Source organism: Saccharothrix sp. CCNWYY140, assembly GCF_037401995.1.
In the GTDB taxonomy this organism is placed as follows: Bacteria; Actinomycetota; Actinomycetes; order Mycobacteriales; family Pseudonocardiaceae; genus Actinosynnema.
On sequence record NZ_JBBEGC010000013.1, the window covers coordinates 1 to 56,475 of the forward strand.

A 56,475-nucleotide genomic window follows, 5' to 3' on the forward strand; every position below is an offset into this window, starting at 1 on the left:
CTTCGGGCAGGCCATACGGGGATGACACAAGCAAGAAGCCCAAGTTGAGTTGTGTCCTCCCCGGCGGACTGCCCGCTTGGCGGCTTCGTGGGGGTGGTGCGGTTAGGTGTGGCGGAGTAGGGCGCCTACGCCTTCCCAGAGGTTGGCTTCCTCGGTGATTACCAGCTCTGCGCCGGTGGCGCTGGCTGCTACGGCTAGGACCTCGTCTGCCGGGTGTTGTTCGATCTGGTTCACGCCCAGGGCGCGTAGGTCGGACTCTCGTACTGCTACCTGGGACGGGTCGTCGCCGGCGAAGACCAAGCGGTCGTTCAGAGGGGTTCGGTCGGCTACCAGGAGGGCGGCTACGTTGGCTTCTCGTAGGGCCTCCACTACCTTTTCCATTCCCTGGACCGCTAGGCCGCCTTCTCGGCCGGATTCGGCTGTGAAGCGTTCTACCACGTTGTGTTCTTGGGTGTAGCGGTGTTGGGCTATGAGGGTTTGTACGGCTGCGTCGAAGGAGTCGTCGTCGGTGCCGTTGGAGAGGCTTGCGCCCTCGATCTCTACCAGGATTTCTTGGCACTTCGGGCCTAGTTCTTCGCGGATTGTTGCTCGGGCCTGGAGTTCGCCGCCCAAGATCAGCAGGCGTGCGTTGATGCTGGAGGCCAAGGTTTCGGCGGTCTCGGCTATGCGTGCCGCGTTGCGTTGGGCGGTTTCTTCGACCGTGTTCTGGAGGCGTTTGTGGGACCAGCCTCCGCCGCCGACCTTGTGCAGTGGGTGGGTTTCGCCGTGGACTTCCGTGTTTGTTTCTACCCTGCCGTCGTGGGCGTGGAGGTCGGCACCGGCGCGGTCGGCTAGGACGACCACGTGGGGGACTTCCGGGCCCAGCAGGCTTGCCAGGGGGAGCAGGTGGGGGCGGCGGGACCAGCGGGCCGTGTCCGAGGCCGGCGGGCGGGGTAGGGGGCGGTTCAAGAGCAGGTCGCCGTGGGCGGCGATCAAGGCTCGGCCGGCTTTGCCCACTGCGGGGTCCAGGGCCGCTGTGTCCATCGCGCGCAGTGTGTTCTCGTCGGCGCCCTGTCGGGCCAGTTCTTCGCGCAGCCCGCGCCAGCGCAGTTCCAGCGCCTTGGCCGCGTCCTCCGTGTCGTGTGAGGCGTCCAGGTAGACCGATGCGAACGGGCCCCGGTCTCGGACGACCTCTCCCAAGGTGGACATGTCCATGAGGGTCGGCTACCCCCTGCGGCGACGCGTAACCTCGTGTCATGGCCGACGAACCCGGTGCGCTGGCGAAGGCGCAGCAAGGAGCCGTGGACCACCTGCTCAAGGTCGGCATCGAGGGGTTCGGCCCGTTCAAGGGCGCCCACCGGATGGCCTCCGACCTGCTCGAGCAAGGGCTGACGCGGGACGAGGCGGTGCGCAATCTGATCCGCACGCACGTCACTGCGGCGGGCATCCAGGGGTTCGCCACGAACATCGGCGGGCTCATCACCCTGCCGGTGACCCTGCCCGCCAACATCGCCGCCGCCTACCTGGTGCAGACCCACCTGATCGCCTCCATCGCCGCCGTCTACGGGCACGACCTGGAGAGCGAGGAGGTGCGCACGGCGATCCTGGTGTGCCTGCTGGGCAACGCCGGGACCGAGGTGCTGAAGAAGGCGGGCATCAAGGTCGGCGCCAAGCTCACGATGAACCTGATCGAGCGAATCCCGGCCCAGTTGATCCGGGAGATCAACAAACGCGTCGGGTTCACCCTCCTGGCCAAGTACGGCACGTCGAAGGGCGCGATCACCCTGGCCAAGGGCGTCCCCCTGGTGGGTGGCGTGATCGGTGGCGGGTTCGACGCCGTGACGACGCGGGCGGTGGGTGGGTTCGCTCGGCGGTTCTTCTCCGAGCGGGCCGAGGTGCCGTTCGTCGTGGATGGGGAAGTGGTGGAGGAGCGGCGCGCCGAGTTGGAGTGACGGCGGTCAGTTCACGCACAGGCAGAACGGGTGGCCCGCCGGGTCGAGGAAGACGCGGAACGACGTGCCGGGCTGGTGTTCGGCCTTCGTGGCTCCGAGTGCGAGCACCTCGGCCTCGGCCGCGTCGAGGTCGTCGACCATGAGGTCCAGGTGCATCTGCTGGGGTTTCTCCTGCGTCGGCCACGTGGGCGGCGTGTAGTCGTCGACCTGCTGGAACGAGATGGACTGCCCGTGCTCGGCGCGGACGTCCGCCCAGTCGGAGCTGATGTCGACGTCCCACTCCAGCACCGCGCCGTAGAACTTCGCCAGCGCGGCCGGGTCGGGGCAGTCGATGACGATGCCGGGGAAGCGAGCGATAGCCATGCCGGCGATGCTAGGAGCGGTTCCGGACGATCCGCGACCGGAACATCCGGCGTTCCGACGAGGACAGTCACCCGTCTGGGGCAGAATCGTCGGAGTGCGGATCGGGGTGCTGGGGCCGTTCGAGGTCCACACGGGCGAGGGTGTCGTGGCGGACGTGCAAGGCGCCCGGTTGCGCGCGTTGGTGGTCGCGCTCGCGCTGGAACCCGGTCGGGTGGTGCAGAAGGCGGCGCTGGTCGACTGGATCTGGGGCGAGAACCCGCCCGCCGACGCCGCGAACGCGTTGCAGCGCTTGGCTTCCCGGCTGCGGCGGGTGCTGCCGGACGGGGTGGTCGACGGGCAGTCGGGCGGCTATCGGCTGGTGGTCGACCCGGACGCGGTCGACGCCGTCCGGTTCGAGCGCCTGCTCGGTGAGGCCCGCGGCGGCGACGACGCGCAGCGGGCCAAGGTGCTGCGCGAGGCGCTCGGGTTGTGGCGTGGCGCGGCCATGCAGGACGTCGGGCTGCTCGACAGCGAGGCGTTCGACGCGGCGGTCACCCGGTTGGAAGGGCTGCGGCTGGCGGCGCTGGAGGACCGGTTCGACGCCGAAGTCCGCCTGGGGCGCGGCGCGGACCTGGTCGCCGAGCTGACCGACCTGGTGGCCGCGCACCCGGTGCGGGAGCGGCTGGTCGCCGCGTTGATGCGCGCGCTCGGTGCGGCGGGCCGGGGCACGGAGGCGCTGCTGGTGTACCAGCGCGCACGGGAAGCCCTCGCCGACGCCCTGGGCGTGGACCCCTCGCCGGAGCTGGCCGCGCTGCACGTCGCCCTGCTGCGCGGCGAGGTGGGGCCGCGCGAGGAGGAGAGCCCGAAGACCAACCTGCGCGCCGAGCTGACCAGCTACGTCGGCAAGGACGACGACGTCGCCGCGGTGCGCGGGCTGGTCGCCGAGCACCGGCTGACGACCCTGATCGGGCCGGGCGGCTCGGGCAAGACCAGGCTGGCCGCGGAAACCGTGCGCACCCTGCTCGGCGACGTGCCGGACGGGGCCTGGATGGTCGAGCTGGCGTCGCTGGGCGCGGGCGGGGACGTGGCCCAGGCGACGCTGGGCGCGCTGCGGCTGCGCGACCCGCTGCTGGGCACGTCGGACCCCGAGCCGGTGGACCGGGTGGTCGCCGCGCTGCGGGACCGCGACGCCCTGCTCGTGCTGGACAACTGCGAGCACGTGATCGAGTCGGCCGCCGCGTTCGCCCACCGGGTGCTGGGCGAGTGCCGCCGGCTGCGCATCCTGGCCACGAGCCGGGAGCCGCTGGGCATCACCGGCGAGGCGCTGTGGCACGTCGTGCCGCTGGCGCTGCCCGCCGAGGGCGCGGGCGAGCGGGAGATCGAGGACTCCCCGGCCGTCCGGCTGCTGCGCGACCGGGCCGGCGCGGTGCGCAAGGACCTCGACGCCGACGCCCGCACCCTGGCCCGGGTCTGCCGGGCGCTGGACGGGATGCCGCTGGCCATCGAGCTGGCCGCCGCGCGGCTGCGCACCATGACCCTCGACCAGCTGGCCCACCGGCTGGACGACCGGTTCCGCCTGCTCACCGGCGGCAGCCGCACGGCCCTGCCGCGGCACCGGACGCTGCGCGCGGTGATCGACTGGAGCTGGGAGCTGCTCTCCGACGCCGAGCGGACGGTCCTGCGCAGGCTCTCGGTGTTCTCCGGCGGCGCGAGCCTGGAGGCGGCCGAACGGGTCTGCGCCGGCGGCGGGGTCGAGCCGGAGGACGTGCTCGAACTGCTCACCGCGCTGACCGAGAAGTCCCTGGTGGTCGTGGTCGGCGACCGGGTGCCGCGCTACCGGATGCTCGGCACGGTCAAGGAGTACGCGCAGCACCGGCTGGACGAGGCCGGCGAAGTCGACCTGGCCCGGCGGGCGCACCTGGCGCACTTCACCGACCTGGCCGAGACCGCCGAGCCGCACCTGCGTGCCGCCGAGCAACTGGAGTGGCTGGCCCTGCTCGAAGCCGAGCACGACAACATCGCGGCGGCCATGCGGGGCGCGGTCGCGGCGGGCGACGCGCAGGGCGCGATGCGGCTCGCGGCGGCGGCGGCCTGGTACTGGTGGCTGGGCGGGCACAAGGTCCTGGGCAACGAGCTGGTCATGGCGGCGGTCGGCACGCCCGGCGAGGTCGCCGACGAGATCCGGGCGATGGTCTACACGTTCGTCACGACGTTCCTGACCGCCGGGCGGGGCAGCGACCAGCACCACGCGCGGGACTGGATCCACCAGGTCCACGAGATCAGCGAGCGGGTCCCGGGCCTGCACCCGGCGGTGCGGCTGATCCTGCCGCTGGAACGCATGCTGCGGTCGCCGGAGGACGCCCTGTCGGCCTACGAACCGCTGCTGGACGACGAGGACCCTTGGGTGCGCTCGGTCGCCCGCCTCCACGTCGGCAAGATGCGGGTGATGAGCGGCGACGGCGGTCTGGAGGCCGACGCCCACCTCGAAGCGGCGCTGGCCGGGATGCGCGCGATCGGCGAGCGGTGGGGCCTGTCGTTCGCGTCGACCGAGCTGGCCAACCGGATCGCCATGCGCGGCGAGTTCACCCGGGCGTGCGAGCACATCGAGCAGGCGATCGCCGTGGTCACCGAGGTCGGCGCGCTGGAGGACGTCGTGCGGATGCGGGCGCGACAAGCCCAGCTGTACTGGTTGATGGGGGACAAGAGCGGGAGCGAGGTGGCCGTCACCGCCGCGCAGCGCGTCGCGGAACGGGTCGCCTGGCCGGACGCGTTGACCGACCTCGCTGTGGCCAAGGCGGAACTGGCCCGCTGGAACGGTGACACCGAGCAGGCGCGCCGGGAACTCGGCGTGGCCACGGCCCTGCTGGCCGAGAAGGCCGAGGAGCCGTCCATGCGCGCGATGACCGAGGACTTCCTCGGCTACCTGGCCGAGGACCTCGACCAGTCCCGCCGGCACCGGGCCGCCGCGTTCGCCGCGGCGGTGGAGGCCGGGCACCCGTTCTCGGTCGCACCGGTGCTCCTCGGGCTCGCGGACCTGGCGCTGCGCCGGGACGAGCCCGAGCAGGCCGCCCGGCTGCTCGGCGCGAGCGCCGGCGTCCTCGGCCTGCCCGACCGGTCCCAACCGGACCTGGCCCGGATCGAGGACGCCGCACGACGTCGCCTCGGTGACCAGGGGTTCACCGAGGCGACGCGGGAGGGCGAGCGGGCGGACTGGCGGGAGCTGGCGGCGGTCACGCTCGGCGGCTGAACGTCGTCCGCGCCCACACGTAGCCGACGACGGCGATCCCGACGCACCAGGCGACCGCCGCGATCGTCTGGCCGGTGGCGGGCGTGCCGGTGAAGTACCCGCGCACGCTCTCGATGATCGACGTGAACGGCTGGTACTCCGCGAACTGCCGGACACCCGGACCCATCTTCTCGGCCGGCACGATCGCGCTGCTGAAGAACGGCAGCATGATCAGCGGCACGGTGGCGAAACCGGCGGACTCCGGCGTCTTCGCGGCCATGCCCATCGCGATGGTCAGCCAGCCGATCGCGAAGCTGGCCAGCACCAGGACACCGGCCAGCGCGAGCCACTGACCGGCGGTCGCCGCCGGGCTGAACCCCAGCAGGAACGCCACGCCCAAGACCGCCGTGAGGGCGAGCACGGTCCGGACCACTGTGGACACCACGTGCCCGGTCAGCACCGCGCCGCGCGAGACGTCCATGACCCTGAACCGGTTGATGATGCCCTTGGTCATGTCCGAGTTGACCGCGGTGGCGGTGGCGCTGAGCCCGTACCCGAGGGTCATCATCAGCATGCCCGGTGTGGCGTAGTCGATGTAGTCGACACCCACGTCGAAGGCGTCGCCGAAGACGTAGACGAACATCAGCATCATCACGATCGGCATGAGGATCGCGTTGAACAGCGCGACCGGGCTGCGCAGGGTGTGCTTGACGTTGCGGCGCAACATGATCCCAGCGTCGGTGCTCATCGGACCGAGGCCTCCTTGTTCGAGTGACCGGTGAGGGCGAGGAAGACGTCGTCGAGGTCGGGCAGGTGCACGGTGAACTCCTCGACGTCCACCGCGTACTCGTCGAGCCGGTCCAGCAGGGCGCGCAACGACTTCGCGCCGCCGTCGCTGGGCACCCGCAGGACCAGGTCGTCCTCGTCGGGCGTGCCGGCGGCCAGGACGCGGGCCGCGGCGGCGAGGTGCGTCGCGTCGGCGAACCGGAGCTGGACGTGGCCGCCGGGGACGAGCCGCTTGAGCTGCGCCGGGGTGCCCTCGGCGACGAGCTTGCCCTGGTCGAGCACGGCGATCTTGTCGGCGAGCTGGTCGGCTTCTTCGAGGTACTGGGTGGTGAGGAAGATGGTCATGCCGTCGGCGACCAGTTCGCGGACGATGCTCCACATCGTGCGGCGGCTGCGCGGGTCCAGGCCGGTGGTCGGCTCGTCCAGGAAGACCACCCGGGGCTTGCCGACCAGGGTCATCGCCAGGTCGAGCTTGCGGCGCATGCCGCCGGAGTAGGTCGAGGCGAGCTTGCCCGCCGACTCCTCCAGGCCGAAGCGCCCGAGCAGGTCGGCGACGACCCGCGTGGACTCCGCCGCCGGCAGGTGGTGCAGGTCCGCCATGAGCTGGAGGTTCTCCCGGCCCGACAGCAGTTCGTCGACCGAGGCGAACTGGCCGGTGACCCCGATGGCCGCGCGGACCGCCTTGGTCTCGGTGGCGATGTCGTGCCCGGCCACGTGGACGGTGCCGGCGTCGGCCTTGAGCAGCGTGGTGAGCACGTTGACGGTCGTGGTCTTGCCGGCGCCGTTCGGGCCGAGCAGGGAGAACACCGTGCCGGAGGGGACATCGAGGTCGATGCCGTCCAACACCACCTTGTCCTTGTAGGACTTCCGCAGTCCCGAGGCCTTGATCGCTGTCATGCGCTTACTGTCGCCAGGGCGCCTGACACGGACCTGTTCCCGACCTGACACCGGGCTGCTCCCTCGATTGGCCCAAGAATTCGGGACGCTCTTGGCGCTTCACCTGGGCCAATCACCCGATTAGCGTAGCGATCATGGGGACGACGAAGCGGCTCGCGCTGGCGCAGGCGGTCAACTCGGTGGGCGATGGCGCGTTCTACGTGTCGTCCGCGCTGTTCTTCACGCGGGTCGTCGGGCTGTCCGTCGCGCAGGTCGGGTTCGCCCTGACCGCGGCGTGGGCGGTAGGGGCGGTGGCCGGGGTGCCGCTGGGGCAGCTCGCCGACCGGTTCGGGGCGCGGCGGATCGCGGTCGCGCTGGCCGTGGTGACGGCGGGGGCGTTGGCGTTGTTCCTGGTCGTGCGGTCGCTGCCGGCGTTCCTCGCGGCGGCGTGCGTCTACACCTCCGGGCAGAGCGGGTTGCAGGCCGCGCGGCAGGCGCTGCTGGCGGGGTTGGTCGAGCCGGAGCGGCGGACGCGGGTGCGGGCGGTCCTCCAGTCGGTGCTCAACGCCGGGCTCGCGGTCGGGGCCGGGCTGGGGGCGGTCGCGCTGCACCTGGACACGCCGGTGGCGTACCTCGCGGTGTTCGCGGTCGACGCCGCCGGGTTCCTGGTCGCCGCCGTGGTGCTGCTCGGGTTGCCCGAGGTCGTGGTGCGGGTGTCCGGGCCGAAGCGGGCGGGTGTGCTGCGGGACCGTCCTTACGCCGTCGTGGCCTTGTTGAACGCGATCATGTTGCTGTACATGCCGATGCTGAGCCTGGTCATTCCACTGTGGATCGTGCAGCGGACGGAGGCTCCGGCGTGGGTGGTGGGCGCGCTGTTCGTGCTCAACACCGGCGCTGTGGTGGTGGGGCAGGTGCGGCTCGCGCGTGGTGTGACGGACCTGCGCACGGCAGTGCGGTCGGTGCGGCGCGGCGGGGTGTTGCTGCTGGTGTCGTGCGGGGTGTTCGCGCTGTCCGAAGGGCGTGGCGTGTGGGTCGCGGTGGCCGTGCTCGTGGTCGGGGCGGCGGTGCAGGTCGTGGGGGAGATGTTCCACGGCGCCGGGTCGTGGGAGATCGGGTTCGGGCTCGCGCCCGCCGACAAGCAAGGGCAGTACCAGGGCTTCTACGGGACGGGCGCGGCCGTGGCGCGGACCGTCGGCCCGCTGCTGCTGACCACGCTGGTGCTGGGCGGCGGCGCGGTGGGGTGGCTGGCGCTGGGCGGGCTGTTCCTGGCGGCGGCGTTGGCGACGGGTCCGGCGGTGCGGTGGTCGGTTGCCCGTTCGGGTGGTGACACTGATCGCTCGGAAAAGTTCTTGGCAGGTGCGGAGGGGACGCGCTAACGTCATCGACATGTTCTTCCAGATCTACCTCTGAGGATTCCTCCTCCCGCGCCGCACGCGAGGCGATTGCGCCCGTGCCGAGCGCCCTTTCCTGGTGGCCCTAGCGGCTCTCTGACGACACGTCTGCGGTCGTCTGCCTTTGCACGCCTCGAAATTCACGTCAGGAGGCGGTCGCATGCCCACCATGCGCAACGAACCACCACACGACGGTCTGCCGACCAACCGGAAGGCCCGTCGTACCCCGGGTGCGGCCCAGCCGCGCTTCGGCGGGGGACGCCTCGTCGTCAACCCGCGCCAGTACGCCATGCGGCGTCGCTGACCAGCGACAACGCCACACCTAGGAGGGGTCCGATGACCGAGCAGCCCACCACCCCGGCCGACGGCGAGCAGCCCGAGCAGGCCGAGCACGTCGAACCGGAGTACGTGCCCAACCGCCGCGAACGGCGCGGCCACGCCCAGAAGAACGGCGGCGTGAACAAGAACCCCGGCCAACCGCACCAGGCGAACTTCGTCGGGCGCAGGCTCTTCCGCCGCAACGGCGGCTGAGCGCCCCGCGGCCTGCGGCCCCCGATGTCCATTGTCTCATCGGGGTCCGACAATCCGCGTGTTCCTTCGGGGACCGACGGTTCGCCGCGGACGGCCATTCGACACCGCTGACACCGTGCTCATCACACGGTGTCAGCGGTGTGCCGTTTTTCTTTGCGTGCGCGCGCACGGGTTAGGCTCGGTTCGTCATGAGCGCGCAGCGGGTGAGTCCGGTCCTGGTCGGGCGGGGCGCGGAGACGGCCCGGCTGGTCGAGGCGTTCGCCGACGCGCCCGCGACCGTGCTGCTCGGCGGTGAGGCCGGTGTCGGGAAGTCCCGGCTGGTGGCGGAGTTCGTCGCCGGGCTGGACGCGCGGGTGCTGGTCGGCGGGTGCGTCGAGTTGGACGGGTTGCCGTTCGCGCCGTTCGTCGCCGCGTTGCGCGGGGTCGAGTTGGGTGAGGCGGAGCGGGTCGCCCTCGCGCCGCTCGTGCCCGGATTGGTCGACGCGCGTCCGGGTGACGAGGCTCGTCCCCGGCTCTTCGAGGGTGTGCTCGCGCTGCTGTCCCGGCTGTCCGAGACCCGGCCCGTGGTGCTGGTCGTGGAGGACGCGCACTGGGCCGACCGGTCCAGCCGCGACCTGCTGGACTTCCTGGTCCGCAACCAGCGCGCGGTGCCGCGGTCGTTGATCGTGGTCACCCACCGGACCGACGAGACCAGCCGTCCGCTGCGGGCGGTGCTGGCGGAGCTCGGGCGGGTGCCGTGGGTGCGCGCGGTCGAGCTGGGGCGGTTGTCCGCGCGGGACGTCCAGGCGCAGTTGCGGGAGATCCTGGGTGCGGAGCCCGATCCGGAGTTCGCGCGGACGGTGTTCCGGCGCAGCGCGGGCAACCCGTTGTTCGTGGAAGCCCTGCTGGACGGGTCCGCCGGGCGGTCCCTGGCGGAACTGCTGCTGGGCCGCGTGGACCGGCTCGGGCCGGACGCGGTGGCGATCGTGCGCGCGGCGGCGGTCGGTGGCGCGCGGGTGCCGCACGCGGTGCTGAGCCGGGTCGTCGACACCACCGCCATCAGGTCCACTGTGGACGGTGGCGTGCTGGTCGTTGACGGCGACGGCTACGCCTTCCGGCACGCCCTGATCCGGGACGCGGTGTGCGCCGACCTGCTGCCCGGCGAACGGGTCGACCTGCACGCCCGCTACGCGCGCGCCCTGCCCCCGGACGCCGCCGCCGAACTGACCCACCACCGCCACGCCGCCGGCGACCTGACCGGCGCCGTCGAAGCCGCGTGGCACGCCGCCGACACCGCCCGCCGCGCCCTCGCCCACGCCGAACAACTGGCCATGCTCGAACGCGTCCTCACCCTGTGGGAGCACGCCGGACACCTCGCCGTGGACCGGAACACCGTGCTGGAGAACGCGGGCGAAGCCGCGTGGCGGGCCGGCGAGGACACCCGAGGCGTCGAACTGACCACCGAACTATTGGCGGCTCTCGACGTCGACGCCGAACGCATCCGCTACGCGGCGGTCCTGGAGCAGCGCGCCCGGATGCTGGCCCGCCTGGGCCGCCCGGAGGCGTTGGAGGACCACCGCCGCGCCGTCGACATCGTCCCGGACGGTCACGCCATCCGCGGCTACCTGCTCAACTCCCTCGCCGGAAGGCTCATGGAGGTGCCCGCGCCGGACGAGGCCCGCACCGTCGCCGAACAGGCCCTGGCCGCCTCGCACCACGCCGGCGACGACCCGTCCGAGGCCGCCGCCCTGATCACCCTCGCCGCGCTGGACGCCCGCCAGGGCGACCTGGACGCCCAACTACCGCGCCTGACCAAGGCCGCCGCGATCGCCGAATCCGTCGCCGCTCACCAGATCCGGCTGCGCGCCCTGCGCTGGGAGTCGTCCCTGTGCGAGGCGTTCGGGAGGCTGGACCGCGCCGAGGAGTTGGCCCGCAAGGGCATCCGAACCGCGCAAGAGTTGGGCCTGGCCCGGTCCGCAGGCGTCGAACACGCGGTGGCGCTGACCATGACACTGGTCGCGGCGGGCAGGTGGGACGAGGCCGTGGAATCCGCCGACCACGCCCTGGACCACGCCCCACCACCCAACCACCAGGCACACCTGCTGTGCCTCAAGGGTTTCGTGGACCTGCACCGCGGTGATCTCGACCGAGCAGCATGGGCCGTAGCCCGAGCACACGACCTGGTCGACGGCGGCTTCACCCAAGACCCACTCCTCCCGACCCGCCTGGAGGCGGAGGTCCGCTTGGCACAGGGTCACGACGCCGCCGAGGTCTTGTCTCCAGTCCTGGCCCTACCCCACCTGCCACACGTCTCCCGCTTCGCCTGGCCCCTCCTGGTGACCGCCCGCAGAGCCGGCCTGATCACGCCCGCCGAGACCTCCCAAGCCGCCGGTTTTGTCGGTACCCCGTGGGACAATGGAGACGGGGGCCGGAGGCCGCGCCCCACCCCGCCTGACCTGCCGCAACCGCCAGAGCTGCCGCAACCGCCGGAGCTCCCGGTCGTCGGCCCTGTGCAGCGGGCCTGGTCGCTGACCTTCCACGGCTCACCCGAGGCGATCCCCGCGTGGGAGGCGCTCGGCCAGCCCTTCCACCTCGCCTCCGCCCTCCTCGACCACGCCGCCCAGGACCCGAAAGCCCGCGCCGACCACCTGCGCCGGGCCGTCACCCTGGCGGACGCCCTGCAAGCCGAGCCCCTGCGCACCCGTGCCGCCGACCTCGCCCGCCGCGCCCACGTGACCCTCACCGGCGAAGGCGCCGCCAAGCGCACCGGCTTCGGCCTGACCGCCCGCGAGGTGGAGATCCTGCGGCTGGTCACCGACGGGCTGGCCAACCGGGAGATCGCCGAGCGCCTGTTCATCTCGGCGAAGACCGCGAGCGTGCACGTGTCGAACATCCTCGGCAAGCTCGGCGTGGCCAACCGTGTCGAGGCCGCCGCCACCGCGCACCGACTGCGACTCTTCGAATAGGGCTGTCGCCCGATGTGCCACCACCCGCCTTAGACCGACCGTCTTGTCCATGACGATCACGATCCTGGGCATCGCGGGCAGCCTGCGCGCGGAGTCGTTCAACCGCAGGCTCCTCGCCGCCGCCCGCCACGAGCTGCCGCCCGGCGCGGAACTGGTGGTGTGGGACGACCTGGCCGCCGTGCCCCCGTTCGACGAGGACGCCGAGGAGGCGCCGGGCGAAGCCGTCACCGGGCTGCGCAAGGCCGTCGCCGAGGCCCACGCGGTGCTCATCGCGACCCCCGAGTACAACAACTCCCTCCCCGGACAGCTGAAAAACGCACTCGACTGGGCGTCCCGCCCGTACGGCGCTGGTGCGCTGACCGGCAAGCCCGCCGGAGTGGTGGGCGCGAGCCCTGGTCCGCGCGGCGCGATCTCCGCGCAGGCCGACGCACGCCGCGTGCTGGCCGCGTCCGGAGCGCTGGTGGTGCCCGGTGAGGTGGCGGTGGGGCACGCGGTCCGCCGGTTCGACGAGCACGGCCGCCTGCTCGACCACGACCTGCGCACGGCCCTGGCCGACCTGCTGACCGCGTTGGTGCGCGCATGACCCGCTGGGGCGCGGTGGTGGCGGTGGCCCTGTCCGTGGTGCTCGCGGCGCTGGACCTGACCGCCGTGGTGGTGGCGTTGCCGCTGATGGGGGAGGACCTGGGTGCGGGACCGACCGTGACCCAATGGGTGCTGCACGCCTACAACCTGCCGATGGTGGCGTTGAGCATCCCGGCCGGGCGGTGGCTGGACCGCGCTGGGCACCGGCCCGCGTTCCTGCTGTCGGTGGTCGGGTTCGGTGTGGCCAGTCTGGCGATCGCGCTGGCCCCGACCGCGGAGCTGGTGCTGGCGGGCCGGGCGGCGCAGGGCGTGTTCAGCGCGTTGATCGGCGCGGTGACCATGCCGGTGATCAGCGCGGTGGTCCACCCGCGGCACCGGGGGCGGGCGATGGGCCTGGTGCTGACGCTGATCCCGTTGAGCGGGGTCGCGGGGCCGGCGCTGGGCGGGGTGCTGACCGACGCGTTCGGGTGGCGGTCGGTGTTCCTCATCAACGTGCCGGTCGTGCTGGTGGCCGTGGTGGTCGGGCTGCGGACCATCGCGCGGTCCGAGCGCGGGCTGCCGTGGCCCGGCAAACGTTTGCTGCTGGAGGCGGCGGTCGTCGGTGTCGGGGCGACGGCGTTGTTCGTGCACGTGTACCTGCTGCCGGTGACGGTGTTGGCGCTCGTGGTGTGGCTGCGGCTGCCGGAGGCGCGGCCGGTGCGGGACATGCTGCGCCGGCCCCGGCTGAGCCTGGCCCTGGTGTCGATGCCGCTGATCATCGTGGGCATCGCCGCGCTGAACTTCGCCGTCCCCTACCTGATCGCCGACCGGCCCGCGGTCGTCATCGGCGTGGCGGTGCTGTCGATGTCGGCGGGCATGGCGGTGTTCTCGCCGATCGCGGGCGTGCTGGCGGACCGGTTCGGCGCGCGCCCGGTGGCGGCGGTCGGCGCGGTGGTCGCCCTGGTCGGCACGGCCTTGCTGCTGCCCGTGGACGCCACGACCCCGACCGCGGACCTGGTCTGGCGGCTGGCGGTGCTGGGCGTCGGGCACGGCCTGTTCGCGGGCCCCAACGCCGCCGCGATCCTGGCCGAGACCCCGCCGGACCTGGTCGGCACGTCCGGCGGCCTGACCTCCCTGCTGCGCACGCTGGGCTTCTCGGCCGGACCGGCGCTGGCTGCGGCGATCGGCGCATTCACCCCTGCGCTCATCGCGTTGCTCGTGGTCACGGCGCTCGGTATCACCGCGTCGGCCGCACAATTGCGGTGGTCCCATCGGGCGCATGATCTGCCGTTCGAGCGCCGGGCGAACTAGCCTGAGGCGGGTAGCACCGGATCTGGCTCGGATCAGGGAGGCGCCACATGAGGATCGCTGACGTCCTGCGGACCAAGGGTTCGGCCGTCGCGACGGTCGGGACCAGAGCGTCGGTGGCGGAGCTGGTAGCCGCGCTGGCCGAGCACAACGTGGGTGCGATGGTCGTCGTGGGACCGGACGGCATCGCGGGGATCGTGTCGGAGCGGGACGTCGTGCGCCGGCTGCACGACCGGGGACCGGCCCTGTTGGAGGACCCGGTCGAGGAGATCATGACTGCCGAGGTCCACACCTGTTCGCCGAAGGACTCGGTGGAGAGCCTGTCGGTCCTGATGACCCAACGCCGCATCCGCCACGTGCCGGTGGTGTCGGACGGGGAGCTGGTCGGCATCGTGAGCATCGGCGACGTGGTGAAGAGCCGCATCAGCCAACTGGAAGAGGACCAGGACCAGCTGACCGCCTACATCGTCCAGGGCTGACCGCCCGCCCACCGCACCCGTCAGTCGCGGGTGCGGTGGTAGTGGCGGCTCACCCGGGCCCGGTTGCCGCAGGAGGGCTTGCACCACTGCTGCTTGGGGTGCGTGCGGACGAAGAAGCGGATGCAGCGGGGGGACGGGCAGGCGCGCAGGTCGGGGCTCTGGTCGCCGGCCAGGAGTTCCATCGTGTCGGTCGCCAGGTCGGCCAGCAGGCGTTCGCCGGGCGTGGCCGAGTCGACGTGGTGGAGGGTCGGCGGGGTGCCCCAGCGGAGTTCGGCGGCCCTGGGGGCGGCGGCTGCGGCGGCGTTGATCCGGGCCAGGGCCTCCTCCAGCGGACGCAGGTAGGGGGTGTCCACGCGGGTGCCGGCGGCGGACGCGTGGGCCAGCAGGGAGCGCACCGCCCAGCGCAGGTCGTGGACCTGGTGCAGGAGCGCCTCGGTGGCGGGCATGCCGGACCACGCCTCCAGCGCGGCCACGGTGGGCAGGGTGTCTTCCAGGCCGCCGTGTCCGTCGTGCCGGATCGTGGCGGCGAACTCCAGCGCGCGGTTCATCCTGCTCATCCTAATGGACTTCGGGGCGGCGACCCGCTAGGTTGCCTAACGGGTTAACGCACTCGTTCCATTAGGGGGAAGTTGTGACGATCACCGCCGCCGCCCTGGCCGCGCACCGCCGCCTCGCCGAGCTGGTCGCCGACGTGACCGACGACCAGGCGCGCGAGCCGTCCGTGCTGCCGGGCTGGACGCGGGGTCACGTCCTGGCGCACGTCGAGGGCGTGACCGAGGCGATGGCGCGGCAGGCCGAGAACGAGGGCGCCAAGCTGGAGCCCTACCCCGGTGGCCGCGCCGGACGGGACGCGGTGATCGAACAACGGGCCGGGCGTTCGGTCGCCGAGCACCGGGAGGCGATCGCACAGGCCGTCGCACGGCTGGAGAAGGCCTGGGAGGGTGTCCAGGACTGGTCCACCCCGGTCGGCTACCGCGACGGCACGATGGAGGACACCGCGTACGCCGTGTGGCGCGAGGTCGAGATCCACACCTTCGACCTGGGACTCGGGCCGGTCACCTTCGAGCCCGACTTCTGCGAGCACGCGGTGGACTTCCTGGCCAAGCGCGTCCCGGACGGCGTCCAGCTCGCCCTGGTGTCGCCGGGTCGCAAGTGGACGATCGGCGCGGGCGAGCCGCACGAGCTGCGCGGCGAGGCCACCGACCTCGTGCTGTGGCTGGCCGGGCGCGAGCCGCTGGGCGAGGTCACCGGGACGCGGCCGGAGCTGAACCCCTGGCCCTAGTGCGGTGCGCGGGCCGTGCGGACCGGGGAGCGGGTGACCACCACCGCCTGCGCCACCAGGCCCGCCACGGCCACCCACAGCGCCGCGCGGTGCCCGAGCCAGCCCGCCAGCAGGCCGCCCAGCGGCGCGCCGACCACGATCATGGCCCGGTTCAGCGAGCGGATCGTGGCGTTCATCCGGCCCTGGAGGTGGTCGGGCGTGATGGCCTGCCGGTAGCCCATCTCCGGCGGGCTGTCCACGCCCACGCCGAAGCCCCACAGCAGTTGCGCGGCCGACAACAGGACCAGGCCCGTCACCGTCGAGTCCGCGAACGGGACCAGCGCGTAGGCCACCGGCGTCAGCCACCGGCCCAGCACGATCGCCCCGCCCGGACCGCCCAGCACGGCCACCACCCGGTCGGACAGGGACGCGCCGACCACCGTCCCCACCCCGCCCACCGCGAACGCGATGCCCAGCTCGAACGCCGAGAACCCCAGCACGTCGTGCCCGAACAGCAGGAACACCGTCGCCGCCAGCCCGGTGAACAGGAACCACGCGTGCGACGTGACCGCCAGCGGGCGCAGGACCGGGTGCCGGTACACCCACGCCAGGCCTTCGCGGAGCTCACGGCGCAGGTTCCGGCGTTCGGGCGGCACGACCTCCTCGTCCACCCGGATGGTGGCCAGCACCAGCCCCGACACCAGGTACGACACCGCGTCCACCAGGATCGCCAGCGGCGCGCCCACGGCCGTGACCAGCCAGCCCCCGACGGTCGGCCCGGCGGACTGGGCCGTCGCCCGGGTCTGCTCCATGCGGGCGTTGGCGGTGGTCAGCCAGGTCGCCGGCACCAGTTTGGGCAGGAACGACTGGTGTGCCGCGTCGTACACCAGCGACAGCGCGCCGAACACCGTGACCAGCACGTACAGCACGGGCGGGGTCAGCGCGCCGGCCGCGTGCAGCACCGGCACCAGGCCCAGCACGACGAAGCGCGCCAGGTCCGCCCCGACCAGGATCGGCCGCCGCCGGTACCGGTCCACCACCACGCCCGCCAGCAGGCCGAACAGCAGGTACGGCACCCACGGGGCCGCGCGCAGCAGCCCGACCTCGAAGTCGGACGCGGCCAGGTCGTCCATCGCCAGGAACCCCAGCGCCAGCGTCGTGATGTGCGTGCCGACCAGCGACACCGTGTCCGCGGCCCAAAATCGTCGGAATGCTCTTGTCAACTCGCCCCCTTTGGTAACAAGCTTGCCAAACCGCCGCGTGTCTTCGTGGTGGAAGGAGACGACGTGGAAGTCACCCGTCGTTCAGTGCTGGCCGGTCTCGCGGCATCGCCGCTGCTCATAGGAGGTGGGGTGGCACACGCGGCCACGTGGCGCCTCAAGTGGAGCCCTACGGGCCTGAGCGGGTTCGAGAGCATCGAGGACGACCGTGCGGACTCGCACCCCGGCGTCAAGCACATCTACATGCAGGGCACGGACTACCGGTTCGACATGCACACGCGGGACCGCGACACGTCCACGGACCGGCAGCGCAACGAAGTCGCCGGTATGCGCACCAACGGCGCGAACGTGAACATCTACAAGGGCGAGACATGGCGCTTCAGGTACTCCATGTACATCCCCAGCACCCTTCAGGCGACAACCACGTTCACGCACATCATGCAGACCAAGATGCCCGGTGTGGGAACGTCCCCAGTGACCGTGATGTCGCTGCGGCGCACCAACGGGGTGCAGAAGATCGAGTTCAAGGTCTTCGAGGGCAACGTGCTGGTCGGCAACACCGACCTGGCTCCGCTGCACAACAAGTGGATCGACACCGTGGTCGAGATCGGCGTGGGCGACGGCTCGTCCGGCCGCGTCCGGTGGATCCTGCGCAGCGGTGGCACGACCGTGCTGGACAAGACCCGCACCGGCGTGGACACGTGGCTGGGCGACCGGCTGCGCCCCAAGTGGGGCATCTACCGGTCCCTGGGCGACACCTCCGGTTCGATCAAGGACTGCCACCTGCTGCTGCGCGATCTGAGGGCAGATAAGTTCGAGTGATGCTGCACGAGATCGCCGAGGCCACCCGCCGCTTCCTCGACCTGCTCGACGAGGGGCAGCGCGCGGCGGCGGTGCGGGACGTCGCCGACGACGACCTGCGCCGCACCTGGGCCTACACGCCCGGCCCGCGTCCCGGGCTGGTCCTCGGCGATCTCGACCGCACCCAGCGCAAGGCCGTGCACGGGCTGCTGGCGTGCGTCCTCAGCCCGCACGCCTACGCGCAGACCGTGAGCGTGATGGCATTGGAGGACGTGCTGGACGACCGCGAAGCCGGGCGCCGCGACCGGCACCAGGGCGACTACTGGACCGTCCTGCTCGGCGAACCGGGCTCCGACGAGCCGTGGGGCTGGCGCGTCGAGGGCCACCACCTGTCGGTGAGCGTGGTGGTCGCCGACGGCCGCGTGTCGGCCACGCCGTTCTTCCTGGGCGCGAACCCGGCGCGGGTGACCTACCGGGGCCGGACGGTGTCGCAGCCGCTGCGGCTGGAGGAGGAACTGGCCCGCGAACTGCTTGACCGCATGGGCCGCACCGCACGCGGCTTGGCCGTGGTGTCCGACCAGCCGCCACCGGACCTCTACACCGGCAACGACTCCACGATCGGCGACATCGAGCCGCAGGGCGTGACGCCGGCGCAGCTGGACCGGGCCTCGCGCGGCCTGCTGGTGGGCCTGGTCCGCTACTACCTGGACCGCCTGCACAGCGACCTCGCCGACGAGGAGTTTGACCAGCTCGACCTGGACCGGCTGCACTTCGCGTGGCAGGGCTCGGCGTCGCGCGGCGCCGGCCACTACTACCGCATCCAGGGTCCCGAGCTGTTGATCGAGTACGACAACACGGCCAACGACGCCAACCACGCGCACACGGTGTGGCGCAGGCGGTCCGGCGACTTCGGCGACGACCTGCTGGCCGCGCACCGGGCGGCGGTGAGGCACGAGTGACACCGGAGGAGGCCGTCGCCGAACAGGAGCGGCTGCGGGTTCTCGTGCGTCCGGAGACCGATCCGGGGTTCACCGTGCGGCACGTGGCCGGGCTGGACGTCGCCTACGCCGACGACGACCGGGTGGTCGGGGCGGTGGTGGTGCTGGACGCGGTGACGCTGGAGACCGTGGACACGGCGGTGGTGGCCGGTGTCGCCGACTTCCCCTACGTGCCCGGACTGTTCGCTTTCCGCGAGCTGCCGACGCTGCTGGAGGCCCTGGACCGGCTGACCGTGCGCCCGGACCTGCTGGTGTGCGACGGGCAGGGGCTCGCGCACCCGCGCCGGTTCGGGCTGGCCTGCCACATCGGGGTGCTGACCGACCTGCCGAGCGTCGGGGTGGCGAAGACGCCGATGGGGCACTTCGAGATGCCGTCCGACGAGCGGGGCGCGTGGACCGAGCTGGTGGACGACGGCGAGGTGGTAGGACGGGCGTTGCGGACGCGGGCCGGGGTGAAACCCGTGTTCGTGTCCGTGGGGCACCGGATCGACCTGGACCGGGCGTGTGTCGAGGTGCTGCGGCTGTGCTCGGTGCGGCTGCCCGAGACGACCCGGCGGGCGGACGCGCTGGGCCGGGCTCACCTAAGGTAGGCCAGCTCCGGGTGGCGGTCGAGGTAGGTGTCCAGCAGGCTCTTCGCGGTCTTGGTGGAGTCGACGAGCGGGTGCAGGCCGAACGCCTGCAACGCGGCGGGGTACGTGCCTTCGAGGACGAGCCGGTCGATCGCTTTGATCGTCTGCACCAGTCCGGCGGCGTGGTCGGGCAGGGGGCTGACCGGGTTCGGCTGCGCGCCGTGCTTGTCGACCGTGCACGGCACTTCTACTACGGCCTGTGAGTCTAGTGTGGACAGTGTGTTTCCGTTGCGGACGTTGAGGATGAGCGTGGCTCGTTCGTCGTTGGCGATGGCGTGCATGAGCTTCAGGGCCACGTGCTCGTAGCCGCCGCCTTCGAGTGAGTCGCGCTCCTGCTTCATGTAGGTGGCTTCGCGTTCGAGCCGGGTGGTCTCCCAGTCGACTTCGCCGTCGTAGAACCGTTTTTGTTGGCGCAGCAGGAACGCGCCCCGGTCGTCACCCATCGCTTCGCGGGTGTCGTAGTAGTAGTGCAGGTACTCGTTCGGGATGACTCCCAACGCCCGCAACCACTCCGCGCCGAACAGCCGACCTTCCTCGAAGCTCCGCAGCGCTTCCGGGTTGTCGAGCAGGCGGGGTAGCAGGTTCTCTTCCCCGGTGTAGACGCCTTGCAGCCAGCCGAGGTGGTTGAGCCCGGAGTAGTCGAACCGCGCGTTCTCGACTCGCAGTGCTCGTTCCACGCGGCGGCACAGGCCGTAGGGGGAGTCGCAGATGCCGATGACCCGGTCGCCGAGGTGCTCGGCCATCGCCTCCGTGATCAGTCCGGCGGGGTTGGTGAAGTTGATGACCCAGGCCTGCGGGGCGACTTCGGCGACTTTCCGAGCTATTTCCCGCGCCACCGGCACGGTTCGGAGCCCGTATGCGATCCCGCCAGCGCCCACGGTTTCCTGCCCGAGCACCCCGTGCGCGTGCGCGACCTGCTCATCGATCGCCCGCCCGGCCAACCCGCCAACCCGAATGGCGGAAAAGACGAAGTCCGCGCCCCGCAACGCCTCATCGAGATCGGTGGTCGCCCACACGCGAGGCTGGTGCGTGGCCTCCGGCCCCCGATGTCCATTGTCCCACGGGGGACCGACAATTCCCTCGCCGTCGTCGTGGTTGTCGGTCCCCCGTGGGACAATGGAAGCGGGGGCCGGAGGCCGCCCCAGCACTTCCCGCACACGGTCCAGCCGCGCGGCGTCCACGTCGTGCAGGACCAGTTCGTCCACGAGCCCGTCGCCCACCAGCGCCCGGTGCACCAGGGGCACCCGGAACCCGCCACCGCCCAGGATCACCAGCCTCACAGCACACATCCTGCCTCGCCCAGCAGCCCGATGAACGCCCGGGTCAACGGGTCGGGCTCCTTGTGGCCATAGGCGACCAACGTCCGCCGCACCGGCGGCTCCACGCGCAGCACCAGCCCGTCGAACGCCTCCGGCAGCACGTTGCGCGGCACCAGCGCCGGACCGAGACCGGCCGCCGCCAGCACCGGTGCCGCCGCCGTCTGCTCGGTCCGCACGCGCGCCCACGGCTGGAACCCGCGCTCTCGGCACACCGCGTCCACCAGGTCCGCCAGCCCGTTGCCCGGCGCGTAGTGCACCCACCCCTCGTCGGCGAACACCCGCAGGTCCACCGGCGACCGCAGCCCCGAATCCGCCGGCACCACCACCACGAACTCCTCCACCCCGAGGACGTGCGCGAACCCGGGCCAGTTCGGCGGCTCCGGCCCGACCGCCACGTCCGCCCGGCCCTCGGTCATCGCCTCCCGCAGGTCGTCGCCGTGCCGGTGCTCGAACAGCCTGATCCGCACGTCCGGGTGCCGCGCCCGCCACTCCCGCAGCACCGGCGGCAGCACCCCGAGGGTCACCGAGTGCAACGTCGCCACGTGCAGCTCACCGCACTCCAGCCCGCCCGCGCGCCGGGCCGCCGTCACCGCCCGCTCCGCGCCGGCCAGGGCCTGCCGGGCGAACGGCAGCCAGGCCCGACCCGCCGGCGTGAGCCGCACGGTGCGCGGGAGCCGGTCCAGCAGCGGCGTTCCCACCGCCTCCTCCAGCGCCCTGATCTGGTGCGACAGCGCCGGCTGGGTGACGTGCAGCAGTTCGGCGGCCCGCGTGAAGGACCCCTCCTCCGCGACCGTGACCAGGTACTCGAACTGCCGCAAGCTCATGAGTCAGCTTATTGCCGCCGGCAGAGCCATGCTTTGGACTTATGGGTGATGTCCGCACACGATCGGTCAGGATCCCTGTTCCGCCGCGGTGATCGCGGCGAGGATCTCGGCTTTCCGCTCCGGTGAGGCGAAACTGGCGTGCACGCCCGCGCGGGCCAGGTCCGCCAGCTCGCCCCGGCCCAGGCCGAACTCCTCGTGGCACAACAGGTATTCGGCGTTCAGGTCGGTGTGGAACTGCCGGGGTCGTCGGTCGCGAGGGTCACCGGGACCCCGGCTTCGAGCAGCTTCGGCAGCGGGTGCTCGCGGAGGTCGCGGACGGCGGCGGTGCGCAGGTTCGAGGTCGGGCACACCTCCAGCACGATCCCGTTGTCCCGCAGGTGGGCCAGCAACTCGGGGTCGCGGACGGCGGCGGTGCCGTGGCCGATCCGCTCCGCGCCCAGGTCCCGCAGCGCCTCCCAGACCTGGTCCGGCCCGGTGGTCTCGCCCGCGTGCGGGACCGACCGCAACCCGGCCTCGCGGGCCCGCGCGAACGCCTCCCGGAACGCCCGGCGCGGCGCGTCGGACTCGGCCCCGCCCAGTCCGAACCCGACGGTGCCCGGCGGACGGTGATCCACGGCGTAGCGGGCGCTGGTCAGGCCGAAGTCCCGATCCCACGTGCCGGGAACGTCGAACACCCACGCCAGGTCGACGCCGTGCTTCTCCCACGCTTCGGCCCGGCTGGAGGCCAGGGCCTCGTCCAGCTCGTCGGGCGCGATGCCGGCCCGCAGGTGGCTGGTCGCGCTCACCGTCACCTCGGCGTACCGGACGTTGCGCCGCGCCTGCTCCTCGGCCAGTCCCACCACCAGGGCGGCCACGTCGTCGCCGGTCGTCACCAGGTCGTTGACCTTGGCGTAGACGTCGATGAAGTGGGTGAAGTCGGTGAACTCGTAGAACGCGCGGAGCTCGGCCTCGTCGGTGGGCACGCCGCGGTGCGGGTGCCTGCGGGCGAGGGTGAGGACGGTGTCGAGGGAGGCTGACCCGACGAGGTGGACGTGCAGCTCCACCTTGGGCAGCGCGGCGATGAATTCACGCATGGCGCGGGCGAGTCTGCACACGTTGTCAGCGCTGGTCAAGCCGCCGATCGTCGGGTGTCGATACAGTGTCCACTGTGGACTTGACGGCCACTTGACACGTCTTGTGTCACAGGGGAAAGGTCTGCACGGACCTGTCGTGGACATGATGGGGGAACTGCCGTGAAGGGTGTTCGGAGAGCCGCGGTGCTCGCGGCTCTGGTGACGCTGCCCCTGGGAGCGCTGCCCGCGGTCGCTTCGGCCGCGGAAGGCCCGGTCTTCAAGGACGGCGAGGCGCAACCCGTCTTCGACCCGAAGGACGTGGTCAAGGAATCCGTGTGGGTCCGCGCGCCGGTCGACAGCGACCGGGACGGGCGGGACGACGAGGTGTACACCGAGGTGGTGCGCCAGAAGGCCACCGACAGGGGGCTGAAGGTCCCCGTGGTGTTCTTCAACAGCCCGTACTTCTCCGGTGGCAACGACGTGGCCAACCACAACGTCGACGTCGAGCTGTACGTGCCCAACAAGCACGGCGGTTACGACAAGCGCGACGGCTCGGTGCTCAAGGCACAGGCCGACGAGCGCATCGCCGCGGCCGTCGGCCCCAACGCCGGTCCCATCCGGTCCGGTCGGTACGAGGACTACTTCATCTCGCGCGGCTTCGCGATGGTGTACGCGGAGTCGCTGGGCACCGGCAAGTCGTCGGGCTGCCCGACCTCGGGCGGGCGCAACGAGACCATCGGGTCCAAGGCGGTCGTGGACTGGCTCAACGGCCGCGCCACGGCCCGCGACGCCGCCGGCGCCGACGTGAAGGCCACCTGGACCACCGGCAACACCGCGATGATGGGCGTGTCCTACAACGGGACCCTGCCCAACGCCGTGGCGTCCACCGGGGTGGAGGGGCTCAAGGCCATCGTGCCCATCGCGGCCATCTCCTCCTGGTACGACTACTACCGCGCGGACGGCACCGTGGTCGCGCCCGGCACGTTCCAAGGCGAGGACCTGGACGTGCTCGCCGAGTACGTCTACACGCGCGCCGACCGCGAGATCTGCAAGCCGGTGATCGCCGAGATCGCCCGCAAGCAGGACCGCGTGACCGGTGACTACAGCGAGTTCTGGGAAGAGCGGAACTACGTCAAGGACGCCTCGAAGGTCAAGGCGGCGGTGCTCGCCGTGCACGGCCTCAGCGACTGGAACGTCAAGGTCAAGCACGTGCACCAGTGGTACGAGGCGCTGAAGAAGCACGGCGTCGAGCACAAGATCTGGCTGCACCAGGCCGGGCACACCGACCCCGACACGCTGCGGTCGGTCGAGTGGCGGCGCACGGTCAACCGGTGGTTCTCGCACTACCTGTACGGCATCGACAACGGCGTGGAGAAGGAGCCGAAGTCGACCATCCAGCGCGAGGACAAGACGACGTGGACCGACGAGGCCGACTGGCCCGCCCCGGGCACGTCCTCGGCGCGGCTGTTCCCGTGGGCCGGCGGTTCGGCCAAGGGGGCGCTGCGGTCCGCGGCCGTTCCGGGCAAGGCGGTCGTGGAGTCCTTGCGCGACGACTCGTCCAAGCTCGCCGAGGACCTGGTGGACCTGCCCAGCTCCGGTAACCGGCTGTCGTACGCGACTCGCGTGTCGTCGGCCGACCTACGCCTTTCGGGTGTCGCCCGGGTGGACCTGGCGATCTCGTTCGACCGGCCCGCGGCCAACGTGACCGCGCTGCTGGTGGACCGGGCGCCGGACGGCACGAGCCACATCGTGACGCGGGGCTGGACCGACCCGCAGAACCGGGTGGACCCGTCCCGGACCAAGCCCATCGCGCCTGGTCACACGTACCGGGTGGAGGTGGAGTTCGAACCCCAGGACTACGTCGTGAAGGCGGGTCACACGATCGAGTTCGTGCTGATCTCGAGCGATTACGACTACACCTTGCGGCCTAAGCCGGGTGCGGGGCTGTCCATCGACCTGACCTCGACGTCGGTGGAACTCCCCGTGGTCGGTGGGGCGGCGGCGTTGCGCCGATCGGTTGGTTAGGAAGTAATTCACGAAGTTGGCATCTCGTTAGACTTCCACTAAGGCGGCTGGGCGTGGTCCGATCACCACACCCAGTCGTCAAGGAGGTTGGCAGATGCGCCGCGTCTTAGTCACCGCCCTCGTCGCGCCGCTCTTCGGCCTCGCCCTCACCGCGGGCGAGGCCGTGGCGGCTCCGGCCTTCCAGTTGCCGTTCCCGTGCGGGCAGGTCTGGGAGGGGCAGACCCGGACCAACCACAGCCCGCCCAACTCGGTGGACTTCAACCGCACCAACGATGACGGCGACCCGGTCGTGGCCTCCGCGGGCGGCACCGTGACCCGGGTGGCGAACGAGGGCAGCGTCAGCTACGGCCGGTGGATCGAGATCGACCACGGCGGTGGCTGGCGGACCCGGTACGCGCACCTGTCCGCGCAGCGGGTGTCCGTGGGGCAGACCGTGCGGATCGGGCAGCAGATCGGCAACGTCGGAACCACGGGTGGTTCCACCGGGCCGCACCTGCACTACGAACAGCGGCTCAACGGCGCGGACCAGAAGGCCGTGTTCAACGGGACGCTGGCCTACTACTGGGGCACCCGCAGCTACACCAGCCGCAACTCGTGCAGCGGCGCGACCGGGACGGTCAACACCAGCGGCTCCAACCTGACCGTCCGCTCCGGCCCGGGGACGAACTACACGGCCGTCGGTTCGGTGGCGGACGGGGCCACGGTGACGATCCGCTGCCAGGCGGTGGGGGAGTCGATCACCGGCACTTACGGCACCACGAACCTGTGGGACAACATCGGTTCCGGTTACATCTCCGACGCTTACGTGTACACGGGCTCGGACGGCCGCGTGGCTCCTGACTGCTGATTTTTCTTCCTTTACGCCGCCCCGGTTGCCTTTATGCACCGGGGCGGCGTTCACTTTCGGGGTCCCTATCGGGTGACAAGCCGAAGTTGTCCACAGATCCTCCTCGTCCGCCGGCTTTTTCTTTTCCCGGTCGGCACAGTCGAGTCATGACCACTTCCGTGAACGTGGCCGGGGACGTGCGAACTCCCGGCGAACTGATCGCCGCCGTGCCGCACCTGATCGGCTTCCACCCGACCGAATCGGTGGTGCTTGTGGTGCTGGTGGGCCAGACCGTGGAACAGACCCTGCGCGCCGACCTGCCGGAGCCGATCCACGACCGCAGAGCCGCCGACCACCTGGCCGCGCCGTTGGTCCAGTACCCGAACCGCCGCCGGGCCGTGGCCCTGATCGTCGGCGGCGGCCGTGGCGACCCTCCCGAACGGCTGCCGCGGGAGCACTTGGTCGCGCACGTGGAGGCTTCGCTGGCCGAGGTGGGCGTGCCGGTGGCGTGCGCGATCTGGACACCGGCGACCGCCAAGGACGCCCCGTGGTTCAACTACCACGACCTGGGCGACGAGGGCACCGTCCCCGACCCGACCACGACGGCGCTGGCCGCCATGTCGGTGGCGAAGGGCTTGATCACCTACCCGAACCGCGACAGCCTCGCCGACACCCTGAACCCGGACCCGGAGGAGGTCCTGACCCGCCGCTCCCGAGCCCTGGACCGCTTGGTGGCCGAACACCAGGCCCTGGCCTACGACGACCCGACGACCCTCAGCCGCCACCACGCCCTGGTCCACGCCGAGATCACCCGGGCCAGGGACCGAAAACGCCCGCTGACGGACGCCGAGGTGGCAGCCCTGGCATTCGCCTTGTCGGACTTGGTGGTCCGCGACGCGAGCCTGTCGTACGCGGTGGGCGAGCACGCCAGGGAAGCCGAAACCCTCTGGGCGGAACTGACCCGAGCCAGCCCCCTCCCGGAACGCGCCGAACCCGCGACCCTGCTCGCTTTCTCGGCCTACATCCGAGGCGACGGCGCCTACGCGGCCATCGCTCTGGACAGGGCACAGGAAGCCCAATCAGACCACCGCCTGGCCAGACTGCTGCGCTTGGCACTGGAGAAAGGAATGCCACCGGCCACAGTCCGCCAATTGGCAGAACGAGCCGCCGACCTCCACCCCGACCGGTCCTGACACCGAAAGGAGCACGGCCACCCGCAAACCTCCACAACCGCCGACCCACGCCCGCGCGGGCCGACACACCACCGCAACCCGCGAGCCGCGAGCCACAGCCCGGGAGCCGCGGCCCGCCAGCTGTGACCCGCGTGCGGCAACGCACCTGCCGCCGAGCCGGCGCACCCGCCAGCGAACCGGCGCACCCACCGCCCGGCCGGCGCACCCACCGCCCGGCCGGCGCACCCACCGCCCGGCCGGCGCACCTACCGCCCGGCCGGCGCACCCACCGCCCGGCTGGCGGACCTACCGCCCGGCTGGTGGCTGGCGGCTGGTGGCTGGTGGTAGGTCGCGTGGGTGGTGCGCGATCGGCGGGGTTAGTCGGGGTGGGTGGTGGCGTTGAGGCGGGCTGCTTGGCGGGTCAGGTGGGCGCGTTCGGGGAGGTTGGCGGCCTTGTGGGCGGCCTCCGCGTACAGGCGGGCGGCGGTGGGGAGGTTGCCGGCGCGTTCGTGCAGGTAGGCGGCGGCTGCGGTGTGGCGGGGGAGGGTGTGGTCGCAGGTTTCCAGTTCGGCCAGGCCGGCCTGGGGACCGTCGGCCTCGCCTATCGCCACGGCGCGGTTGAGGCGGACGACCGGGCTGTTCGTCAGGCGCAGGAGTTCGTCGTACCACTCGACGATCTGGACCCAGTCGGTCTCGGCGGCGGTCTGGGCATCGGCGTGGAGGGCGGCGATGGCGGCTTGGGCCTGGAACTCGCCCAACCGGTCGCGAGCTAGGGCCGCTTGCAGGATCTCCACGCCCTCGGCGATGGAGGTGGTGTCCCAACGGGTTCGGTCTTGCTGGGAAAGAGGGATGAGGCTGCCGTCCGGGGCGGTCCGGCTCGCGCGGCGGGCGTGGTGGAGGAGCATCAGGGCCAGCAGGCCCGCCACCTCCGGGTGGTCGATGACGGCCGCCAGCTGCCGGGTCAGGCGGATGGCTTCGGCGGACAGGTCGAGGTCGCCGGTGTAGCCCTCGTTGAAGACCAGGTACAGCACGCGCAGCACGGTGGCCACGTCACCGGGCTGGTCCAGGCGCACGCCCGAGACGGTGCGCTTGGCCCGGCTGATGCGCTGCGCCATCGTCGCCTCAGGGACGAGGTACGCCTGCGCGATCTGCCGGGTGGACAGGCCGCCCACGGCGCGCAGCGTCAGGGCGACCGCCGACGACGGGGTCAGGGAGGGGTGTGCGCACAGGAAGTAGAGCTGGAGGGTGTCGTCGACAGAGGAGGCGGGGCCGGGTTCGACCTCGGCCTCTACGTGGTCCTCGCGGCGGCGGCGGGCGCTGTCGGCTCGGGTGGCGTCCAGGAAACGGCGCCAGGCCACCGCCACCAGCCAGCCCTTGGGGTCGCGGGGCGGGTCGGTCGGCCACGTGCGGACGGCTTCCAGCAAGGCGTCCTGCACGGCGTCCTCGGCCGCCGCGAAGTCGGCTCCGCGGCGGACGAGGATCGCGAGCACGGTCGGGGTGAGGCTCCGGATCAGGGCCTCGTCGATCGACGTCATTCGGTGACGGTGGGCGGGACCGCGTAGAAGGGGCGCAGTTCCAGCCACTCGTGGATGGGCTTGCCGCCCGCACCGGGCGCGGCCGACAGCTCGCCGGCCAGCTCGACGGCGCGCTCGTAGGTGTCCACGTCGATGATCATCCACCCGGCGATGAGGTCCTTGGTCTCGGCGAACGGCCCGTCCGTGACCGGCGGACGCCCCTCGCCGTCGTAGCGGACCCACGTGCCCTCCGGGGCCAGGGCCTGGCCGTCGACGAACTCGCCGGTCTGCTCCAGCCGGTCGGCGAAGTCGCGCATGAACTGGATGTGCGCGGAGATCTCCTCGGGCGTCCACTGCTCCATCGGGACGTCGTTGACCGGGGTCGGAGCGCCGCGGTAGTGCTTGAGCAGGAGGTACTTGGCCATCGTCGTTCTCCTCGGTGCTGGTGCGACCCCATTGTGGGGCGCGTTCACACCGGGGACGGAGCCGCGCGCCCGTTCTCGACATCGCCGGCCGAGAATCCGCAGAGATTTTTTCCGGACCCGGGTGGACCGGCGGTGACCAGGGCCGACGCCCGCACCCGCGCCACGCACCCCGCTGCACGCGCCACGCCCTCGCGCCACGCCCTCGCGCCACGCCCTCGCGCCACGCGCCACGCACCCGCTGCACATGCCGCCCAGCGCGCCCCGCCCACATGCCCGCCCCGCGCGCCCGCTCCACATGCCCGCCCCGCGCGCCCGCTCCACATGCCCGCCCCGCGCGCCCGGCCGGAGGTGCCCCACGCGTCCCCCTCGCGGGTGCGTGGGGCGGGTGCGTGGTGGCGACGCGCTCGGGGTCGGTCGAAGTGGGTGCGGAGCGGGAGCGGGGCGGTCAGAGCAGGTCTGGGCGTTTCCAGGGTTCGCCGAGGACGTGTTCGGCCAGGAAGGCGAAGATCGTCTCGTACCAGACCTTGGTGTTGCCGGGGGTGAGGATCCAGTGGTTCTCGGTCGGGAAGTACAGGAACTTCGCCGGCACCCCGTGCCGCACCAGGTCGAAGAACAGCCGCTGGCCCTCGCCGACCGGGACGCGGTAGTCCTTGTCGCCGTGGATGACCAGCATCGGGGTCTTGATGTCGGCCACCCGCATGTGCGGTGAAAACGCGCGGACCCGTTCGGCGTCGTGCTGCGGGTCGCCGACCTCGCGGATCCAGTAGTACGAGCTGTCCGTGGTCCCGGTGAACGCGTCCAGGTGCCACAGCGACGCGTGCGTCACGATCGCTTTGAACCGGTCGGTCTGCGTGGCGATCCAGTTCGCCATGTACCCGCCGAACGACCCGCCCATCGCGGCGGTCCGGCTGTCGTCGATGTCCGGCCGCCGCACGGTGACGTCCGTGATCGCCATCAGGTCCGTGTACGGCTTGTCGCCCCAGCTGCCCCACCCGGCCTGGATGAACTCCTGCCCGTACCCCAGCGACAGCGCCGGGTCGGGCAGCAGCACGGCGTAGCCCCGCGCGGCCATCAGCCACGGGTTCCACCGCCAGCTCCACGCGTTCCAGCTCATGATCGGACCGCCGTGCACCCAGAGCAGCAGCGGCGCGGGGTCGTCCGCCGAGCAGCCGGCGGGCAGCACCAGCCACGCCCGGACGGTCCGGCCGTCCTCCACGACGGTCGACACCTCGGTCAGCGTGCCCGGCAGGGACTCGACGGCACCGGGCGCGGGCAGGGCGACCGGCTCCTGGTCCACGCCTTCCAACTCCAGCCGCACCGGCTGCGGAGGGTGGTCCCACGCGCTGCGCAGGGCGTACACGTGGTCGCGACCCACGATGACCTCGCTGTACGCGCCGGACGCGGTCAGCCGCACGACCTCCGACGTCGCCAGGTCCAGCCGGAAGATCGGCTGGTGCCCCCGCTGCGCGGCGGTGAAGTACACGGCACGGCCGTCCGGGGCGACGACCGGGTGCTCGACCTCCTCGACGAGTTCCGCCGCCAGTTCGGTGATCTCGCCGGACAGCGAGATCCGCACCAGCGTGTTGCGCCACACCCGATCGGCGGTGGAGTCCAGCGCGCGCACCGCGACCACGCCCGACGAGTCGGGCAGGAACGCGACCTGCATGAACGAGTGCCCGTCCTGGTCGGCCAGGACCCGGCTGGACGACCCGTCGGCCGCCGCGAGCCGCAGCCGCACCCGGGCACCGTAGGACGCGCTCACATCGACCCGCTCGGTGTGCACGACCCACTGGCCATCCGGGCTGATCACCGCTGCGTCGTCCAGGCGGGCGGCGGAGTCCGGCGTCAGATCGACCAGGTCCGCAGCGGAGATGCGCTCGCCGCCCGAGTCGCCGGGACCGGCCGCTGTGGCGGGCCTGGCGGGGGCTGCGGGGCTGGCTGCCGCGGCTGACCCGGCCGTGCCGGTGGAGCCGGCGGCTGCGGCGGGGCCGGCGGGGGCCGTGGAGCCGGCGGGTGTGGCCGAGGTGGCAGGAGTGGAGCCGGGCAGGGTGCAGGTGAGGAGGCGGGGGTAGGCGGGGCCGAGGTCGGAGTCCCAGTACCGGATCGGGTAGGACTCGTGCAGGATCGCCGTCACGCCCGCGTCCTCGCGGGCCTTGCGCCGGTCGCCGTCCCGGTCGAACTCGCCGCCGGGGTGTGCGCCCGCCGTCAGCAGCAGCGTGCCCGTCTCGCCCGCCACCACGACCCGGTCCACGCCGCCCGCCGGGCGGAACAGCTCGTGGGCCTCGCCGACCGGGGGCAGCAGCCACAGCGCGGTCTTGTCCTTGCCGACGCCGGCACCAGCCCCTGCCCCGGCCCCAGCGCCACTGCCGCCAGAGTTGCCGGACTTGGCCTCCTGGTCCGGGCGCGTGGACAGGAACAACAAATCACCCGAGGGCGCGAACACCGGTGTGGACTCGCTCTTCGCGCCGCGGGTCAGTCGTCGTGCCGGGCGTTGGCCGGTCGGGTCGAGTTCCCACAGCGCGCCCTGCCAGGTCTTGCCGTCCGCCGCCAAGTCCGACACCACGGCGACCAGGCGTGTGCCGTCGGGGGACAGGGCCAGTGACCCGATCCTCGGCATCCGGGTGTACGCGGTCAGGTCGGCGAAGTCCTCCGCCGAGATCCCCGCGCCCATCAGGCCCCCTGCGACCGGGACCGGGTGAACTCCCACGCGTCGCGGACGATGCCGGCCAGGTCGACCCGCTCGGGCTTCCAGCCCAGTTCGGTGCGCGCCTTCTCGCTGGACGCCACCAGGACCGCCGGGTCACCCGCGCGGCGCGGTGCCACGTCGGCCGGGATCTCGTGGCCGGTGACCGAGCGGCACGCGTCGATGACCTGCTTGACGGTGAAGCCGAAACCGTTGCCCAGGTTGTAGATCCGGTGCTCGCCCGCCGTGGCCGCGCCGATGGCCTTGACGTGCGCGTCGGCCAGGTCGACCACGTGGATGTAGTCGCGCACGCAGGTGCCGTCCTCGGTCGGGTAGTCGTCGCCGTACATGGCGACCTTCTCCCGCGTGCCGGACGCGACCTGGAGCACGATCGGGATCAGGTGCGTCTCGGTGGCGTGCCGCTCGCCGAACCGCCCGTACGCGCCGGCCACGTTGAAGTACCGCAGCGACACCGCCGCCAGGCCGTGCGCCGCCGCGTACCCGGTGATGGCGTGGTCGATGGCGAGCTTGGTCGCGCCGTAGGTGTTGGTCGGCCGGGTCGGCGCGGTCTCCAGGATCGGCACCTCGTCGGGCTCGCCGTAGCAGGCCGCCGTCGAGGAGAACACCAGGCGCGGGGTGCCGTGCACCAGCATCGCGTCCAGCAGCTTGAGCGCGGTGCCGACGTTGCCGTGCCAGTACTTCGCCGGGTCCTGCATGGACTCGCCGACCAGCGACTTGGCCGCGAAGTGCAGCACGCCGTCGTAGCCCTCGGCCAGGACCTCGTCGATGACGTCGTTGATGTCGGCCGCGATGAGCCGGACCCCGTCGGGGACCGCGTCGGCGTGCCCGGTCGACAGGTCGTCGAGCACGACCACCTCGTGTCCCGCCTCGACCAGTCGAGCCGCGCACACGCTGCCGACGTACCCAGCACCGCCCGTCACGAGCAGCTTCACCGTGATCCCCGCTTTCCTCTTATTCGTCGCGCCCCGCGCCCGCCGAGGGCACGGCCGTGAAGGTCCTCGGGGTGGCCAGGCCGCGCCGCGCGAACGCCGCGAGCACCTCCCGCACCACCTCGTCGTGCCGGTCGACGGGCGTCAGCGCGATCGCCGACCCGCCGAACCCGCCGCCGACCATGCGCGCGCCCAGCGCGCCCGCGGCCAGGGCAGCGTCCACCGCGACGTCCAGTTCCAGGCAGGACACCCGGTAGTCGTCGCGCAGGCTCTCGTGCGACGCGGTCAGCAGCGGCCCCAGGCCCGCCAGGTCCTCCGCGCGCAGCAAGTCCACCGAGCGCAGCACGCGCTCGTTCTCCGTCACCACGTGCCGCACCAACGGCCGCAGCCGCTCGGGCAGCCGGTCCGACACCCCGTCCAGTTCGGCGAGGTCCACGTCCCGCAGCGCCGGGACGCCCAGCAGCGCCGCCGCCTCCTCGCACCCCGCCCGCCGCGCGCCGTAGCCGCCGTCGAGGTTCGAGTGGTGCGCGCGGGTGTCCACGACCAGCACTTCCAGCCCGGACGCCGCCGCGTCGAAGGGCACCTGCTCGGCCTTGCCCGAGCGCACGTCCAGGAACAGCACGTTCGACTCGGTGCACAGCAGCGACGCGGTCTGGTCCAGCAGACCGGTCGGCGCGCCGACGAAGTGGTTCTCCGCCCGCTGCACCCAGCGGGCGATCGCGGGCCGGTCCTCGGGCACCCCGGCCAGCCCCAGCAGGGCCAGGGCGACCGCGCACTCCAGCGCGTGCGACGACGACAACCCGGCGCCGGCGGGCACGTCACCCGCGACGACGAGGTCCGCGCCGGACGACACGCCTTCGTCGCGCAGCACCCACGCCACCCCGGCCACGTACGCGGGCCACCCGGTCACGACGCCGGGTTCCAGGGCCGCGACCGCCACCGGCTCGGCGCGCTGCACGCCGCCGTCGTCGCCGAGGGTCGCCACGGTCAGCAGGCCGTCGGCGCGCGGCGCCGCCGCCACGGCCGTGCGGTGGGGCAGGGCGAAGGGCAGCACGAACCCGTCGTTGTAGTCGGTGTGCTCGCCGATCAGGTTGACCCGACCGGGCGCCGACCACACGCCGTGCGGTGCGGTGCCGTGCAGGCGGCCGAACGCCGCCGCGGCCCGCCGTGCCTGCCCCTCCTGCCCCAGGCTCACCTCGCCTGCACCAGGACCGCGTGCGCGACCGACGGGTCGAGCTCGGCCGTCGTGCCGTTGCCGCGGACCTGCACCACCTTCGCCCCGCCCATCGATTCGACGTCCACCGTGCCGCCCGGCACGACGCCCGCCGCCTTCAGCTCGGCCATCAGGTCCGGGTCGAGCTGCACGTGCTCGGCGATCCGCCGCACCTCGACGCGACCGCCGCCGCGCCGGGCCACCTCGTCCACGCGGACCAGGTCGGCCTCCGCCGGCGGGGCGGGCTCGCCGTCGCCCAGCTTGTCCAAGCCGGGGATGGGGTTGCCGTAGGGGGAGGTGGTGGGGTTGCCCAGGAGCTTGACCAGCTTGCGCTCGACGGCCTCGCTCATGACGTGCTCCCAGCGGCACGCCTCGCTGTGCACGTGCTCCCACTCCAGGCCGATGATGTCGACCAGGAGGCGTTCGGCGAGCCGGTGCTTGCGCATGACCGCGATGGCCAGGTTGCGCCCTTGCTCGGTCAGCTCCAGGTGGCGGTCGTCGGCGACGACCACCAGGCCGTCGCGCTCCATCCGCCCCACGGTCTGGCTCACCGTGGGACCGCTCTGGCCGAGCCGCTCGGCGATGCGGGCGCGCAGAGGCACGACGCCCTCTTCTTCGAGCTCGTAGATCGTGCGGAGGTACATCTCCGTGGTGTCGATGAGGTCGTTCACACCCGCTCCCCTTCGTATGGTGCCAATGCTAGTCGCCCGGTGAAAGGTGCAGGATGGTGCCGTGCATCCATTGATCAGCACCGAAGCCCTGGCGTCCGCGCTCGCCGACGCGGCCGGCCCCGTCGTGGTGGACGTCCGCTGGCGGCTGGGCGGACCTCCCGGACGCCAAGACTACGAGGTCGGGCACCTGCCCGGCGCGCACTTCCTCGACCTGGACACCGACCTGTCCGCCGCGCCCGGCGCCGGCGGGCGGCACCCGCTGCCCGACCCCGCCGACTTGCAGCGCGTGCTTCGCTCGATCGGGATCTCCCAAGGTCACCCGGTCGTGGCGTACGACGGCGGTGACGGCTCGGTCGCGGCCCGTTTGTGGTGGCTGCTGCGGTGGTCCGGGCACCGCGAGGTGGCCGTGCTGGACGGCGGGTTCGCGGCGTGGGTCGCGGAGGGCCGGCCGGTGACGGCGGAGGTCCCGACGGCCACCGAGGGTGACATCGTGGTCGAGCCCGGCGCGATGCCGGTGGTGGACGCCGACGAGGCCGCGACCCTGGCCCGCGAGGGCGTCCTGCTCGACGCCCGCGCCGCCGCGCGCTACCGGGGCGAGACCGAGCCGGTGGACCCGCGCGCGGGTCACATCCCGGGCGCGCACAACGCCCCGTCCACCGAGCACGTCGACGACGACGGCCGTTGGCGTGGCGCGGCGGCGCTGGCGGAGCGGTTCCAGGCGCTGGGCGTGCGCGACGGCGTGCGCGTGGGCGCTTACTGCGGGTCGGGCGTGACCGCGTCCTCGGTCGTGCTGGCCCTGGAAGCGGCCGGTGTGACGAGCCCGGATCGTCCGGCTGAGCTGTACGCCGGGTCGTGGTCGCACTGGTGCGTCGACCCGTCCCGCCCCTTGGCGACCGGGCCGAACCCCTAGGCGTTGGGGATCTTCTCGAAGCCCTTCTCCGCGAGCTTCAGGGCGGCGTCGCACGGGTTGCCGCCCTCGTCGAACGGCGTCACGTTCGCGGTGAAGGCGGGGATCAGCCCGGCGGTCTGGGGCTCGTCCAGCACGACGACGACGGTGCAGGAGCCGTCCTCCTGCACCTCGTACGCGGTGTTGCCGCCGACCTCGAACTCGCGCGCCTCGCCCTCGTGGAAGTCGAACCCGACGCGGAACAGCACGAGGGTGAACGGCTCCTCGGTGCTCTGCACGCACCCCTTGTCACCGGGCTTCTTCGCGCCCACGGCCGCCGCGACCTCCTCGGGCGTGAGCAGCTCGCAGCTGTCGTAGCCCTCGGACTTCTTGCGGGTGCCGATCTTGAGGTTGCCGCCCGAGCTGCCCGGCTTGGTCGCGGTGGTGCTCTCGGCGGTCTTCTTGCCGCTGGTGGAGGACTTGGTCGTGCTGGGCTTGCCGGACGTGGTCTTGCCGGCGCTCGTCCCGCCCGCGGCCGGCTTCGCGGAGCCGGTGACCGTCGTGGCGCACGCGGAGAGGCCGAACACGAGGGCCAGCGCCAGCGTGGCCGTGAGGGTGGTGGAGCGTCGCATTCCTGTCTGACCCCGTTCCGACGCGCGGGGTTCCACCTTCGATGGCCGCATTCCGCCCCTGCTCGTCGCGGCAGACTCTAGGACCTGGAGATCCGCTCCGTGGGTTAGGTTGCCGTTCATGGGCGCCGAACAGGTCAACGCTGCCGTCGTGTGGGACGAGTCCTTCCTCGCCTACGACCTCGGCGGCGACCACCCGTTGAACCCGGTCCGGCTGGACCTGACCATGCGTCTGGCACGGTCACTGGGCGTCCTCGACGGCGTCGAACCGATCGTCCCGCAGCCCGCGACCGACGCCGAGATCGAGCGCGTCCACGAGCCGTCCTACCTGTCCGCCGTGCAGGCCGCGCCGATGGCCGCGTGGGACGTCGGCCACGGCCTGGGCACCGCCGACAACCCGGTCTTCGAGCGGATGCACGAGGCGTCCGCGCTGGTCGTGGGCGGTTCGCTGGCGGCGGCGAGGGAGATCGCCGCCGGGCGGGCCAAGCGGGCGGTGAACATCGCGGGCGGGCTGCACCACGCCATGCGCGACCACGCCGCCGGGTTCTGCGTCTACAACGACTGCTCGGTCGCCATCTCGTGGCTGCTGGACAACGGGTTCGACCGCATCGCCTACATCGACTCCGACGTCCACCACGGCGACGGCGTCCAGGACGCGTTCTACGACGACCCGCGCGTCCTCACCGTCTCCCTGCACCAGAACCCGCTCAGCCTGTGGCCGGGCACCGGACGCCCCTCCGAGCTGGGCGGACCGGGCGCGGAGGGCACCGCCGTCAACCTCGCGCTGCCGCCGGGCACCCGCGACCCGGGCTGGCTGCGCGCCTTCCACGCCGTGGTGCCGGCGCTGCTGCGGAGTTTCCGGCCGCAGATCCTGGTCACCCAGTGCGGCGTGGACACCCACCGCGAGGACCCGCTGGCCGACCTGGCGCTGTCCGTCGACGGGCACCGCGCCATCTACCGGACCTTCCGCGACCTGGCCGAGGAGGTCGCCGGCGGCCACTGGCTCGCGCTGGGCGGCGGCGGGTACGAACTCGTCCGGGTCGTCCCCCGGTCGTGGACGCACCTGCTGGCCACCGCGCTGGACCGGGACGTCGACCCGGCGACCCCGCTGCCCGCCGACTGGGTCGCCGACACCGCCAAGCGCGCCCCGAACTGGCCGCTGCCCTCCACCATGTCCGACGACGCGGACGTGGCGTTCGAGCCGTGGGGCGGCGACGCGGACACCCCGCTGGACGCCGCCGTCCGCGAGACGCGCCGCGCGGTGTTCCCGCTGCACGGCCTGGACCCCGACGACCCGAGGGACTGACGGTGGACCCGTACGACTACCCCCGGACCTGGGAGGCCGACGTCGTCCTGAGCGACGGCGGCACCGTCCACCTGCGCCCGATCACCCCCGACGACGCCGAGAAGCTGCTCGCCTTCCACGGCAGGCTCTCCGAGCGCACCCGGTACTTCCGCTACTTCGGGCCGTACCCGCGGATGCCGAAGCGGGACGTCGAGCGGTTCACCACCGTCGACCACGCCGATCGGGTGGCGTTCGTCGCGCTCCTGGGTGACGACATCGTGGCCGTGGGCCGCTACGACCGGCTCGGCGGCGGGGGCAGCGCCGAGGTGGCGTTCGTCGTCGAGGACGAGCACCAGGGCCGGGGCCTCGGGTCGATCCTGTTGGAGCACCTGGCGGCGGCAGCCCGCGAGCGCGGCCTCAGCCGGTTCACCGCCGAGGTGCTCGCCGAGAACGGCCAGATGGTGCGGGTGTTCCGGGACGCCGGTTACAAGGTCAGCCGCGCGTTCGAGGAGGGCGCGTTGCACCTCGAGTTCGACATCGACCCGACCGAGGAGTCGGTGGCCGTGGCACGGGCGCGGGAGCAGGCCGCCGAGGCGCGCAGCGTGCACAACCTGCTGCACCCGAGGTCGGTGGCCGTGATCGGCGCGTCGACCGACCCGACCAAGATCGGTCACGCGGTGCTGGCGAACCTGCTGGAGGGCGTCTTCCACGGCCCGGTCTACCCGGTCAACGCCGAGCACCGGTCGGTGCGCGGGGTGAGGGCGTACCCGTCGGTGCTGGAGATCCCCGACGACGTGGACCTCGCGGTCGTGGCGGTGCCCGCGGCGGGCGTGGACGACGTCATGGACGCCTGCCTGGCCAAGGGCGTGAAGGCGCTGGTCGTGGTGACGTCCGGGTTCGGCGAGACCGGTCCGGGCGGGCTGAGCGCGGAACGCCGCTTGGCCGCCGAGGCACGGGCGCACGGGATGCGCGTGGTCGGCCCGAACGCCTTGGGCGTGCTCAACACTGATTCTTCGGTCCGCCTGAACGCCACCCTCGCGCCCAAGCTCCCCGGCCGGGGCCGGACCGGGTTCTTCTGCCAGTCCGGTGCCCTGGGCACGGCGATCCTGGCGGCGGCGGCCGAACGCGGTCTGGGCCTGTCGACGTTCGTGTCGGCGGGCAACCGGGCCGACGTGTCCGGCAACGACCTCCTCCAGTACTGGGAGACCGACCCGGCGACGGACGTGGTGCTGCTGTACCTGGAGTCCTTCGGCAACCCGCGCAAGTTCGCGCGCCTGGCCCGGCGGCTCGGGCGCACGAAGCCGATCGTGGCGGTGAAGTCCGGCCGGCACGCCGTGACCCCTGCGCTCGCGGCGACGGGCGTGCAAGTGGACGAGTCGAGCGTGCAGGCACTGTTCGAACAGGCTGGCGTGATCCGCGTGGAGTCCCTGGCCCAGTTGTTCGACACGGCCCTGCTACTGGCCCACCAGCCCCTGCCCGCCGGCCCACGCGTGTCGGTCGTCGGCAACTCGACGGCGATCGGCCTCCTGGCAGCGGACACCGCCCTGGCCCAGGGCCTGGAACTGGCCGGCCCACCCGTGGACGTAGGCGCGCAGGCCGACCCGGAGGTGTTCGCCAAGGCCGTGCAGGACGCGCTGGCCAACCCCGACACCGACGCCTTGGTGGTCGTCTTCGTGCCCCCGCTGGCCGTGCCCGGGACGGCGTTCGCCAGGGCACTGAGGGACGTCGCGGGCACCAAGCCGATCGTCTCGACGTTCCTCGCGGTGGAGGGCGTCCCGGACGAACTGGCCGTGCCCGGCCCCGACGGTGCCCCCGGCCGGGGATCGGTGCCGTCCTACCCCAGCCCAGAACGCGCGGTGCTCGCCCTCGCCCGCGCAACCCGCTACGCGAGATGGCGCTCCTCGCCCCAGGGCCACTTCGTCCGTCCCGAGGGTATCGACGCCGAGGCCGCACAGGCTTTGGTCGACTCCCTGCACCTGTCCGAAGAACGTCGCGTCGACGACGAGACCGCCGTCCGCCTGCTCGCGTGCTACGGCGTCGAGCTGGTGCCGTTCCGGGTGGTGTCGTCGGCAGACGAGGCTGTGGCGGCGGCGGTCGAGCTGGGCTACCCGGTGGCCATGAAGTCCGTCGACGAACGCCTGCGCCACCGAACCGACCTGGTAGGCGTCCGCCTGGACCTGACCGGCGAGGACGCCGTGCGCTCGGCGTACGACATGCTGGCGGAGGTGTCCGAACGGCCGGACGTGTATGTCCAACGCATGGCCCCCAAGGGCATTTCGTGCGTGGTGGGCCTACAAGACGACCCGTCCTTCGGCACCTTGGTTTCCTTCGGCCTGTCGGGCTTGGTCAGCGACCTCCTGGGCGACCGCGCGTACAGAGCGGTCCCTTTGACGGAAACCGACGCCCACGCCCTGGTCCGCGCTCCCAAGGCAGCTCCGTTGTTGGCGGGTTATCGGGGCGGGGAATCGGCAGACCTGCCGGCGTTGGAGGAACTCGTCCTGCGCTTGGCGGCACTGGCGGAAGACCTGCCAGAGGTCCGAGAACTGGCCTTGGAACCCGTCCTGGCAAGCGCAGCCGGCGCATACGTAACCAGCGCCCGCCTCACCCTGGGCCCACCCCCATCCCGCCACGACACCGGCCCTCGCCGCCTACGCTCCCCAGGCGGCACACGCTAGCCAACCCGCACACCACAACCCACCGCACGCCTTCCCGCCCGCAGGGCGCGCTTTTCACGTAGCTCGCGCAGCAGACCTCCTACCTGGGCTTCTTCCGTCATCCCCGTATGGCCTGCCCGAAGGGCTACCACACTTTCCAGGGGTTGCAGCCGAAAATTTTGTGAGGGACGAGCAAAATTTTTAGCGGCAACCCCTGGAAAGTGTGGTTGGCTTTGCCAGGCCATACGGGGATGACGGAAGAAGCCCCCGCCCTTGTTTTTCCGTCCATCCTTGGCGGCCTGCCCGCCGGCGAGGCTCTTTTAATCTTTAGAGTGGCGCTTCGCTTCCTCAAGCCCACGCTTCGCGGGTCTGAACGGGACGCGCTTCGCGCTCGCAAGCTCGAACGCGCTTCGCGCTCTTAAAAACAAAAGCGGCGCTCGCCGCGCGGCAGGCCCCCGGGGAGGGAAGTGCGTCGGTTTCTTTCCCCGTCCGGCCTGCCGGAGGCAACCACACTTGGCCCGTTTGAGCAACCGGTAAAGCGTGGTTGCACAAACGGACCAAGCGTGGTTGGGCTTCGCCCAGGCCGGACGGGGAAAGAAACCGAGGCCCTTCCCGTGGGCGCTAGCCGCTTCGGCTCGCGCCTTCGGCGCGAAGCGAGCATGCCACCGGCGCGGAAGGCGTGCTGTTGGGGCGGAGGGTGGGGGTGGGCTGTGTGTCTGCCTGGGTGGATGGTGGCAAGTTGTGGCGTGCAGCGGTGAAAAATTGACCGCCGGCGTTACAGGGATCACAAGGTCGATACGCAACCGTCACCCTTGACCGATCCACCCCGGTCTATCTTCCTCCCGACCCTGGACCGAAAACCTTTCGCCGCTTAGGTTTCCGACATCTTTCGAGGACCCGAAAAGGGGAAGAATGGCACTGGCACCGCTGCGCGCCCTCACCCTGGCGTGCTCCGCCGCCCTGGTCCTGGTCTCGTGCTCCGCCGGCGACGACACCACGCTCGTCGGCAAGGCGACGGCCAACAAGTTGACCATCGCCGTTGCCTACGACCAGCCCGGTCTTGGTGTGCGTCGGCTCGATGGCGTCTACAAGGGGTTCGACGTCGACGTTGCCCGGTATGTCGCCAAGGAGTTGGGGGCGGACGAGTCGAAGATCAATTTTGTCGAGGCCACGCCGTCGCAGCGGGAGAAGCTGCTGACCGAGGGCACTGTCGACCTTGTCGTGTCCAGCTACTCGATCACCGAGAAGCGCAAGGAGGTGATCGACTTCGTCGGGCCTTACTTCATCGCCGGGCAGGACCTCCTGGTTCGGTTGTCCGACACGCGGATCACCGGTCCGGAGTCGTTGAGCGCCGGGATCCGGCTGTGCTCGGTGGAGAACACGACCTCCGCGCAGTACGTGAAAGACCAGTTCGCGCAGTCCGTGGAACTGGTGAACTACCCGAACTTCAGCGACTGCGTCACCGCCCTGCTGGCCGAGCAGGTGGACGCGCTCACGACCGACGACGTGATCCTCGCCGGGTACGCCGCGCAGAACCCCGAGCTGCTGCGGGTGGTCGGGAAGCCGTTCAGCGAGGAGAAGTACGGGATCGGGATCCGGCGTGGGGACGCGGCCGGGAAGGCGAAGGTGGCTGCGGCCGTCCAGAAGATGATGGACACCGGCGAGTGGCGCAGGTCGCTGGAGGCCAACGTGGGGGAGTCCGGTTACGCCATCCCGGAGCCGCCCAAGATCACCCCGTGACGTGCGACCCACTCCGATAGCGGTCTGACCGGCGGGTTCGAGGTCGTAGGCTCGCCGGGTGCCTGCTTCGCATTTCGCGCCCCAGTACCGAGCGGACGGACCCGTCCGCGCCGGTATCCCCGAGCACGGTCGGATCCCGCGCTACTACGCGGTGAAGACCGAGCTGCTGTGGCTCATCGAAGCGCTGGGGGAGGGTACGGCGCTGCCGTCGGAGCGGGAGTTGGCCGAGCGCTACTCGGTGTCCCGGGTGACGTTGCGGCAGGCGGTGGGCGAGCTGGTGCTGGAGGGCAAGCTCCAGCGGCGGCAGGGGTCGGGGACGTACGTGGCCCCGCCCAAGCTGGTGCAGCCGTTGTCGCTGGTCAGCTACACCGAGGGGATGCGGCGGCAGGGCGTGGACCCCGCGCGCAGCGTGATCACCGTCGAGCACCTGCCGGCGGACGACGTGCTGGCGCGCGACTTGCGCATCGAGCGCGGGGACCAGGTGGTGCACCTGGAGCGCGTGCTGCTGGCCGACGACGAGCGGGTCGGGCTGGAGTCGACGTACCTGCCGGAGGCGCGGTTCCCGACGTTGTTGGAGGTGTTCGACCCGACGACGTCGTTGTACGCGTGCCTGACCAACCGGCTGGGCGTGGTGTTCGCCGAGGCCGAGGAGCGGGTGGAGACCGTGTTGGCCACGCCCCGGGAAGCGCTGCTGATCGGCACGAACCCGGCGTTGCCGATGCTGCTGCTGCACCGCGTGTCGCATGACAACGATGGCGTGCCGATCGAACGTGTCCGCTCGCTGTACCGGGGCGACCGGTTCAGCTTCGTGGCCCGGCTGCGGGCCGAGGGTCGCTGACCGGGTAGAGCCGCGCCATCGCGTGGACGGTCTCGGTCATGTGGGCGACCAGGGTCGGCGGGGCGAGGACCTGGACCTGGGTGCCCAGTCGGAGCAGGCCGGCGGTGGCGTGGGCGATGTTCTCCAACGGGATCTCCGCGGTGCACCAGCCGGTCGGGTCCGGCGCGGAGAGCGTGCGGGTGGCCAGGTCGGCGGCTCGCGGGCCGAGGACGTCGGGGAGTGCGGTGACGCCTTCCGGGGAGAGGCGGACCGTGGCGACGCTGGTGTTGTCCGCCTGTTCGTAGCGTTCGACCTGGTCACGCCAGTAGCGGGCCAGGTCGAAGCCGTCCGGGCGGGTGAAGGTGTCCGGTAGGGGACGGGCGTCCTCGATCGACGAGACCCGGTAGGTGCGCGTCTGATCGCCCTTCGCGGCGACCAGGTACCAGACGCCGGCTTTGAGGACGAGCCCGAGCGGGTGCAGGCGGCGGGTGACCACGCCGGGTTCGGGGTTCCAACGCCGGTAGTCGACTTCGACCGCGCGGTCCTGCCACAGCGCCTCGGCGACGGTCATCAGGTGCGGCACGTCGTCGGGTTTGCGGTACCAGCCCGGGGTGTCGAGGTGGAACCGGTGGCGGATGCGGGTCGAGGCCTCGCGGTAGGGCGTGGGCAGGGCCGCCCTCAGCTTCAGTTCGGCGGCGGCGACCTGCGCGCCCAGGCCCAGTTCGGCGGCGGGTTGGGGGAGCCCGGTCAGGAACAGCGACTCGGCCTCCTGCGCGGTCAGGCCGGTCAGCCGGGTGCGGTAGCCGTCGAGCAGGCGGTAGCCGCCGGTGGGGCCGGGTTCGGCGTAGATCGGCACGCCCGCCGCCGACAGCGCCTCGACGTCCCGGTAGACGGTCCGCGCGGTCACCCCCAGCTCCCCGGCCAGGGTGTTCGCGCTCAGCAGGCCGCGGTCCTGGAGCAGCAGGACCAGGGACAGGAGTCGGCTCGCGCGCACCCGTCGAAGTATGCGCGGCACCACTGACAGAAGGTGTCAGGGGTGGGCTTCGAGGATGGTCCCCATGAACGACTTCGACTTCTTCATCGGCACGTGGAACGTGACCAACCGGCGCCTCAAGACGCTGTTCGCCGGCAGCGACGACTGGGAGGAGTTCCCGGGCACGACGACGTGCGCGAGCATCTTCGGCGGTGGTGGCACCACCGAGGAGATCGTCTTCCCGACCCTGGGCAGCCGGGGCTACACCCTCCGCCTGTTCGACGTCGAACGCCGGGAGTGGTCGATCTACTGGGCCAACAGCCGCACCGGCGTGCTCTTCCCGCCGGTTGTGGGCACCTTCGCGAACGGCCGGGGCGACTTCTACGGCGACGACGAGCACGAGGGCAAGCCGATCAAGGCGCACTTCATCTGGTCGGACATCACGCCCACGTCGGCGCGCTGGGAGCAGGAGTTCTCCGCCGACGGCGGGCTGACCTGGGAGTCGAACTGGGTCATGGAGTTCACCCGACCGCCCAGTAGGTAACGGACCGGTAACTCATCTAGTCCACATGTGGAGTTCATCTGCGCGTTCCTGAGCAGACATGGCCGGTTCGCTGCGACAACGCACCGTTCCCGCCGTGCGAGTGCTCATCGTTGGTGGCGGCGTGCTCGGGACCATGCACGCCTGGCAGGCCGTCGAACGCGGTCACGAAGTGGTCCAGCTGGAACGGGAACCCGAGGCCCGGGGAGCCTCGGTGCGCAACTTCGGCCTGGTCTGGGTCGGCGGGCGCGCGGCGGGGGAGGAGTTGGACACCGCGCTGCGCGCCCGTGCGCTCTGGGAGCGGATCGGGGAGCGGGTGCCCGGACTGGGGTTCCGCGCCAACGGGTCGCTGACCGTGTTGCGGACGCCGTTGGAGGTGGCCGTCGCCGAGCAGACCGTCGCTCGGGACGACGCCGCCGAACGCGGGCTGAAGCTGCTCGACGCCGCAGAGGCCCGACAGCTGAACCCCGCCCTGCGCGGGGACATGCTCGGTGCGCTCTGGTGCGACCGGGACGCGGCGGTGGAGCCGAGGGTCGCCCAGCCGGCGTTGCGCGCGGCCCTGGAGGCCTCCGGCCGGTACACCTGGCTGCCCGGTCGCGAAGTGCGGAGTGTCGCCCAGGGCAAGGTGGTCGACGACCGGGGCGACGAGCACCGCGGGGACGTGGTCGTGCTGTGCACGGGTGCGTGGCTGGGCGGGCTGGTCCGTGAGCTGGCCGGGGACGTCCCGGTGCGGCGCGTCCGCCTCCAGATGATGCAGACCGAGCCGCTGGGCGAGGCGCTCACGACATCCGTGGCCGATGGCGACAGCTTCCGCTACTACCCCGCCTACCAGGGCACCGCGCTGGACGCGCTCAACCGCGAGCAGCCCCAGCCCGAGGTCGCCCGCGACCACGCCATGCAGCTGCTGGTGGTGCAGCGCGCGGACGGCGGGCTGACCATCGGCGACACCCACGCCTACGCCGAGCCGTTCCCGTTCGACACCGAGGACGAGCCGTACCGGCACCTGACCGAGGTCGCGGAAACCCTCCTGGGCCGCCCCCTGCCGCGGATCGCCCGCCGCTGGGCCGGTGTCTACGCCCAGTGCCGCGACACCACGCAGGTCGTGCACCGGCGGGAGGTCGAGCCGGGCGTGTGGTTGGTGACCGGACCCGGCGGGCGCGGGATGACGTGCTCGCCGGCCATCGGGTTCGACACGGCCGAGGCGGTGGGCCTGTGATCGCCCTGGCGGTGCTCGACATGGCCGGCACGACCGTGCTGGACGACGGGCTGGTGGAGCGCGCCTTCCACGCCGCGCTGCCCGACGCGACCCCCGCGATGGTGGACCACGTCCGCGCCACGATGGGGCAGTCCAAGATCACGGTCTTCCGCGACCTCCTGCACGACGAAACCCTGGCGCAGCGGGCCAACACGGCCTTCGAGGAGGCCTACGCGGGCCTCGTCGCCGATGGCCACTGCACGCCGGTGCCCGGTGCTGTCGAAACCATCAGCGACCTTCGTTCGAGGGGCGTGAAGGTCGCCTTCACCACCGGTTTCTCCCGCACCACGCAGCGGCAGATCCTCGCCGCGCTCGGCTGGACCGACCTGGCCGACTTCACCACCACCCCGGCCGAGGCCGGTCGGGGCCGGCCGTACCCGGACATGGTGCTCGCCGCCGTGCTCGGGCTCGGCCTCCCCGACGTCCGCGAGGTGGCGGTCGTCGGCGACACGCCCTCCGACGTGCTCTCCGGCTTGCGTGCGGGCGCCCGCGTGGTGGCGGGCGTGCTCACCGGGGCCGGTTCCCGCGCCGACCTGGCCGGCGCGGGCGCGACCCACGTCCTCGACTCGATCCGCGACCTCCCCGCCGTCCTCGAAGGGTAAGAAAGCCATGCTGCGCAAGGTTCTCGTCGTCGGACTCCTGCTGCTCACCGCCGCCTGCGGCGGCACCGCGGGCGGCGGCGCCCCCGCCGACCAGACCGTCACCGTGTACACCGTCGACGGCCTGGCGAGCTGGTACGGCAAGCGCGCCGAGGAGTTCAAGGCCAAGACCGGCATCACCGTCCAGCTCGTGGAGAGCGGCTCGGGCGAGGTGGTCACCCGCGCCGAGCGGGAGAAGGCCAACCCGCAGGCCGACGTCCTGGTGACGCTGCCGCCGTTCATCCAGCGCGCCGCCAAGGCCGGACTGCTCGCCGACTACGCGCCCGCCGACGCCGACAAGGTGGCGAACAAGACCGGCCAGTACACCGCCGTCGTCAACAACTACCTGAACTTCATCTACAACCCGAAGTTCGCCCAGCCCGCGCCGAAGAGCTGGCAGGACCTGCTGGACCCGCGCTTCAAGGGCAAGCTCCAGTACTCCACGCCCGGCCAGGCCGGTGACGGCACCGCGGTCCTGTTGCAGCTCAAGCACGTCTACGGCGACCAGGGCGCGCTGGACTACCTGGCGAAACTGGAGGCCAACAACGTCGGCCCGTCCTCCTCGACCGGCAAGCTCCAGCCCAAGGTGTCCAAGGGCGAGATCTTCGTGGCCAACGGCGACGTGCAGATGAACCTGGCCTCGATCCGCGACGACAAGTCCGAGTTCGAGATCTTCTTCCCGGCCGACGACAAGGGCGTGCGCTCGACGTTCGCCATCCCCTACTTCGCCGGGCTGGCCGCCGGCGCGCCGCACGCCGACAACGGCAAGAAGTTCCTGGACTTCCTCGTGTCGGCCGAGGTGCAGAAGACCATCCCGACCGAGGCGCTGGGCCAGTCGACCCGCTCCGACGTGCCCGCCGAGGGTCGCGTGTCCGAGCTGCTGGCCGGTGTCGAGGTGTGGCAGCCGGACTGGACGGCCGTCGTCGCGACCCTGGACGCCGACATCGCCGCGTACACCAAGGCCGTCGGGCGATGACGCCGGCCGTCGAGCTGCGGGACGTGTCCGTCCACTTCGGACGGACGGTCGCGCTGCACGGCCTGGACCTGTCCGTGGCGCCGGGGGAGACCCTGGCGCTGCTCGGCCCGTCCGGGTCGGGCAAGTCCACCGCGCTCAAGGCGATCGCCGGGTTCCTGCGCCCCACCGCCGGACGGGTGCTGCTGGGCGGTCGCGATGTCACCGACACCCCGCCGAACCGGCGCGGGCTCGGGGTCGTGGTGCAGAGCTACGCGTTGTTCCCGCACATGAAGGTGCACGACAACGTGGCCTTCGGGCTGCACGCCCGCCGGGTGCCGCGCCGGGAGGTCGCGGCCCGGGTCGCCGAGGTGCTGGACCTGGTGGGCATGGCCGGGTTCGCCGACCGGTACCCGCGCCAGCTCTCCGGCGGCCAGCAGCAGCGGGTGGCCATCGCGCGGGCGTTGGCGATCCGGCCGCCCGTGCTGCTGCTGGACGAGCCGCTGTCGGCGCTGGATGCGGCCCTGCGCGAGGAGATGGTCGCCGAACTGCTGCGGCTGCGGGCCGAACTGCCCGACACCGCCGTCGTGTACGTGACCCACGACCAGGGCGAGGCGCTCGCGCTGGCCGACCGGATCGCGGTGATGCGGGACGCGCGGCTGGTCGAGGTGGGGCCGACCGCGTCGCTGTACCACCGGCCGGCCGAGTCGTTCACGGCGTCGTTCCTGGGCGCCTCGAACCTGCTCCCGGTCGAGGTGGTGGACCGGGAGACGGTGCTGGTCGGCGCGGTGCCGGTGAAGGCGTCGTCGGACGGGTTGGACGGGCCGGTGGCGCTGGGGGTCCGGCCGCACCGGGTGGGCGTGCGCGAGTACACCGGGTCGGGGTTGGCGGCGCGGCTGCTGGCCGTGCAGTGGCGGGGGACCGGGTTCCGGCTCGACCTGGAGTTGGAGCTGGGGCACCGGCTGCGGGCGGAGGTGCCCGACGTGGCCGGGCTGTCGGTCGGGTCGAGGGTCGAGGTGTCCATTCCGGACGGTTGTCCGCTGGTGCGGGTGGCGTGATGCGGCGGTGGGTGTGGCTGGCGCCGCCGGTGGCGGTGCTGGGGGTGTTCTTCGGGTACCCGCTGGTGCTGGTGCTGTGGCAGTCGTTCGTGTCCGACGACGGCGCGGTGGGGTTGCAGACGTGGCAGGCCGTGCTGGCGTCGGCGGAGTTCCAGCGGGCGGTCGTGCGGACGGCGCTGCTGGCGCTCGCGGCGACCGCGGGGTGCCTGGTGCTGGGCGTGTTCCTGGCGCTGGTGATCGCGTTCGCGCCGTTCCCGGGGGTGCGGGCGGTGTCGCGGCTGGTGGACGTGGTGCTGGCGTTCCCGTCGTTCCTGATCGCGTTGGCGTTCACGTTCCTGTACGGCAGCGCCGGGGTGCTCAACGCCGCTCTCGGTGACGGGTCGGTGGACTTCCTGTACTCGCCGTGGGGCGTGCTGCTGGCGGAGATCACGTTCTACACGCCGTTCGTGATGCGGCCGGCGCTGGCGGCGTTCAGCCAGATCCCCGGCGCGCAGCTGGACGTGGCCGCGAGCCTGGGTGCCTCGCCGTGGCGGGTGTTGCGGCGGGTGGTGCTTCCGGACGCGCTGCCGGCGTTGGCGTCCGGGGCGTGCCTGACGTTGTTGTTGTGCATGAACGAGTTCGGGATCGTGCTGTTCGTCGGGGCGAAGGACGTCATCACGTTGCCGATGTTGGTGTACACGAAGGCGATCGTGACGTTCGACTACCCGGCGGCGTGTGTGGTGGCGGTGGTGAACGTGGTGTTCTCCGGCGCGCTGTACGCGCTGCACCGGTGGGTGTTCGCGAAGGGAGCGGGCCGTGCTGCTGTGGACGCGGCGTAGTCGGGCGGTCGCCATCGCGGTGTTCGCGGTGCTGTTCGCGGTCGTCGTGCTGGCGCCGTTGACGATGATCGTGCTGGCGTCGGTGGCAGGGTCGTGGAACGGGGTGCTGCCGTCCGAGGTGACCGGGTCGCACCTGGCGGGCGCGGTGCGCGGCGACGCGGTGGCCAGTGCCGTGGTCAGCGCGCAGACGGCCGTCATCGCGGCGCTGGTCGCGGTGGTGCTGGGGACGTGGCTGGCGTTGGGCACGGCCCGCGCGCCCGGCGCGGTGCGGCGGGTCCTGGACGGGGCCGCGCACCTGCCGCTCGCCGTCCCGTCGGTGGTCGTGGGCCTGGGACTGCTGGTCGCGTTCAGCCGGCCGCCGTTGCTGCTCAACGGAACGCGGTGGATCGTGCTCGTGGCGCACCTGGTCATCCTGCTGCCGTTCACGTTCAGCGTCGTGTCGGCGGCGCAGCGTCGCGTCGACCCGCTGCTGGCGTCGGTGGCGGCGAGCCTGGGCGCGTCACCGCTGCGCGTGCTGTGGCGCGTGCAGGTGCCCGTGCTGCTCCCCGCGATGTCGGCGTCGGCGTCGCTGGGCCTGGCGCTGTCGATGGGCGAGGTCGGCGCGACGATCATGTTGTACCCGCCCGATTGGCGGACGCTGCCGGTGAGCGTCTTCACGCTGACCGACCGCGGTCAGGTGTTCGCGGCGTCGGCGTCCACGGTGCTGCTGCTGGGGATCACGCTGGCCGGCCTGGTGGCTTTGGGAGCCGTTCGCCTCCGCGCCGCCGAACGTTAGCGAAGCGTGTCCGGATACCGCCCATTGGCAGGCGTCGCCTCGTGCCCCTGCCGAGTTATCGTTGGTGCTCGGGGAAGTGAGTCTCCCTCAACCCGCAACGACGCGGGGGGACCGGGGGTGAACCGTGACGTTCAAAGAGGAGTTCCTGGCGGAACTCGAAGACTGCCTGCGGGGCTACGGCGCGGTGCCGGTCCGCGACCCCGGCGCGCTCGCGCGGTTCATCGAGTACGTCCGACTGCTGCCGGATGACGACTCCCGGCTGCGCTGCCTGGAGGGCGTGGACCAGGGGTCCGGCTCGTTCTGGAACAACCCCGCGGTGTGGTGGGAGGAAGTCCCGCGGTTCGGCGTCGGGACCGCGGACTGCTCGGCGTTGCTCGACCGGATGCTGGACGAGGCGATCAGCGACGAGATCGACGTCCTGGAGATGGAGATCCGGGAACTGCCGGGGTAGGTGTGGGGGTCACCCGTGGTGCACCCGGGTCGCCGGACGCACCACGGGGGGACACATCCCACTTGGAATCTTCCACTTGGAACTGATCACACCTTGCTACACCGACAGCAGGGCTTTACACCGAGAGCAGCCGGTCGAAGAACGAGCGGTAGCGGCGGAGCGCCATCCGCAGTTCCTCCGTGTCGACCTGCTCACCCTGCTGCCACTGACCCTCCAGCGACCGCTTGTGGTCGGCGAACGTCGTCGCCAGGCTCTGCACCACCTGGGCGACCAGTTCGTCCGCGCGGCGCACGGCGTCCCGGGGGTCGTCCACGAAGTCGGACTGGAGTGCTCGCCACTCGTTCCGGTACCCGTCCGCCTCGTCCGAGGCGAACAGCGGCTCGTCGTCGGAACGGGTGGTCTGTTCCTGTTCCGCGGCCGGCTGGGTCCCGGTGTCGGCCGTCCCGGTGTCGGCCACCGGTTGCTCCTGCCGGTCCTGCTGCGGCACGGCGTGGGTCTGGTGTTCGGTTCTGTCGGCCGTGTCGTACTGGGTCTGGTCGTACTGGGTGCCCTCGTACTGCGACTGGTCGTAGTCGGCGGGCGCTTCCCGGTCCTGACCCGTCGGTTCCTGCTCGTAGCCCTGCGCGGGCTCCTGGTAGTCGGTGCCGGGCTCGTCGTCCCGCTTCCGGTTCGCGAAGTCCTCGGTGGTCAGCCGCTCGGTCATCAGCGCGCTCCTTCTTCCCTGCGGCCGTCCTCGCGACGACCCAGCAGGTCCTCGAAAAGCGTGCGGTAGTGGACCATCGCCGCACGCAGGTCCTCGGTGGACGCCTCGCCCCGGTCCTGGCGCTGCGAGATGGTGTGCGCCTCGCGGTAGTGCTCCAGGGTGCTCGCGTGTTCCACGGACAGCAGCGCTTCCTGCCGCTCGTACCCCTCGGTGGGGTAGCCGCGCTCGGCCATCAGGTCGGTCACCAGGCGGTCCGCCTGGGTGACCGCCTCCTGGGGCGTGTCCACGAACTGCTCCTGGATGCGCGACCAGCTCTGGGCGTAGCTGTCCCTGGTCACGGGGGCGAGCGGGCGGAGTTCGAGCTTGGCGTGCTCACGCTCGCGCTCGACCAGTTCACGCTCCGCAGCCATCCGGTTGTCGCTGCGCTCGACGGCCCGGTCGTACTCGGGCCCGAACCGCTCGCGCAACCGCTTGCGCTGCAAGAAGAATCGCGACAGCAAAGCGACCGCTGCCACGACGACCAGCACGACGACGATCACGCCGATGAGAGTGCCGGTGGACATCTGTGGCCTCCTAGGGCTCGGATGTCCACCGGGTTCCCTCGATCAGGTGACCGCGAAACACCTATCCCTTCACGCAGACGACCTGCTTGAGCCGCGTGACGACCTCCACCAGGTCGTTCTGCTGGGCGATCACGGTGTCGAGGTCCTTGTAGGCGCCCGGGATCTCGTCCACCACACCCGCGTCCTTCCGGCACTCCACACCCGCGGTCTGCGCGGCCAGGTCGTCGGCGGTGAACGTCTTGCGCGCCTTGGTCCGCGACATCTTCCGACCCGCGCCGTGCGACGCGGATTCGAAGGAGTCCGGGTTGCCCAGGCCGCGCACGATGTACGAGCCGGTGCCCATCGAGCCCGGGATGATGCCGAGCTCGCCCCGCCGCGCCCGGATCGCGCCCTTGCGGGTCACCAGGACGTCCTCGCCGAAGTGGTGCTCCTCGGACACGTAGTTGTGGTGCGCGCTGATCGGCTCGTCGAAGGCGATGTGCGGGAACTGCCGCTTCAGCACACCGCTGACGAGACCGAGCATGGTCGCCCGGTTGCGCCGCGCGTACTCCTGCGCCCAGTACAGGTCGTGCCGGTACGCGGCCATCTCCGGCGTGCCCGCCAGGAACACGGCGAGGTCCGGGTCCGGCAGGCTCTCGTTGTGCGCCAGACCGCGCGCGACCGCGATGTGGTGCTGCGCCAACTGGTTGCCGATACCCCGCGACCCCGAGTGCAGCATGACCCACACCCGGTCGTCGGTGTCCAGGCAGACCTCCAGGAAGTGGTTGCCGCCGCCGAGGGTGCCCATCTGGCGCAGGGCCTTGCCCTGGTCGAGGGTCGGCACCAGGCGGTCGAAGCCGTCCCAGAAGTTGTCGGGGGAGACGACCGGGTCCTTGTGCATGGCGAACCCGACCGGGACGGCCTGCTCCAGGGCGTGGCGCAGGTGCTTGAGGTCGGCCGGCAGGTCGTCGGCGCGGAGGGAGGTGCGCACGGCGGTCATGCCGCACCCGATGTCCACCCCGACCGCGGCCGGGGAGACCGCGTCCTTGAGCGCGATGACGGAACCGACGGTGGCCCCCATGCCGTAGTGCACGTCGGGCATGACGGCAACGTGCTTGACCGCCCAGGGGAGGGCGGAGATGTTGCGCAGCTGTCGCAGCGCCTGCTCCTCGACCTCGTCCGGGTTGGCCCACAGCCGGATGTCCACGCGGGAACCGGCGATCGTCGTTGCGGTCATGGGTTCAAGGCTAGGTGCGCCGGTGACGGACCGCGATCGGATTTGCCGGGGGCGGGGGCGGGGCCGGGTCGGGTCGAGTGGCGGGGTCGTGTGGCGGGGGCGAGTGCCGGAGTGGTGCTGCGGGCCGGGGCACGGACGGACGCGCGGCGGCGGCGGTGGGGCGGCGGTGCGGCGACGGCGGCAGTGGCGCAGCGGCGGTGGGGCCGCGGTGCGGAGGCGGTGGGGGCGGAGGTGCTTGGGGGCGGCGGTGCGGCGGCGGTGGGCCGCAGTGCGGGGGCCGCAGTGCGGGGGAGGCGGCGCGGCGGCGGTGGTGCGGGGAGGCAGTGCGGGGAGGCAGTGCAAGGGAGGCAGTGCGGGGGAGGCGGCGCGGCGGCGGTGGTGCGGCGGCGGTAGTAGTGCGGCGGGGTGCGGCGGCGCAGCTGCGGTGCTGCGGGGGAGGCGCGGCGGGAAGGCGCGGATGTCGGAGGTGTCGCGCGAGGGGCGGCCTCCGGCCCCCGTCTCCATTGTCCCACCGGGCACCGACAAATCCCGGGCGGGCGCGGCGGAGGCGTTGCGGCGGGAGGTGGTGTGGGGCGGCGGGAGGCGGTGCGGTGCGAGTGGTGGGGCGGCGGGGAGGCGGTGTGGCGCGAGGCGGGGCGGTGCGGGGCGGTGGTGGTGTGGGGGAGAGGGTGGGTGGAGGGGGTGGTGGGCGGGGTGGTTGTTGGGGGTGCCCCGCCCACCGGGGGTGGTTGCGGTGTGTTAGCGGCTGACTGCCTTGCGGTACTGGCGGGTTGCCAGGGGCACGAAGACGGCCAGGAAGATGACCACCCAGATCAGCGTGGTCAGCACCGGGTGTTGGAGGGACCACACGTCCGGCTTCGGGAACAGCGGGTTGGTGTTGCCGAACAGTTCGCGGGCCGCTGCCGTCACCGCCGACACCGGGTTCCACTCCGCGAAGACCCTCAGCGGGGTCGGCAGGTTGTCCTGTTGCACGAAGGTGTTCGCGATGAACGTCAGCGGGAAGATCGCGATGAAGCTGGCGTTGTTGAACACCTCCGGGCTGCGCACCATCAGCCCGACGATCGCCATCCCCCACGACAGCGCGTACGCGAACAGCAGCAGCAGCGCGAACCCCGCCAACGCCTCCAGGAACGACGAGTGGATGCGCCAGCCGACCAGCAAGCCCGTCGCCGACATCACGACGATGACGATGACGTTGTTCAGCAGGTCCGACGTGGTCCGCCCGATGAGCACGGCCGACCGCGCCATCGGCAGCGACCGGAACCGGTCGATGACGCCCTTCTGGATGTCCTCCGCCAGGCCGCTGCCGGTGATGGTCGCGCCGAACACGACGGTCTGCGCGAAGATGCCCGCCATCAGGAACTCGCGGTAGTCCATGCCGGGGATCTCGATCGAGCCGCCGAACACGTACGCGAACAGCAGCACGAACATGATCGGCGAGAGCGTCGAGAAGACCAGCAGGTCCGGCACGCGCTTGATCTTGATCAGGTTGCGCTTGGCGACGACCGCGCCGTCACCCAGCGCCTGCACGATGGTGCTCATTCCCCCTGCTCCTCCTGCTTCTCCTCCGCCGCGTGACCGGTCAGCGTGAGGAACACGTCGTCCAGCGTGGGCCTGCGCAGGCCCACGTCGAGCACCTTGATCGCCTCGGCGTCCAGCCGCCGGATGCCGTCGACCAGCACCTCCGACCCGCCGGACACGGGGACGGTGAGCCGGTGGCCCCGCTCGTCCACCACGATCTCGCCGATCGCCAGTCCACCGAGGACCTCGCGCGCCTTGGCCACGTCCTGCGGGTTGCCGACCGACAGTTCCAGCCGCTCGCCGCCCACCTGGGCCTTGAGCTCGTCCGCGGTGCCCAGCGCGATGACCTGGCCGTGGTCGATGACGGCGATCTTGTCCGCCAAGCGGTCGGCCTCCTCCAGGTACTGGGTGGTGAGCAGCAGCGTGGTGCCGCCCGCGACCAGTTCCTCGATGACGTCCCACATGCCCAGGCGGCTGCGCGGGTCCAGGCCCGTGGTGGGCTCGTCCAGGAACAGCACCTTGGGCTTGGCGACCAGCGCGCCCGCGAGGTCCAGCCGCCGGCGCATGCCGCCGGAGTAGCCCTTCACCGGCCGGTCCGCGGCGTCCACCAGGTCGAACCGCTCCAGCAGTTCGCGCGCCCGTTCGCGGCTGCGCTGCTTGCCCAGGTGGTAGAGCCGGCCGACCATGTCCAGGTTCTCGAACCCGGTCAGGTTCTCGTCGACGGCCGAGTACTGGCCGGACAGGCCGATCCGGCGGCGCAGCTCCTTGGCGTCGGCGACGACGTCGAGCCCGGCGACGGTCGCCTTGCCCTCGTCGTGCTCCAGCAGGGTGGTGAGCACGCGCACCGTCGTCGTCTTGCCCGCGCCGTTGGGGCCGAGCAAGCCCATGATGGTGCCCTCCGGCACCACGAGGTCGAGGCCGTTGAGGGCGACGACCGATCCGTAGCGTTTGACCAGTCCCTCGGCCACGATTGCGTCTGCCATGAGGTCATCATGGCCTCGGGGTACGACAATCTGGGGGATTTTTTCACCCGGTCAGCCGGAATTCACCCCTGACCAGCGGTTTCCTTGACGATACGTCACCATGAGGGCTGTGACGATCAAGCGAGCCTCCACATCGGACCTCCCCACCATCCTCCCTCTGGTGCGGGAGTTCTACGAGATCGACGGGCACGACTACGACGAACGGCTCGTCACGACGGCGTTGGAGCCGTTGCTGGCCGACGACCGCTTCGGGCAGGTGTGGCTGTTCGACACCGGGTACGCGGTGCTGACTTGGGGCTACTCGCTGGAGTCGGGCGGGCGGGACGCGTTGCTGGACGAGTTCTTCGTCAAGAACCGGGGCGGGGGCGTCGGCGGTGCGGTCCTGGACCGCTTGGTGGAGGAAGCGCGCAACGCGGGCGCGTTGAAGATGTTCTTGGAAACCGAAGCGCCCAACGACGCCGCCCGCCGCTTCTACGGGCGCCACGGGTTCGCGGCGGAGACGTCCACCTGGCTCAGTCGGGTCCTCTAAACCAGGAGCTCGTTGCGCAATTCGGGGTCACGGAGGATGGGCAGAACGGACGAGTCCAGCACGCGCGCCGCTCCCGGCGCTTCGGCGAGCCGCAGCATCGCCTGGCAGACGTCGGCGAGCGGTTGGCCGCGCACGGTGAGCACCGCCTCGCGCATCTCGTCGAGGGCACCCCGTTCGCGCCCCGCGACCCACTTCTGGAGGGCCAGCACGACCACGCGGTGTGCCTGCTCGCGACCCTGGGTCAGCACCGGCCGGTTCAGGTCGAACACCTCGATGGTCGCCCGGCCCTTGTCGGTCAGCCCCACGTACTGGCCCAGCGACGGCGTCAGCAGCAGGTGCTCGAACGGGTCCTCGACGGTCGGGTCGACCAGCAGGGGAGTGCCGTCGGCGGCCAGCGGGAAGCGGTCCCGCTTGAGGTTGCTGTTGCAGGTGGCGCACGCCAGCAGGTGGTTGAGCCAGTCGAACGTGCGCACCGGGTTGCGGGACAGCGGCTCGAAGTGGTCGATGTCGGTGCCCTGGCTGTCGCCGCAGTACATGCACCGCTGGTAGCCGGGCGCCATCTCCTCCAGCAGCCGGCGCAGCGGCGCGTGCACGGTCCGGCGCACCGCGGCCCGCTTCCACGCCGCGCGGGCCACCCGGACGCGGTCCGGGGCGGCGGAGATCTCGCGGGTCAGCGGCGGTAAGCGGGCGGCGACCTCGTCCGGCAGGGCGACCCGGGACAACCTGATCACCGCTGCATCCGCGCTTGGACCTCGCGGGTGCGCGCGACCGGGGAACTGGTCAGCAGCGCCTTGAGCTTCTCGTACCGGCGCACGGCCCGGTCGTCGGCGTCGCCGGTGATCACCCGCACCTCCAGCGCCACGAGTTCCGCGCGCAGCCGTTGCGCCTCCTCCGAGTACGGGGTGTCCAGCCCGAACAGGTCCGACAGCACGGCGTCGTCGCCGCTGCCGTAGACGATCCGCTCGTACAGCGCGCGGTCCACCACCCGCGGCGGCTCCTGCTGGTCAGGGCCGGGCAGCCGGACCAGCCCGCCGGGGTCGGCCGCCTGGCACACGTACGGGCTGTGCGTGGTGACCAGGAACTGGATGTTCGGGAAGTGCTCCTTGAGCCACCCGCCGATCCGCTTCTGCCACGACACGTGCAGGTGCGCGTCCACCTCGTCGATGATCACGACGCCGGGCGCGGTGAGGGCCAGCCCGCCGGCCGCGGTGGGCGCGGTGCGCAGCGCGCCGAAGGACTCGTGGATCTGCTTGACCAGGTCCACCACGAGCGAGGCGACCGTGCGGTAGCCGTCGCTCATCTCGCGCAGCGGGAACCGGTGCCCGCCGCTGTCCACCCACAGCCCGTCGGAGTCCACGCCGCGGATGCGGTAGTCGTCGGGTAGCAGGCCGTCGGACAGGATGCCCAGCGCGACCGACTTCAGGTCGTCCGCGCCCGGCCGCCGTTCCAGCGACCGCAGGTGCTGCTCGATCAGCCACCCGACGCCCTCGGCGAGGGAGGCGTCCTCGTGGAACAGGGTCGCCAGCCGC

55 protein-coding genes (1 of these 55 only partly in view) are annotated in these 56,475 nt (G+C 71.8%); 30 read left to right on the forward strand and 25 right to left on the reverse strand.

What is annotated here, in order from left to right:
- Nucleotides 1-102 precede the first annotated feature (102 nt).
- Entirely contained in the window at nt 103-1,188 is a 1,086-nt protein-coding gene (locus tag WBN91_RS09795) for an Rv2629 family ribosome hibernation factor (RefSeq protein WP_337726946.1), read from the reverse strand.
- A 47-nt stretch (nt 1,189-1,235) separates the two neighbouring features.
- Between WBN91_RS09795 and WBN91_RS09800 the strand changes: the two genes are divergently transcribed.
- Nucleotides 1,236-1,931, forward strand: a complete 696-nt coding sequence (locus WBN91_RS09800; protein ID WP_337726945.1) for an EcsC family protein — start codon at nt 1,236-1,238, stop codon at nt 1,929-1,931.
- A gap of 6 nt (nt 1,932-1,937) precedes the next feature.
- Here WBN91_RS09800 and WBN91_RS09805 read toward each other — a convergent pair whose 3' ends face one another.
- On the reverse strand, nt 1,938-2,294 hold the full coding sequence (locus WBN91_RS09805; protein WP_337726944.1) for a VOC family protein: 357 nt from the start codon (nt 2,292-2,294) through the stop codon (nt 1,938-1,940).
- Between the two features lie 94 nt (nt 2,295-2,388).
- Here WBN91_RS09805 and WBN91_RS09810 point away from each other — a divergent pair, with 94 nt between their 5' ends.
- Nucleotides 2,389-5,520, forward strand: coding sequence for a BTAD domain-containing putative transcriptional regulator (locus WBN91_RS09810; protein WP_337726943.1), 3,132 nt, complete (start codon nt 2,389-2,391; stop codon nt 5,518-5,520).
- Here the strand turns inward: WBN91_RS09810 and WBN91_RS09815 are convergent.
- Nucleotides 5,504-6,247: an ABC transporter permease gene (locus tag WBN91_RS09815; protein ID WP_337726942.1), complete on the reverse strand. Its 744-nt coding sequence runs from the start codon at nt 6,245-6,247 to the stop codon at nt 5,504-5,506. The genes WBN91_RS09810 and WBN91_RS09815 overlap by 17 nt on opposite strands.
- Entirely contained in the window at nt 6,244-7,182 is a 939-nt protein-coding gene (locus WBN91_RS09820) for an ATP-binding cassette domain-containing protein (protein ID WP_337726941.1), read from the reverse strand. The genes WBN91_RS09815 and WBN91_RS09820 overlap by 4 nt, the downstream gene beginning before the upstream one ends.
- Before the next feature lie 134 nt (nt 7,183-7,316).
- On the opposite strand from WBN91_RS09820, the gene WBN91_RS09825 reads away from it, so the two are divergent.
- The 7 genes from WBN91_RS09825 to WBN91_RS09855 all read left to right on the forward strand — a co-directional run bounded on the left by WBN91_RS09825 (nt 7,317) and on the right by WBN91_RS09855 (nt 14,376).
- On the forward strand, nt 7,317-8,537 hold the full coding sequence (locus tag WBN91_RS09825; protein WP_337726940.1) for an MFS transporter: 1,221 nt from the start codon (nt 7,317-7,319) through the stop codon (nt 8,535-8,537).
- A 175-nt stretch (nt 8,538-8,712) separates the two neighbouring features.
- On the forward strand, nt 8,713-8,856 hold the full coding sequence (locus WBN91_RS09830) for a hypothetical protein (RefSeq protein WP_337726939.1): 144 nt from the start codon (nt 8,713-8,715) through the stop codon (nt 8,854-8,856).
- Nucleotides 8,857-8,888: 32 nt separating this feature from the next.
- Nucleotides 8,889-9,083, forward strand: coding sequence for a hypothetical protein (locus WBN91_RS09835; RefSeq protein WP_337726938.1), 195 nt, complete (start codon nt 8,889-8,891; stop codon nt 9,081-9,083).
- A 188-nt stretch (nt 9,084-9,271) separates the two neighbouring features.
- Nucleotides 9,272-12,028 carry a helix-turn-helix transcriptional regulator gene (locus WBN91_RS09840; RefSeq protein ID WP_337726937.1) on the forward strand — a complete coding sequence of 919 codons (2,757 nt, stop codon included), beginning with the start codon at nt 9,272-9,274 and terminating at the stop codon, nt 12,026-12,028.
- A gap of 49 nt (nt 12,029-12,077) precedes the next feature.
- The gene (locus WBN91_RS09845; RefSeq protein WP_337726936.1) at nt 12,078-12,611 is read left to right on the forward strand and encodes an NADPH-dependent FMN reductase; all 534 of its coding nucleotides are present in this window, start codon (nt 12,078-12,080) and stop codon (nt 12,609-12,611) included.
- Nucleotides 12,608-13,900 (forward strand): MFS transporter, encoded by a 1,293-nt coding sequence (locus tag WBN91_RS09850; RefSeq protein ID WP_337726935.1) that lies wholly within the window; start codon nt 12,608-12,610, stop codon nt 13,898-13,900. Before WBN91_RS09845 ends, WBN91_RS09850 begins: the two co-directional genes overlap by 4 nt.
- 47 nt (nt 13,901-13,947) lie before the next feature.
- A complete protein-coding gene (locus WBN91_RS09855; RefSeq protein WP_337726934.1) occupies nt 13,948-14,376 on the forward strand; it encodes a CBS domain-containing protein in 429 nt (142 codons plus the stop codon).
- Nucleotides 14,377-14,396: 20 nt separating this feature from the next.
- On the opposite strand, the gene WBN91_RS09860 is transcribed toward WBN91_RS09855, so the two are convergent.
- A complete protein-coding gene (locus WBN91_RS09860; protein WP_337726933.1) occupies nt 14,397-14,924 on the reverse strand; it encodes a CGNR zinc finger domain-containing protein in 528 nt (175 codons plus the stop codon).
- Between the two features lie 83 nt (nt 14,925-15,007).
- On the opposite strand from WBN91_RS09860, the gene WBN91_RS09865 reads away from it, so the two are divergent.
- A complete protein-coding gene (locus WBN91_RS09865) occupies nt 15,008-15,658 on the forward strand; it encodes a maleylpyruvate isomerase family mycothiol-dependent enzyme (protein ID WP_337726932.1) in 651 nt (216 codons plus the stop codon).
- On the opposite strand, the gene WBN91_RS09870 is transcribed toward WBN91_RS09865, so the two are convergent.
- On the reverse strand, nt 15,655-16,860 hold the full coding sequence (locus WBN91_RS09870) for an MFS transporter (protein ID WP_337726931.1): 1,206 nt from the start codon (nt 16,858-16,860) through the stop codon (nt 15,655-15,657). The genes WBN91_RS09865 and WBN91_RS09870 overlap by 4 nt on opposite strands.
- Before the next feature lie 63 nt (nt 16,861-16,923).
- On the opposite strand from WBN91_RS09870, the gene WBN91_RS09875 reads away from it, so the two are divergent.
- From WBN91_RS09875 to WBN91_RS09885, 3 genes are read left to right on the forward strand one after another with little or no spacing between them, the layout of a single operon-like run.
- A complete protein-coding gene (locus WBN91_RS09875) occupies nt 16,924-17,679 on the forward strand; it encodes a heparin lyase I family protein (protein ID WP_337726930.1) in 756 nt (251 codons plus the stop codon).
- On the forward strand, nt 17,679-18,617 hold the full coding sequence (locus WBN91_RS09880) for a DUF3500 domain-containing protein (protein ID WP_337726929.1): 939 nt from the start codon (nt 17,679-17,681) through the stop codon (nt 18,615-18,617). Before WBN91_RS09875 ends, WBN91_RS09880 begins: the two co-directional genes overlap by 1 nt.
- The gene (locus WBN91_RS09885; RefSeq protein WP_337726928.1) at nt 18,614-19,246 is read left to right on the forward strand and encodes an endonuclease V; all 633 of its coding nucleotides are present in this window, start codon (nt 18,614-18,616) and stop codon (nt 19,244-19,246) included. The genes WBN91_RS09880 and WBN91_RS09885 overlap by 4 nt, the downstream gene beginning before the upstream one ends.
- On the opposite strand, the gene WBN91_RS09890 is transcribed toward WBN91_RS09885, so the two are convergent.
- From WBN91_RS09890 to add, 4 genes are all read right to left on the reverse strand, one after another.
- Nucleotides 19,234-20,565, reverse strand: coding sequence for a family 4 glycosyl hydrolase (locus WBN91_RS09890; protein WP_337726927.1), 1,332 nt, complete (start codon nt 20,563-20,565; stop codon nt 19,234-19,236). The two genes, WBN91_RS09885 and WBN91_RS09890, sit on opposite strands and share 13 nt — an antisense overlap.
- A complete protein-coding gene (locus WBN91_RS09895; protein ID WP_337726926.1) occupies nt 20,562-21,428 on the reverse strand; it encodes a LysR family transcriptional regulator in 867 nt (288 codons plus the stop codon). The genes WBN91_RS09890 and WBN91_RS09895 overlap by 4 nt, the downstream gene beginning before the upstream one ends.
- Before the next feature lie 66 nt (nt 21,429-21,494).
- Nucleotides 21,495-21,632: a hypothetical protein gene (locus WBN91_RS09900; protein WP_337726925.1), complete on the reverse strand. Its 138-nt coding sequence runs from the start codon at nt 21,630-21,632 to the stop codon at nt 21,495-21,497.
- 14 nt (nt 21,633-21,646) lie between these two features.
- Entirely contained in the window at nt 21,647-22,540 is an 894-nt protein-coding gene (add, locus tag WBN91_RS09905) for an adenosine deaminase (protein ID WP_337726924.1), read from the reverse strand.
- 120 nt (nt 22,541-22,660) lie between these two features.
- Here add and WBN91_RS09910 point away from each other — a divergent pair, with 120 nt between their 5' ends.
- The 3 genes from WBN91_RS09910 to WBN91_RS09920 all read left to right on the forward strand — a co-directional run bounded on the left by WBN91_RS09910 (nt 22,661) and on the right by WBN91_RS09920 (nt 26,524).
- Nucleotides 22,661-24,505 carry a Xaa-Pro dipeptidyl-peptidase gene (locus WBN91_RS09910; RefSeq protein ID WP_337726923.1) on the forward strand — a complete coding sequence of 615 codons (1,845 nt, stop codon included), beginning with the start codon at nt 22,661-22,663 and terminating at the stop codon, nt 24,503-24,505.
- A gap of 94 nt (nt 24,506-24,599) precedes the next feature.
- Entirely contained in the window at nt 24,600-25,352 is a 753-nt protein-coding gene (locus tag WBN91_RS09915) for a peptidoglycan DD-metalloendopeptidase family protein (RefSeq protein ID WP_337726922.1), read from the forward strand.
- A 146-nt stretch (nt 25,353-25,498) separates the two neighbouring features.
- Nucleotides 25,499-26,524, forward strand: a complete 1,026-nt coding sequence (locus WBN91_RS09920; RefSeq protein WP_337726921.1) for a DUF4192 domain-containing protein — start codon at nt 25,499-25,501, stop codon at nt 26,522-26,524.
- Between the two features lie 356 nt (nt 26,525-26,880).
- Here the strand turns inward: WBN91_RS09920 and WBN91_RS09925 are convergent, their stop codons facing one another.
- The 6 genes from WBN91_RS09925 to WBN91_RS09950 form a co-directional block, all read right to left on the reverse strand.
- Nucleotides 26,881-28,029: an RNA polymerase sigma factor gene (locus WBN91_RS09925; protein WP_337726947.1), complete on the reverse strand. Its 1,149-nt coding sequence runs from the start codon at nt 28,027-28,029 to the stop codon at nt 26,881-26,883.
- A gap of 5 nt (nt 28,030-28,034) precedes the next feature.
- A complete protein-coding gene (locus WBN91_RS09930; RefSeq protein ID WP_337726920.1) occupies nt 28,035-28,442 on the reverse strand; it encodes a YciI family protein in 408 nt (135 codons plus the stop codon).
- A 445-nt stretch (nt 28,443-28,887) separates the two neighbouring features.
- On the reverse strand, nt 28,888-31,113 hold the full coding sequence (locus tag WBN91_RS09935) for a S9 family peptidase (RefSeq protein WP_337726919.1): 2,226 nt from the start codon (nt 31,111-31,113) through the stop codon (nt 28,888-28,890).
- The gene (gene galE / locus WBN91_RS09940) at nt 31,113-32,078 is read right to left on the reverse strand and encodes a UDP-glucose 4-epimerase GalE (RefSeq protein WP_337726918.1); all 966 of its coding nucleotides are present in this window, start codon (nt 32,076-32,078) and stop codon (nt 31,113-31,115) included. Before galE ends, WBN91_RS09935 begins: the two co-directional genes overlap by 1 nt.
- 19 nt (nt 32,079-32,097) lie before the next feature.
- Nucleotides 32,098-33,270, reverse strand: a complete 1,173-nt coding sequence (galK, locus tag WBN91_RS09945; protein WP_337726917.1) for a galactokinase — start codon at nt 33,268-33,270, stop codon at nt 32,098-32,100.
- Complete coding sequence (locus WBN91_RS09950) at nt 33,267-33,959, reverse strand: metal-dependent transcriptional regulator (RefSeq protein ID WP_337726916.1); 693 nt, start codon at nt 33,957-33,959, stop codon at nt 33,267-33,269. The genes galK and WBN91_RS09950 overlap by 4 nt, the downstream gene beginning before the upstream one ends.
- A 61-nt stretch (nt 33,960-34,020) precedes the next feature.
- Here WBN91_RS09950 and WBN91_RS09955 point away from each other — a divergent pair, with 61 nt between their 5' ends.
- A complete protein-coding gene (locus WBN91_RS09955) occupies nt 34,021-34,869 on the forward strand; it encodes a sulfurtransferase (protein WP_337726915.1) in 849 nt (282 codons plus the stop codon).
- Here WBN91_RS09955 and WBN91_RS09960 read toward each other — a convergent pair.
- Nucleotides 34,866-35,477, reverse strand: a complete 612-nt coding sequence (locus WBN91_RS09960) for a hypothetical protein (protein WP_337726914.1) — start codon at nt 35,475-35,477, stop codon at nt 34,866-34,868. The genes WBN91_RS09955 and WBN91_RS09960 overlap by 4 nt on opposite strands.
- A 118-nt stretch (nt 35,478-35,595) precedes the next feature.
- Between WBN91_RS09960 and WBN91_RS09965 the strand changes: the two genes are divergently transcribed.
- The 4 genes from WBN91_RS09965 (at nt 35,596) to WBN91_RS09980 (ending at nt 41,991) form a co-directional block, all read left to right on the forward strand.
- Nucleotides 35,596-36,780, forward strand: a complete 1,185-nt coding sequence (locus WBN91_RS09965) for an acetoin utilization protein AcuC (RefSeq protein ID WP_337726913.1) — start codon at nt 35,596-35,598, stop codon at nt 36,778-36,780.
- Between the two features lie 2 nt (nt 36,781-36,782).
- A complete protein-coding gene (locus WBN91_RS09970; RefSeq protein WP_337726912.1) occupies nt 36,783-39,434 on the forward strand; it encodes a bifunctional acetate--CoA ligase family protein/GNAT family N-acetyltransferase in 2,652 nt (883 codons plus the stop codon).
- Between the two features lie 891 nt (nt 39,435-40,325).
- Nucleotides 40,326-41,153, forward strand: coding sequence for a glutamate ABC transporter substrate-binding protein (locus tag WBN91_RS09975; RefSeq protein WP_337726878.1), 828 nt, complete (start codon nt 40,326-40,328; stop codon nt 41,151-41,153).
- Nucleotides 41,154-41,211: 58 nt separating this feature from the next.
- The gene (locus WBN91_RS09980; RefSeq protein WP_337726877.1) at nt 41,212-41,991 is read left to right on the forward strand and encodes a GntR family transcriptional regulator; all 780 of its coding nucleotides are present in this window, start codon (nt 41,212-41,214) and stop codon (nt 41,989-41,991) included.
- On the opposite strand, the gene WBN91_RS09985 is transcribed toward WBN91_RS09980, so the two are convergent.
- Nucleotides 41,954-42,964, reverse strand: coding sequence for a helix-turn-helix transcriptional regulator (locus tag WBN91_RS09985; protein WP_337726876.1), 1,011 nt, complete (start codon nt 42,962-42,964; stop codon nt 41,954-41,956). The genes WBN91_RS09980 and WBN91_RS09985 overlap by 38 nt on opposite strands.
- Before the next feature lie 64 nt (nt 42,965-43,028).
- Here WBN91_RS09985 and WBN91_RS09990 point away from each other — a divergent pair, with 64 nt between their 5' ends.
- From WBN91_RS09990 to WBN91_RS10025, 8 genes are all read left to right on the forward strand, one after another.
- A complete protein-coding gene (locus tag WBN91_RS09990; RefSeq protein WP_337726875.1) occupies nt 43,029-43,487 on the forward strand; it encodes a hypothetical protein in 459 nt (152 codons plus the stop codon).
- A gap of 94 nt (nt 43,488-43,581) precedes the next feature.
- Nucleotides 43,582-44,700, forward strand: coding sequence for a TIGR03364 family FAD-dependent oxidoreductase (locus WBN91_RS09995; RefSeq protein ID WP_337726874.1), 1,119 nt, complete (start codon nt 43,582-43,584; stop codon nt 44,698-44,700).
- Complete coding sequence (locus tag WBN91_RS10000; RefSeq protein ID WP_337726873.1) at nt 44,697-45,341, forward strand: phosphonatase-like hydrolase; 645 nt, start codon at nt 44,697-44,699, stop codon at nt 45,339-45,341. Before WBN91_RS09995 ends, WBN91_RS10000 begins: the two co-directional genes overlap by 4 nt.
- A gap of 7 nt (nt 45,342-45,348) precedes the next feature.
- Entirely contained in the window at nt 45,349-46,353 is a 1,005-nt protein-coding gene (locus tag WBN91_RS10005) for a 2-aminoethylphosphonate ABC transporter substrate-binding protein (RefSeq protein WP_337726872.1), read from the forward strand.
- Nucleotides 46,350-47,387, forward strand: a complete 1,038-nt coding sequence (locus WBN91_RS10010) for an ABC transporter ATP-binding protein (protein WP_337726871.1) — start codon at nt 46,350-46,352, stop codon at nt 47,385-47,387. The genes WBN91_RS10005 and WBN91_RS10010 overlap by 4 nt, the downstream gene beginning before the upstream one ends.
- Nucleotides 47,387-48,205: a 2-aminoethylphosphonate ABC transporter permease subunit gene (locus WBN91_RS10015; RefSeq protein WP_337726870.1), complete on the forward strand. Its 819-nt coding sequence runs from the start codon at nt 47,387-47,389 to the stop codon at nt 48,203-48,205. Before WBN91_RS10010 ends, WBN91_RS10015 begins: the two co-directional genes overlap by 1 nt.
- Nucleotides 48,183-48,980 (forward strand): ABC transporter permease, encoded by a 798-nt coding sequence (locus WBN91_RS10020; protein ID WP_337726868.1) that lies wholly within the window; start codon nt 48,183-48,185, stop codon nt 48,978-48,980. The genes WBN91_RS10015 and WBN91_RS10020 overlap by 23 nt, the downstream gene beginning before the upstream one ends.
- A 124-nt stretch (nt 48,981-49,104) precedes the next feature.
- Nucleotides 49,105-49,431: a hypothetical protein gene (locus WBN91_RS10025; RefSeq protein WP_337726867.1), complete on the forward strand. Its 327-nt coding sequence runs from the start codon at nt 49,105-49,107 to the stop codon at nt 49,429-49,431.
- A 115-nt stretch (nt 49,432-49,546) separates the two neighbouring features.
- Here WBN91_RS10025 and WBN91_RS10030 read toward each other — a convergent pair whose 3' ends face one another.
- The 5 genes from WBN91_RS10030 to WBN91_RS10050 form a co-directional block, all read right to left on the reverse strand.
- Nucleotides 49,547-50,134 carry a hypothetical protein gene (locus WBN91_RS10030; protein ID WP_337726866.1) on the reverse strand — a complete coding sequence of 196 codons (588 nt, stop codon included), beginning with the start codon at nt 50,132-50,134 and terminating at the stop codon, nt 49,547-49,549.
- Nucleotides 50,134-50,697, reverse strand: coding sequence for a hypothetical protein (locus tag WBN91_RS10035; RefSeq protein WP_337726865.1), 564 nt, complete (start codon nt 50,695-50,697; stop codon nt 50,134-50,136). Before WBN91_RS10035 ends, WBN91_RS10030 begins: the two co-directional genes overlap by 1 nt.
- A 61-nt stretch (nt 50,698-50,758) precedes the next feature.
- The gene (locus WBN91_RS10040) at nt 50,759-51,913 is read right to left on the reverse strand and encodes an RtcB family protein (protein WP_337726864.1); all 1,155 of its coding nucleotides are present in this window, start codon (nt 51,911-51,913) and stop codon (nt 50,759-50,761) included.
- Between the two features lie 738 nt (nt 51,914-52,651).
- Nucleotides 52,652-53,455, reverse strand: coding sequence for an ABC transporter permease (locus tag WBN91_RS10045; protein ID WP_337726863.1), 804 nt, complete (start codon nt 53,453-53,455; stop codon nt 52,652-52,654).
- Complete coding sequence (locus tag WBN91_RS10050) at nt 53,452-54,417, reverse strand: ATP-binding cassette domain-containing protein (protein WP_337726862.1); 966 nt, start codon at nt 54,415-54,417, stop codon at nt 53,452-53,454. Before WBN91_RS10050 ends, WBN91_RS10045 begins: the two co-directional genes overlap by 4 nt.
- Before the next feature lie 100 nt (nt 54,418-54,517).
- Between WBN91_RS10050 and WBN91_RS10055 the strand changes: the two genes are divergently transcribed.
- Nucleotides 54,518-54,946 carry a GNAT family N-acetyltransferase gene (locus WBN91_RS10055; RefSeq protein WP_337726861.1) on the forward strand — a complete coding sequence of 143 codons (429 nt, stop codon included), beginning with the start codon at nt 54,518-54,520 and terminating at the stop codon, nt 54,944-54,946.
- Here the strand turns inward: WBN91_RS10055 and WBN91_RS10060 are convergent.
- Nucleotides 54,943-55,677 (reverse strand): HNH endonuclease, encoded by a 735-nt coding sequence (locus WBN91_RS10060; protein WP_337726860.1) that lies wholly within the window; start codon nt 55,675-55,677, stop codon nt 54,943-54,945. The two genes, WBN91_RS10055 and WBN91_RS10060, sit on opposite strands and share 4 nt — an antisense overlap.
- Nucleotides 55,674-56,475: the 3' portion of an AAA family ATPase gene (locus tag WBN91_RS10065; protein ID WP_337726859.1), read on the reverse strand. Its footprint extends 530 nt past the window's final position; 802 of the gene's 1,332 nt are visible here — the last part of the coding sequence; its start codon lies off the right edge, out of view; the stop codon is at nt 55,674-55,676. Before WBN91_RS10065 ends, WBN91_RS10060 begins: the two co-directional genes overlap by 4 nt.

Coding starts and splice junctions, on each gene's coding strand:
- WBN91_RS09895 (WP_337726926.1), bottom strand. CDS start 21,428: ATGAGCTTGCGGCAGTTCGAGTACCTGGTCACGGTCGCGGAGGAGGGG.
- WBN91_RS09845 (WP_337726936.1), top strand. CDS start 12,078: ATGACGATCACGATCCTGGGCATCGCGGGCAGCCTGCGCGCGGAGTCG.
- WBN91_RS09920 (WP_337726921.1), top strand. CDS start 25,499: ATGACCACTTCCGTGAACGTGGCCGGGGACGTGCGAACTCCCGGCGAA.
- WBN91_RS09915 (WP_337726922.1), top strand. CDS start 24,600: ATGCGCCGCGTCTTAGTCACCGCCCTCGTCGCGCCGCTCTTCGGCCTC.
- WBN91_RS10005 (WP_337726872.1), top strand. CDS start 45,349: ATGCTGCGCAAGGTTCTCGTCGTCGGACTCCTGCTGCTCACCGCCGCC.
- WBN91_RS09805 (WP_337726944.1), bottom strand. CDS start 2,294: ATGGCTATCGCTCGCTTCCCCGGCATCGTCATCGACTGCCCCGACCCG.
- WBN91_RS10035 (WP_337726865.1), bottom strand. CDS start 50,697: ATGTCCACCGGCACTCTCATCGGCGTGATCGTCGTCGTGCTGGTCGTC.
- WBN91_RS10055 (WP_337726861.1), top strand. CDS start 54,518: ATGAGGGCTGTGACGATCAAGCGAGCCTCCACATCGGACCTCCCCACC.
- WBN91_RS09795 (WP_337726946.1), bottom strand. CDS start 1,188: ATGTCCACCTTGGGAGAGGTCGTCCGAGACCGGGGCCCGTTCGCATCG.
- WBN91_RS09965 (WP_337726913.1), top strand. CDS start 35,596: ATGGGCGCCGAACAGGTCAACGCTGCCGTCGTGTGGGACGAGTCCTTC.
- WBN91_RS09830 (WP_337726939.1), top strand. CDS start 8,713: ATGCCCACCATGCGCAACGAACCACCACACGACGGTCTGCCGACCAAC.
- WBN91_RS09815 (WP_337726942.1), bottom strand. CDS start 6,247: ATGAGCACCGACGCTGGGATCATGTTGCGCCGCAACGTCAAGCACACC.
- WBN91_RS09990 (WP_337726875.1), top strand. CDS start 43,029: ATGAACGACTTCGACTTCTTCATCGGCACGTGGAACGTGACCAACCGG.
- WBN91_RS09975 (WP_337726878.1), top strand. CDS start 40,326: ATGGCACTGGCACCGCTGCGCGCCCTCACCCTGGCGTGCTCCGCCGCC.
- WBN91_RS09960 (WP_337726914.1), bottom strand. CDS start 35,477: ATGCGACGCTCCACCACCCTCACGGCCACGCTGGCGCTGGCCCTCGTG.
- WBN91_RS10045 (WP_337726863.1), bottom strand. CDS start 53,455: ATGAGCACCATCGTGCAGGCGCTGGGTGACGGCGCGGTCGTCGCCAAG.
- WBN91_RS10010 (WP_337726871.1), top strand. CDS start 46,350: ATGACGCCGGCCGTCGAGCTGCGGGACGTGTCCGTCCACTTCGGACGG.
- WBN91_RS09880 (WP_337726929.1), top strand. CDS start 17,679: ATGCTGCACGAGATCGCCGAGGCCACCCGCCGCTTCCTCGACCTGCTC.
- WBN91_RS10015 (WP_337726870.1), top strand. CDS start 47,387: ATGCGGCGGTGGGTGTGGCTGGCGCCGCCGGTGGCGGTGCTGGGGGTG.
- WBN91_RS09840 (WP_337726937.1), top strand. CDS start 9,272: ATGAGCGCGCAGCGGGTGAGTCCGGTCCTGGTCGGGCGGGGCGCGGAG.
- WBN91_RS09820 (WP_337726941.1), bottom strand. CDS start 7,182: ATGACAGCGATCAAGGCCTCGGGACTGCGGAAGTCCTACAAGGACAAG.
- WBN91_RS10030 (WP_337726866.1), bottom strand. CDS start 50,134: ATGACCGAGCGGCTGACCACCGAGGACTTCGCGAACCGGAAGCGGGAC.
- WBN91_RS09860 (WP_337726933.1), bottom strand. CDS start 14,924: ATGAACCGCGCGCTGGAGTTCGCCGCCACGATCCGGCACGACGGACAC.
- WBN91_RS09930 (WP_337726920.1), bottom strand. CDS start 28,442: ATGGCCAAGTACCTCCTGCTCAAGCACTACCGCGGCGCTCCGACCCCG.
- WBN91_RS09855 (WP_337726934.1), top strand. CDS start 13,948: ATGAGGATCGCTGACGTCCTGCGGACCAAGGGTTCGGCCGTCGCGACG.
- WBN91_RS09935 (WP_337726919.1), bottom strand. CDS start 31,113: ATGGGCGCGGGGATCTCGGCGGAGGACTTCGCCGACCTGACCGCGTAC.
- WBN91_RS10050 (WP_337726862.1), bottom strand. CDS start 54,417: ATGGCAGACGCAATCGTGGCCGAGGGACTGGTCAAACGCTACGGATCG.
- WBN91_RS09825 (WP_337726940.1), top strand. CDS start 7,317: ATGGGGACGACGAAGCGGCTCGCGCTGGCGCAGGCGGTCAACTCGGTG.
- WBN91_RS09850 (WP_337726935.1), top strand. CDS start 12,608: ATGACCCGCTGGGGCGCGGTGGTGGCGGTGGCCCTGTCCGTGGTGCTC.
- WBN91_RS10040 (WP_337726864.1), bottom strand. CDS start 51,913: ATGACCGCAACGACGATCGCCGGTTCCCGCGTGGACATCCGGCTGTGG.
- WBN91_RS09835 (WP_337726938.1), top strand. CDS start 8,889: ATGACCGAGCAGCCCACCACCCCGGCCGACGGCGAGCAGCCCGAGCAG.
- WBN91_RS09800 (WP_337726945.1), top strand. CDS start 1,236: ATGGCCGACGAACCCGGTGCGCTGGCGAAGGCGCAGCAAGGAGCCGTG.